The organism is Streptomyces sp. SID13726, assembly GCF_010548375.1.
Taxonomy (GTDB): domain Bacteria; phylum Actinomycetota; class Actinomycetes; order Streptomycetales; family Streptomycetaceae; genus Streptomyces.
On the sequence record NZ_JAAGLY010000017.1, the window covers coordinates 55,794 to 113,464 of the forward strand.

The window sequence follows — 57,671 nt, forward strand, 5'->3', positions numbered from 1 at the left end:
GACGGTGGCCATCCTCAGCCGGAGTGCCTCGGCGTACGGCGTGAGCGCCTCGGTGACCTGCTGCGCCAACTCCCTTGTGGGGACCAGGACCAGGGCGAGGGGCTGCTTGGCCTCGGCGCGCTGCCCGGCGGTCCGGGTCAGCAGCGGCAGGCCGAAGGCGAGCGTCTTGCCGGAACCGGTGCGCCCGCGCCCCAGCACGTCACGCCCCGCGAGAGCGCTGGGCAGCGTGGCCGCCTGGATCGGGAACGGCTCGCGCACACCGAGTTCGGTGAGGGTCCGCAGCACCGCGCCCGGCAGGTCCAGATCGGTGAAGGCGACGGACGTCGGCCGGTCGAGGTCGGGGTTCATGAAGAGCCTTCCGCAGAGGACGCACCGAAGAAGGCCCGCCAGGAATCACGCAAAGCTAAGACAGTAACACAAAGTGAGGGGCCCGATTTTACCGAAGGCAGGGCGCGGCTTTATCGAACACCCGTTTTAATCCTGGGGGCGGTGGAAGGAACTCCCGCATGGCCCCCACCACGCTCCCCGAGCAGCTCGTCCGCACCCGCCGCTTCACCCGGGGCGTTCCCGAACGGTTCGTCGTCGCCCCCGACGGCGCGACCGTCCTGTTCCTGCGCGGCCGCACGGGCGACGACCCGGCCGACTGCCTCTGGGCGCTGGACCTCGCCACCGGCCGCGAACGCATCCTGGCCGACCCGGTCCGGCTGCTCACCAACGGGCGCGGAGCGACCCCGCGCACGGCCGCCGTCGAGGCGTACGCCACCGACCGCGCGGCCGGTGTCATCGCCTTCGCCCTGGCCGGTGGGCTCTGGAAGGTGGACGCGCACCAGGGGGAGCCGCGCCGACTGCCCGTGCCGGGGCCGGTCTGCGACCCCCGTCCCGATCCGACCGGCCGGCACCTCGCCTACGTCTCGCACGGCGCCCTGCGCGTGGTGCGGGCCGACGGCTCGGGCGACCGGGCGGTGGCCGAACCCGACGGCCCGGGCGTCGAGTTCGGGGTCGCCGTGCACACGTCCGCCACGTCCCTCGAGGGCCCGCGCGGCCACTGGTGGTCACCGGACGGCGGCCGACTCCTGTGCGCCCGGACGGACTTCACCCCGGTCAGGCCCTGGCCGACCGCCGAGGGCACCGGCGCACCGGGCACCCCCGCACGCACCGCCCTGGCCGGAACCCCCAACCCGGACGTCACCCTGTGGCTCACCGGCCTCGACAGCCCACCGGTACCGGTGAGTTGGGACCGGGCCGCCTTCGAGTACGTCGTCGGCGCGGGCTGGGACACCCACGGACCCTGGGCCGTAGTGCAGTCGCGCGACCAGCGCACCGTGCGCCACCTCGGCATCGACCCCGCCGACGGCCGGACGACCGTCCTGGCCGAACAGCACGACCCGTGCTGGGTGCAGCTCGTACCGGGACTGCCCGCGCGCACGGGCTGCGGCGCCCTCCTCGCCCACCGCGACGCGAACGGCACCAGGCACCTCACGCTGGACGGAACTCCCCTGACACCGGCGGGACTTCAGCTCCGGGTCGTCCTCGCCGTCGACGGTGACGACATCCTGTTCACGGCCTCCGAGGACCCCACCGAGACCCACCTGTGGAGCCACCACCCCAAGTCCGGCCTGCGACAGCTCAGTTCAGGCGCGGGCGTCCACTCGGGAACAAGGGGCGGCGACACCCTGGTCAGGGTCACCCGCGACACCGAGCGGGCCGGCGGCCGGGCGGAAGTGCTGCGCGCGGGCCGACCGGCCGTCAGCGTGCTGTCGTACGCCGAACGCCCGGTGCTCGACATCCACGCCGAGCGCCTGGTCCTCGGACCCCGGGAACTGCGCGCCCGGCTCCACTTCCCCTCCTGGCACCGCCCGGGAAGCGGTCCGCTGCCCGTGCTCGTCGACCCGTACGGAGGGGCGGGCCTCCAGCGTGTCACAGCGGAGCTGGACTCGCGGACCCTGCTGTCGCAGTGGTTCGCCGAGCGGGGGTTCGCGGTGCTCACCACCGACGGCCGCGGCACACCGGGCCGCGGACCCGACTGGGAGCGCGAGGTGTACGGCGACCTGTTCGGACCGGTCCTGGACGACCAGGTCACCGCCCTGCACGAGGCCGCCCGCCGCCACCCCGACCTCGATCTCGGCCGGGTCGGCATCCGGGGCTGGTCCTTCGGCGGGGCCCTCGCCGCGCTGGCCGTCCTGCGCCGACCCGAGGTCTTCCACGCGGCCGTGGCCGGTGCCGGCGTCACCGACCAGCGGCTCTACGGCGCCCACTGGCGCGAACGGTTCCTCGGCCACCCCGACCGGTATCCGGACCGGTACCAGGCGGCCGACCTGCTCCTCGACGCGCCCCGGCTCACCCGGCCCCTGCTGTTGATCCACGGCCTGGCCGACGACAACGTCCCACCCGCCAACACCCTGCGCCTGTCCGAGGCGCTCAGCGCCGCCGGACGCCCGCACGAACTCCTCCTCCTGCCGGGCATCGGCCACCAGCCGATCGGCACGACGATCACCCAAGAGCTGCTGAACCGTCAGGCGGCTTTTCTGCGGCGGCACTTGGGCGTCGAGCCGGGAGGGGAGTCCACGCACGAATCCCACGGACCGCGCGCCTCCTAGGACGTGCGCTTGAGCGGGCTAGAACGTGCGCTTGAGCAGGTCGAGCAGCGCCGCCCAGTGCCGCTCGTCGCCCTCGGGGCTGTACGAGGCGGTGTCGGCTTGCGTGAAACCGTGCTGGGCGCCTTCGTAGACCTCGTAGCGGTGCCGGACCCCGGCCTCGGTCAGGGTGGTGGCCAGGAGTTCGATCTGCTCGGCGGGCAGCGACGGGTCCTGGTCGGCGTGGCCGAAGTACAGCTCTGCGGTGATGTGCTCGGCCACCAGGTGCGGGCTGTCCGGGGTGTCGGTCGCCAGGCGCCCGCCGTGGAAGCCGGCCGCCGCGGCCACTCGGTCCGGATAGGTGCCGGCGGTGAGCAGCGCCAGCCGCGCGCCCATGCAGTAACCGGTCAGCGCGACCGGGCCGTCGGCGACCTCGGGGCGGTCCGCGAGCCAGCGCAGGTAGGCCCCCGCGTCACGCATCGCCAGTTCAGGAGTCAGCGACTGCATGACCGGCATGATCTTCTCGAAGATCTCCGGCCGGGCGGCGGGGTCGATGAACTCCGGCAGGTCGAAGAGGGGCGCTCGCCCGTGCCGGTAGAACACATTGGGCACGAGGACCGTGTAGCCCGCCTCGGCGAGACGGTCGGCCATCGACCGGAGGTGCGGGCGCAGTCCGAAGGCGTCCTGGTAGAGCAGGACGGCCGGCCGGGGCGTCCCGTCGCCCGGGTGGACCAGATAGGCGTCGGCGACGCCGTCCTCGGTGGGGATGTCGACGGGAGTTCCCTGTACGGAGGTCATGGGGGTGCCTCTCTGCGCATGCGACGGCGAGCAGATCTCCGGCCCGGCGGAACCGGGCCGGGCACATGGTTGCACGCACCATTCACTGGGCCGCCGCAGCCCCCTCCCACTTGAAGGCCGCTTTACTCGAACCGGCTGGTGTCACCGGCCCCGTGCCGGACGATCTCCGCCTCGCCTCCCGAGAAGTCGATCACCGTCGTCGGTTCGGTGCCGCAGTCGCCCGAGTCGACCACCGCGTCCAGCACATGGTCCAGCCGGTCCTTGATCTCCCAGCCCTGGGTCATCGGCTCCTCCTCGTCGGGCAGCAGCAGGGTGCTCGACAGCAGCGGCTCACCCAGCTCCGCGAGCAGCGCCTGGGTGACGACGTGGTCGGGGATGCGCACGCCGACCGTCTTCTTCTTCGGGTGCTGGAGCATGCGCGGCACCTCCTTCGTCGCCGGGAGAATGAAGGTGTAACTGCCGGGGGTCGAGGCCTTGATCGCGCGGAACACGTCCTTGTCGACCCGTACGAACTGGCCGAGCTGCGCGAAGTCCTGGCAGACCAGGGTGAAATGGTGCCGGTCGTCCAGGTGCCGGATGGTCCGGATCCGGTCGATGCCGTCACGGCTGCCCAGTCGGCACCCCAGCGCGTAGCAGGAGTCCGTCGGATACGCGACCAGCGCGTCCGACCGGATGCTCTCGGCGATCTGGGAGATGGTGCGGGGCTGCGGGTTGTCCGGGTGTACGTCGAAGTACTTCGCCATCCGCCGAGCTTATGCCGTCGCGGTACGGCCGCGGCGCAGGCGGGGTGAGGGGGTGTTGAGCGGGAACGGCACGGACGGCACCGTTGTGCGGGACGCCTCCCGGCCGGCTCTCGTACGGATCACCTACGCTCCGCCCGTGGACCTGAACGCCGTACGCCTGCGAGCACCCGCCACCGGGTCGGCTCCCGCCCTGGTCCTGCGACCCTGGCGTCCCGCGGACGCGCCGCACCTGGCCGTCCTGCACCGGGACGGCGAACTGCGCCGCTGGATCCGGTCCGTGGTGGACGACGAGGCGGGTGCCGAGCGGTGGGTGCGGGCGCAGGAGCGGGGGCGGCTCGACGGCGACCGGATCTCCTTCGCGATCGTCGAGACCGCCTTCGCCGAGGACGGCCTCGTACGCCTGGAAGTGGCCGACGGCCCGCCCGTCGGGCACGCCGTCCTCAAGCGCCCGGTGCCCGGCGGCCCGGCCGGCGAGGTCGGCTACTGGACCGCGGGGCACGCGCGAGGCAGGGGAGTGGCATCACGCGCCCTCGACGCCCTGACCGACTGGGCCTTCACCGCCTTCGCCGAGGACGGCCTCGTACGCCTGGAACTCCTGCACGGCACGGACAACACCGCGTCCTGCCGGGTGGCCGGCAGCTGCGGGTACGCCCTCACCGCGTCGCTGCCCGCGGCCCCGCCCGAGCGGCCGCGCGACGCTCACCTCCACACCCGGCACCGGCCCGGCTGACCGCCTGTGCCCGAGCGCCCGACCGGGCCGTGTGAGGTAACGTCCCAAGCGGTATGTCAAGCAGGACCAGGAGCTTGGAGAAGGGTGACGTGGCAGGTCAGGGCGGGGTCGGCGACAGCCCGGCGGAGGACGCCGGATCCCCGGCGTGGGCACGGGAACTCCTCGACCATCTGCGGCCGACAGGACGTGACGTACGCCGGGTCGTCGCCTGGCTCGCGGAGGCGGTACGGGGCACGGCCGCGCTCCAGGACGACACCGGGACCCTCGTCGCCGGAACGCGCATGCCGCTCGACGAGTCGCTGGTCGCGGACATCCTCGCAGGGCGCATCGCCGCCGCGGCCTCGGCGGACGAGGTCAGCCATCTGCGCCTGGTCCGGGTGGAGTTCCCCAAACCGGCGGCGGCCGGAGTGCTCGCGGTGGCCCGCCCCGAGCCCTTCGACCGGCGCAGCTCCGACATCCTCACGCACACCGCGCAGGTTGTCGAAGTCCTGCTGCGCGCCCGGGAGTCGAGCGCGGCCGGCCGGCGACTGAAGCGGGCCACGTCCGATCTGCGGCTGGCCATCCTCCAGTTGCTCATGGTGGAGGACACCGTCTCGGCCCGCCGGGTCGCCGCCGGACTGTGGCCGGGACTGCTCGACACGGACACGGCCTGCGTCTACGTCCTCGAAGGGAACGCGGCGGAACGCGACCGGCTGCTGGAGGAGTGCCTCGGCGTGACCGGCGACCGGGCGCTCGTGGTGCGCTGCCCGGCCATGGACGGTCACGTCATCATCGTGACCACCGGGGACGCGGCGAACGCGGCCCTGCGCTCGATCGTCGACCGCAACCCGGGCACCCTCCTCGGCGGCAGCGCCCGCCAGAGCCTGGCCCGCACCGCCACCGCCTACGGTCAGGCGGTCAGCGCCCTCGCCGTGGCCCGGGTACGGCCCGACAAGGCCGCCGTGTACGCCGAACGCAACCGCCCCCACCGCCTGATGGACCCGGCCGCGCTGCGCGAGTGGACCGCGCGCGTGCTCAAGCCGCTGGACACCCTGCCCCACCACACCCGCGCCGAACTCCTCGCCACCACCCGCCTGGGCCTGGAGTTCACCGCCGTCAGCGCCGCGAAGGTCCTCGGAGTCAGCCGCAACACCGTCCGCGCCCGCATGGAACGCGTCGAGTCCCTGCTGCGCACCGACTTCTCCGACCTCACCGTCCGCGCCACCGTCCACCTCGCGCTCAGCACCCAGATCAGTCTCGCGGACGGACAGGTCGACCACGACGGTGCCCACCAGGTCCGCGCCCGGCTCGGCGACCTGCTGGCCGGACCCGCCCTGGGCTCCTGGGCGCGGGAGTTGCTGGGCCGCCTGGACAGCGACGCCCGCGACCTGCGCCGCACCCTGCGCGGCTGGATCGCCGCCGGCGGCAACGCGGAGCGGGCGGCGCAGGCGATGGCCGTCCACGCGCAGACCGTGCGCGAACACGTCCGCAGCGCCGAGCCCGTGCTGGAACGCCAGTTGATCGCCTCCGGCAGCGACCTCTACGAGGTCGTCCTCGCCCATCTGGCGACCGGCGAGCTCGAACATCCCGTGCTGCTCCGGGACGATCCGGGCCATCCGGACGCACCTGTGCACGGGTGAGTCCTGTGCCCCGCACAGCGGGCATCGGGACGATTCACAAGGGTCCGCAGGTCACGTAAGTTCGACGCACCGCAGGGGGAACGACCGGAACGGGGGACCGGTCGCGCCCCCTGCGAGGCGTACCCCCGGCCGGCGAGCCCGGTTCCCTCCCTCCGGCACGGACTGACCCGCTCCCGACGGGTACCCGCCCGGCTACGGAACGACTACCGCTGGAGGAGGCCGGAATGACCAGCAGCACGGAGACCGGCGGCGCGACCGGTACTCAGGACAAGGACTACAACCTCATCTGGTACGTGGAGGCCTGTCTGAGCAACGCGCTGCGGCTGGAGAGCTACATCCAGGACGCGGAGCGCGGCAAGGACACCGAGGTCGCCGACCTGTTCCGCAAGGCCCAGGCGGACAGCCGCAAGGGCGCCGAGATCGGCAAGGGGCTGCTGCGCGCGCGACTGAACGGCGGCTGACCAGGAAGCTGTGCCGAGGGGCCGGGCAGCACGTGTCGGGCCCCTCGACCGCGCCCGGAGCCGGGGCGGGCCCACGGGGGAGACCGGCCCACGGCGGCTGAACGGCCGTAACCGATCTTCCGTACCCCTGGGCGAAGTGGTTCGCCGACGGAGAGGGAGAGGCCCGTGCCTCGACGAGGACGGAACAGCCGTACCCGCACGACCGTGTTGCGGCTGGGCGCGCTCATCGGGAGCCTCGCCGCCGTCACGGCCTGCGGCGGCGGCGAGGACGACGGCGCGGAGAAGTCCCGGCCGTCGAAGTCCGCCACCGCGCCCGCCGCCGGCATCGTGGCCCCCGCGAGGATCGAGGTGATCGCCGGACTGGCCGGCTGCAAGGCCGAGATCCGCATCGACGCGGACGAACTGCGCGAGGGCCTGTGCCACTCCGACAAGGCCGACTACCGCATCACCACCTTCCCCGAGGAGAAGCTGAAGGAGGCCTGGCTCGAAGAGGCCAGCGTCTACGGCGGCAAGTACCTCGTGGGCCCCCGCTGGGTCGTCGCCACCAAGCCGGAACACCTGGAAGGGGCCCGGAGCAAGCTCGGCGGGACCATACGGCAGCTGAGCGGGACGTCGTAGCGCCCGGCGGGGTCACGCGCCCCGCAGTATGAGTTCGCGCAGCGCCTTCGTCACCTCCGCCGGGGCCTCCTCCGCCATGAAGTGGCCGCAGGAGACGGTCGTATGGCGGAGATCGTCGGCCCAGGCGGCCCACAGGGCGGTCGCGTCGTAGCCGAGCGCGGCTCCCCAGTCCTGCTGGAGCACGGTCACGGGCATGCCCAGCCGGTTCCCGGCCGCCCGGTCCGCCTCGTCGTGCTCCACGTCGACGCCCGCGGAGGCCCGGTAGTCGGCGACGATCGACGGCACGGCCTCGCGGCAGGCCCGCAGGTACTCGGCGCGCACCCGGGGCGGGATCGCGTCGGGCCGGTTCGTCCACACGTCGAGGAAGTGGCCGAAGAACGCGTCGGCGCTTGCGGCGATCATCTGCTCGGCGAGTCCCGGCGGCTGGGCCATCAGGTAGAGGTGGAAGCCGACCGCGGCCGACGTGCCGTGCAGGGCGTTCCACATGTCGAGCGTCGGCAGGACGTCCAGACAGGCCAGGTGCGTCACCGCGCCGGGGTGGTCGAGTCCCGCCCGGAAGGCGACCAGCGCTCCGCGGTCGTGCCCGGCCACAGCGAACCGGGGGTGCCCCAGCCGCCGGGCGAGGGTGACGACGTCGGCGGCCATGGTCCGCTTGGAGTAGGTGCCGGGCCCGGCCTCGCGCGGCTTGTCGCTGTCGCCGTAGCCGCGCAGGTCGGGGCAGAGGACGGTGTGGTCGGCCGCCAGGTCCTCGGCGACCCGGCGCCACATCAGATGGGTCTGCGGGAAGCCGTGCAGCAGGACGACGGGCGGGCCGGAACCGCCCACGGCCACGTTCAGGGACACGCCCTCGGCGACGGGCACGCGCTGCCGGTCGAATCCGGCGATGGTGGGTTTCACGAGCTGGCTCTCTTCGGTCGTGCGGCGAGTGGGAGGCATCGGTGTCCGGGCCCGGTGGTGCCGATGGACCCAGGGTCCGGCCGGCGGATGAGCAGCGAATGAACGCGTGTACGTTGAGGTGGTGCGCGTGGTCGAGTTCGGGGTCCTGGGGTCCGTGACCGCATGGGACGGGACCGGGGAGCCGATCGCCCTCAAGGGGCCCAGACACCGCGCGGTGCTGGCCCGCCTCCTCGTCGCCCGCCGCCGGGTCGTGCCCGTGGCCCGGCTGGTGACGGACCTGTGGCCGGGGGAGCCGCCGGCGGACGCCGTGGGCACCGTGCGGACCTTCGTCGCCGGACTGCGGCGGGCGCTGGAACCGGAGCGGGCCCGACGGACCCCGTCCCGCCTCCTCGTCACCGAAGGCCCCGGCTACGCACTGCGCGCCGAGCACGTCGACGCCCGGCGGTTCGAGGACACCGTCGCCGCCGCGGCCGACCTGCCGCCCGCACAGGCGGTGCCCCGGCTGACCGGGGCCCTGGAACTGTGGCGCGGCCCCGCCTACGCCGACTTCGCCGAGGAACCCTGGGCGCGCGCCGAACGCTCCCGGCTCACCGAGCTCAGGCTGACCGCCGTGGAACGCCGGGCCGAGGCGCAGCTGGCCCTCGGAGCCGTCGCCGACGCGGCCGCCGGTCTCGACGCCCACGTGAGCGAGCACCCCTGGCGCGAGGAGGCCTGGCAGCTGCTCGCCCTCGCCCTGTACCGCGGCGGACGCCAGGCCGACGCCCTGTCCGTCCTGCGCCGCGCCCGGCACCTGCTGCGCGAGCACCTCGGCGTGGAGCCGGGCCCCCGGCTGCGCCGCACCGAGCAGGACATCCTGCGCCACGCCGACCACCTGGACCCGGGCGCCCCGGACACGGCGGCCGAGGTCTGGGCCCGGGCCTCCGCCTCGTACGCGCGCATGGTCCCGCTGCGGGCCGGCACCCGGCTGGAGTCCACCGCGGGTCTGATGCGCGACCTCGCCGTCACCGGGGGCGGCGGCCTGGAGGCGGCACGGCGGCACCGGGCGGCGGCCGTGGCGGCAGCCGAGCCACTGGGCGATCCGGAGCTGACCGCACGCGTCATCGGCGGCTACGACGTCCCCGCCGTCTGGACCCGCTCCGACGACCCGGCCCAGGCCGAGACCCTCGTGGCCACCGCCGAACGCACCCTGCTCCTCCTACCGCCGACCGCCCACGAGGCGTCCAGGGCCCGCCTCCTGGCCACCGTCGCCCTGGAGTCCCGCGGCACCCTCCCCACCGGGACCCGCCCCCTCCGGGCGGCGTACCGGGCCGTCGAGAGCGCACGGCGGCTCGGGGACGCCGACCTGCTCGTCTTCGCCCTCAACGGCCTGTTCATGCAGACCTTCGAACGGGCCGGACTCGCCGCCCGACGGGACGGGATCGGCGCGGAGATCACCGAAGTGGCCGCACGGCACGGCCTGTTCACCTACGAGGTCCTCGGCCGGCTGATCCGTCTGCAAGCCCACTGCGCCACCGGCGACTTCACCGCCGCCGAACGGTTCGCGACCGCCGCCGACACCCTCTCCGAACGGCACGAACTGCCCCTCGTCCCCGTCTTCACCACCTGGTCCCGCGCCCTGCGCACCGCGACGACCGAGCCCCCGCACCTCGGCGAGTCGGCGTACCGGGAGGCCGCCAAGTCCCTCGATGGCGCCGGGATGCCGGGCCTGGAGCGTGGACTGCTGCCCCTGGCCCTGCTCTGCCTCCAGGTGCACCACGACCTCCCCGTCAGCGCCGACCCGCACACCGACTGGGGCCCCTACGAGCCTTTCGTGCGACCCCTGTTGCTGCTGGCGGACGGGCAGGACCACGAAGCCGTAGGCCTGTTGGCGTCCGTCCCCTCACCGCCCGGTGACCTGCTGCAAGAAGCGCTGTGGAGCCTCCTCGCGCGCGCCGCGATCCAGGCGGGCGACCGCGCCCTGATTCGGCGCGCCCAGCGGGCACTCGAACCCGCCCGGCACGAACTCGCGGGCGCCGCCAGCGGGTTGCTCACCGCCGGGCCCGTCTCGGGCCACCTGGACGCCCTGGCCGCCGCACTCGCGTCGCACACCTCTTGACCTCGGTCGGAGCACGGGCTTAGCGTTCCGGCGTTTGCAAGTGACTGAAACGATTCAAATCCGACTTGGGGCGCTCGCATGCATGAAGCCATCCGCATATCCCGACGTACGGTCCTGGCCGCCGGAGTGACCGCGGGTGCCGTCGCGGCCCTCGGCGTGCCGGTACCGGCGGTGGCGGCGGGGGCGAGCGCCGACTGGTTCGCGGACCCGGCGAGGGCGGTGCGGCCCAGGTTCCGCTGGTGGTGGCCGGACGGACTCGTGGACCCGGACGAGATCGCCCGCGAGATCGACCAGATCGCCGACGCCGGATTCGGCGGGGTGGAGATCGCCGCCGTCCACCACAGCGTCAAGGACAAGTCCGTTCTCGACACCGCGCACCACGGCTGGGGGAGCAGACCCTGGCGGGACGGGGTCGAGGCCGCGTTGCGCCGGGCCGCGAGACGGGGCCTCACCGTCGACATCACCCTCGGCCCCAGCTGGCCGGTGGCCGTGCCCGGCCTCACGCCCGACGACGAGGCCGCCGCCCAGGAACTCGCCCACGGCCGCGCCGCGTTGACCGGCGGAAGCACCTACCGGGGACCGGTCCCGCCGCCCGTCCACGCCCCGGCCGCGGGCGTGACCCGACAGCGACTCCTCGCCGTACAGGCCGCCCGCGTCGAGCCCGCCCACTCCACCCGCAAGGAGACCGGCCTGGACCCGGCAAGCGTCCAGGACCTCACCGCGACCGTCACCGACGGCACCCTCACATGGACGGCGCCCGAGGGCGGGGACTGGGTCCTCGTCTCCTCCTGGGTGCGCGGCTCCGGCCAGCAGCCCGAGTCCGGCCCGCACTCCGCCCCGGCCGCCTACGCCGTCGACCACTTCGGCACCGCCGGCACCGACGCGGTCACCTCCTACTGGGAGGACCACCTGCTGACCCCCTCGCTGCGGCGGCTGCTGAAGGCGGCGGGCGGCTCCTTCTTCGAGGACTCGGTGGAACTGGAGACCGACGGCCTGACCTGGACACCCCGTCTGCCCGAGGCCTTCGAGAAGCACACCGGCCGGCCGCTGCTGCCGTACCTGCCCGCCCTCGTCCTGGACAACGGCAACCAAGTCTTCGCCTACGAAGCCCAGTTGACCCGGCAGATCCGGCACGACTTCTGGGCGACCGTCTCCGGCCTCTTCAACCGCCACCACCTCACCGCCCTGCGGGACTGGGCGCACACCCTGGACATGACCCTGCGCTCACAGCCGTACGGGCTCCAGACCGACGCCATCGCCTCCGCCGCGATCCTCGACATCCCCGAGGGGAGTCCCTCGGCTTCAAGAACCTGGACGACTACCGCTGCCTGGCAGGTGGCCGGGACATGGCCGGGCGGACCGTCCTGTCCTGCGAGGCGGGCGCCTACAACGGCTCCGCGTACAGCACGACCTGGGACCGCTTCCTGTGCACCATGGGCGGCGCCTACGCGGCCGGCGTCAACCAGACCGTCCTGCACGGCTTCTCCTACGCCACCGCGCCCGGCGTGAGCTGGCCGGGATTCGCGGCCTTCAGCCCCTACAACGGCAGCGCCGGATACAGCGAGTCGTGGGGCCCGCGCCAGCCCACCTGGCGGCACGCAGAGGACGTCTCCGGATACCTCGGCCGCGTCCACCAGGTGCTCCAGAGCGGCACCGCCCGCGCGGACGTGGCCGTGTTCCGGCAGACCGGCTACACCGCCACCGGTATCGGCGCCTCCTGGCTCACCGCGACCGGCGTCCCGCTCGGCTGGACCCACCAGTTCCTCAGCGGGCCCCTGCTCGACCTGCCCTCCGCCACCGTCTCGGACGGACGGCTCGCCCCTCACGGACCCGCCTACAAGGCGCTGTTCGTCGAGGGCGACTTCTTCTACGGCTCCACGCCCACCCTCGCCGTCGAGGACGCCCGCAAGATCCTCGCGCTGGCGGAGGCGGGACTTCCCGTGGTCCTGCTCGGCGCCTTCGACCAGGCCCTGACCCCCGGGGTCCCGGACCCGGGCGAAACGGACCGGCTGCGCGATCTGCTCGCCCGGCTGCTCGCCCTGCCCCACGTCCGCGGGGTCACCGACAAGGCGTCGGTCGGCGACGCCCTGTCCGGCCTCGGCGTGACCGCCGACGTACGGCACGCCACCGCGTCCACGCTCCTCAACGCCCACCGGGTCACCGCCGACGCGGACTTCTACTACCTGTGCAACGGCAAGCACGCCGAGACGGTCAAGCCGCCGGCGGCCGCCATCGACCACGACGTCACGCTGCGCCGCACCCGCCGCGGCCGGACCGTGCCGTATCTGCTCGATCCCTGGACGGGCGAGGCGGTCCGGCTCGCCCGGTACACGCAGGACGGGGACGAGACCACCCTGCGCGTCACCCTTCAGCCCGGGCAGACGACGATCGTCGCCCTGGGCCGTCCTGGGCTGTTCGGCGACCGGCACGGCGACAGCGCCCACGCCGAGGCCACCGACGCCGACGCGGTGCTGTTCACCGAACGCGGGCTCACCGTGCGCGCCTCGTCCGCCGGTACCTGGACCACCCGTCTCTCGCAGGGCCGCACCGTCACCACCAGGACCCCCGAGGTGCCCGCGCCGATCACCCCGGCCCGCTGGGAGCTGGACGTCGACGACTGGTACCCGGGCCCGTCCGCCACCCGGACCGAACACGTCCGGCGCAGCCTCGCGCTGGACACGCTGAAGCCCTGGTCGCAGATCCCGGAACTGGCCGACTCCGCGGGCGTCGGCCGGTACCGCACCACGGTCACCCTGCCGGCCGGCTGGACGTCGGCGCACGGCGCCGAGCTGGAACTGGGGCAGGTCAGCGACACGTTCCGGGTGAGCGTCAACGGCAGACGGCTGCCCGCCGCCGACCGGCTCCACCCCGTAGTCGACCTCGGGCCCTGGCTGCGGCGCGGCGACAACACCATCGAGGTCGAGGTGGCGACCCCGCTCGTCAACCGGCTCCGGGTCGCACAGCCCACGGTGTTCGGCGGGGTCGCCCGTCAGGACCACGGACTGGTCGGGCCGGTCAGGGTGGTGCCGTACGTGCGGGCGGCCGTGCGCTGACGTTGACGCTGACGCCGACCGGACCGGGGCGCACCCGTCGTATCACCGCGGGTGCGCCCTGACGTCACGGCGCGATCCCCACTCCGTCGACTCGGCTCCACGCCCGCTCCTGAGCGGCGGTCATGGCGGGCCAGGAGCGGCCGCCCGGCCGGGGCTCGACCCGGGAGGCGTAGGGGGCGGGACGGAAGCGCGGGTCGTAGAAGCAGCCGGTGCCGTGCACGCGGTCGTACGCCGGGCAGGACGCGGCGATCTCCCGCGGGGTCGGCCTGTCGCCGGTGCGGACCCAGGTGTCGAGGGCGGCAAGGGAGTTGGCGTACTCGGAGTCGCTCAGCCCGCTGTGCTCGCTCTCCCGCGTGAAGGTCTGCACGAGATGCCCGTCGCGGCCGGCGCCGCGCAGGGTGTCCCGGTAGGCCGACTCGTGCTCCACGAACGCCGTCGGGTCGTCGATCGCGTGCAGGGTGAGGACGGGCAGGTCGACCTTGCCGGTCAGATCGCTGTCGTACGACAGGTCGCGCCTGGCGGTGGGGTCGGGGGAGAACCGCTCGACACCGGCGTTCAGGGCCTTGTCGTCGTGCGAACCCCGGTAGCGGACACCCTCGTTGCCGAACGGATTGCGGCCGCCGAGGCGTTCGGCGACGATGTCGCGAAACGTGAAGGTCGCGAACCGCAGATGCGACTCCAGGGTGCGCTCCGGGATGCCGGTGACGGCGAGGATGTCGTCGAGGTTGCGCTGCTGGAGCGGCGTACGGTCCGCGGGCGCGGACGAGAAGCCCGTGCACTCCTGGAGACGGGACCGCAGACCGGCGCTCGTCATCGTGGAGCCCGGGCGCAGCCCCTGCCACAGCGGATACTGCGGTTCGGTGGGGCGCGGATGGTTGTGGCAGTAGTACTGGTACACCACGCGCAGATCCACGCGGTAGTCGTAGCCGCGCGAACCGCCGCCGAGGACACCGTTGGTCAGCAGCACCCCGTCGTACGCGCCGCGCCTGTCGCCGTACACCTCCGCGACCTTGGCGGCGACGTTCCCGCCCCACGACTGGCCGTGCACGTAGGTGCGCCTCGGCTCACCGAACGCGGCGACGAACAAGCGGCGCACGCTCTCGGTGTCGGCGGCCGCCATCCGGGTGCCGTAGCCGCCCCTGCGGTACGACGAACCGGCCCACGCGTACCCCTCCTCGACCATCACCGCCCACCGCGCGAGGTCGTCGGCGCTGCGCGCGGGGTCGGAGGCGGCGCCGAGGTCGGGACCGCCGTGGGCGTGCACCACGAGGGAGCGGTTCCAGCGGGTGGGCACGGCGATCGTGTAGTGGGCGCCGTCGGCGTCCTGGCCCGCGTAGCAGGTGGCCTTCTCGGCGAGGACCGGCGGACAGGCGACGGGGGCGGGGGCGGCGAGGGGGGCGGGGCTCGCGGACCGGGCAGGGCCGGCGGTGGCTGCCTGGGCGGGGGAGACTTCGGTGGCCGCGTGCGCCGCGGAGACGACGGTGGCCAGGCTCGCGGCCAGCACCGCGGGGAGTAGGTGACGGACGACCTGTCTGTTCAAGGCGCGGCTCCTCGGCCTCGGTGGGCGCACCGTTGCGCCGCGGGCCGAGATGCTAGGGAGCGGGACGGCGCGGAGCCACAGCCTTGATCGTTGCGTTCATAGTGTTCACACAGGGAGCCGGCAGTACAGGAACAGATGCGGCTCGGGGGCGCCCTGGGGGTGGTCCGGGGTGAACTCCACGACCTGGTCGGACTCCACCGCGAGACCCGCCGCACGCACCGCGGCCACCACGCCCTCGGCGGCGAAGCTGGTCGCCCGCACCGGCTGGCCCATGAACTCGATCGCCAGGTCCTCCACGTCGGCGGGCACGGTGGCGAGCACCAGGCTGCCGCCGGGACGCAGGGCTCCCGCCAGCCGCGCCAGCACCGCCGACTGCTCGGCCCGACTCATCTGGAGCAGCGAGAAGTACACGCACACCGCGTCGAACGACCCCTCCGCCAGCGGCACTTCACGGATGTCGGCGTGCCGGAACACGGCCTGCGGAACCTGCCGGGTCGCGAGGTCGACCATCACCGGGGAGGCGTCCACCCCCAGCACCTCGTGGCCCGCGGCGCTCAGGGCCGACGCGGTGGGACGGCCGGTCCCGCTGCCCACGTCCAGGACCCGGCTCCCGGGCGCGAGCCGCCCGAGCAGCCACTCCAGGGACGTCAGATGCGCCTCGGAACGGGCGAACGCCTTCTCGTACGTGAGCCCCAGCGCGTCGAAGACCTTCGCCGCCCGCTGTGCCTGACCCTCGTCGGCCACGGCCTGCTCCCCCCTCGTGGTGTCCGGGCATCCTAGCGGGGCGCTGCGCCGACTTGGCCTGGCTCAGCACGCCTTGGCTCGGCTTGGCTTGCGGTCGGAAGGCGCGGCGGGCAGGGTTCGGGCGTGGCCACCTTGCTGATCGTCCATCACACGCCCTCGCCGAACTGCCAGGCGATGTTCGAAGCCGTCGTCTCCGGAGCGACGGCCCCGGAGATCGAGGACGTCCGGGTCGTACGGCGCGCCGCCCTGTCCGCCACCGCGTCGGACGTCCTGGAGGCGGACGGCTACCTGCTCGGCACCCCGGCCAACCTCGGCTACATGTCCGGCGCCCTCAAGCACTTCTTCGACCAGGTCTACTACCCGTGCCTCGACGAGACGCGAGGCCGTCCCTTCGGGTTCTACCTCCACGGCGGCAACGACGTCACCGGCGCCCGGCGCGGCATCGAGGCCATCACCACGGGGCTCGCCTGGCGGCAGGCGGCCTCACCGGTGACCGTCACGGGAGAGCCCGGCAAGGCCGACATCGAGGCGTGCTGGGAGCTGGGGGCGACCGTGGCGGCAGGGCTGATGGAGGAGGCGCCCTAGGCTGATGGAGTAGATGCCCCTAGTAGGCGCCCTCCGCTGTGCCGCCCGGGGTGATCAGTCCGCTCTCGTAGGCGAGGACCACCGCCTGTACGCGGTCGCGCAGGTCCAGCTTCGACAGGATCCGGCCGACGTGCGTCTTCACCGTCGTCGGACTGAGGAACAGCCGCTCCGCGAGCTCCGCGTTGCTCAGGCCCGTCGCCAGCAGCCGCAGCACCTCCAGCTCGCGCGGGGTCAGTCCGGACAGGTCGAGATGCGGGGACACCGCGTGCAGGACCTCCTCCCGGTGCGCGAAGCGCTCGATCAGCCGCCGGGTGATCGTGGGCGCCAGCAGCGCGTCACCGGAGCGCACCAGCCGTACCGCGGCCACCAGATGTTCGGGGGTGACGTCCTTGAGCAGAAAGCCGCTGGCCCCCGCGGTGAGCGCGGCGTAGACGTAGTGGTCGAGGTCGTACGTGGTCAGGATGATCACCCGGATCTCGCCCGCGATGTCCTCGGTGAGGATGCGCCGGGTGGCCTCGATGCCGTCCATGCCCGGCATCCGGATGTCCATCAGCACCACGTCGGGCCGGGTCCGCCGGACCGCGGCGACCGCCTCCGTCCCGTCGGCCGCCTCCGCGGTCACCTCGATGCCGTCAGCCGCGAGGATCATCCCGAAACCGGTCCGTACGAGGGCCTGGTCGTCGGCGATGACGGCCCGCAGTCTGTCGCCGCTCACGCCGTCAGCCAAGACGGCCTCCGTTCCTGTCGTCAACCTGATGGGGTCCGCTGACCGGGCCGATTGCCGAGGCGCCCGCACCCTTCACCCCGTCCGCCACGGCACCTCCGCCCTGATCCGGAACCCCCCGGCCAGTGTCGGACCCGCCGTCAGCTCGCCGCCGTACACCGCGAGGCGTTCGCGCAGTCCGATCAGCCCGCGGCCGTTGCCGTCCGCCGGGGTGCCGTCCCGGGCCCCGCCGGTGTCCATGACCTCGATCTCCAGGCGGTCGCCGGTCCAGCCGACGGTGACGACGGCCTCGGCGCCCGGGGCGTGCTTGATGGTGTTGGTCAGGGCCTCCTGGACCACGCGGTAGGCCGTGAGGTCCACGCCGGGCGGCAGGGGCTCCGGGGGCAGGGAGACCGAGACGCCGACCGGTGTCCCCGCGGCCCGGACCCGGTCGACGAGGGACCCCAACTGCCCGAGCCCCGGCTGCGGTTCGAGTCCGTCGGCAGGGGAGTCGGGGCGGCCGGTGTCGGTGGCCGCCAACAGGCCCATCACATGCCGGAGTTCGGACATCGCGGCCCGGCCCCCGGCCTCCACCGCGAGCAGCGCCTCCTTGGACCGCTCCGGGGCCGCGTCCATGACCTTGCGGGCGGCGCCCGCCTGGATGACCATCACGCTCACATTGTGGGTCACGACATCGTGCAACTCGGCGGCGATCCGGGCCCGTTCCTCCTCCACGGCCCTGCGGGTCTCCTCCTCGTGCGCCCGCTCGAGCGCCGCGAACAGGTCCCGGCTCGCCGCCAGCCGCCGCTGCCCGAACCGGACCACGCTGGCCAGCACCCCGGCCACCAGCAGCACCACCCCGGGACTCGACCAGCCGGGCAGCACCGGCTCCGTGGACCGGAAGGCGACCCCGGCCAGCACGGCGGCGACGACCAGCCCGGCCATCGCGCCCGCCCGGTGCCGGCTGTGCATGACCGCGGTGTACGTGCCGATCACACAGGTCAACACGTTGATCCAGGAGGCGTCGTCGCCGATGGCCAGCGCCGCGCCGAGCACCACCGCGAACACCGTCAGCGGATACCGCCGCCGGGCCGCCAGCGGCAGCGCCGACAGCACGACCAGGATCCAGGCCGCCGAGGACACCGGCTCCTCGATTCGCGCACCCGGCCCGGGTGGCCGGGGCGGCACCGGCGCCCCGTACTCGACCTGCGAGAGCCGCACCGGACCGTCGCCGGGGTAGCGGGCCGCCACCACGAGCGCGACCACCGTCAGCAGCACGGCGAGCAGCACGTCGAAGCGGACCGAACGCCGTGACAGCGCCGCGCCCTTGGCCTCCGGCCGCAGCGCGAGCCGCACCTGCCGACGCCATCCCCGCAGGTGTTCCGTCTCCATGCGCACATTGTCGCGGCCGACCGGCCCGCCGCGCGTCCCTCCGTGCGACCTGTGCCCCCTCCGCCGGACGTACTCCGCTGGGATGACCCCGGCGACGGGTCCTCCGTCCGGAGGGCCGCATCTCGGTGCCCCGGCCGACGCGCCCGCACCCCGCGCGTCCGTACCTTCGCCACGCCGGCTCGGACACCACCGAAGAGACCGTCCAGAAGGGCAGTTCCCATGACTCAAGTGATCGAACTGAAGGGCGTGGCCAAGCGCTACGACAACGCCGGCGCCCCCGCGCTCGGACCGCTCGACCTCTCCGTCGCCCAGGGCGAGGCCCTCGCCGTGACCGGACCCTCCGGCAGCGGCAAGTCCACACTGCTCAACCTCGTCGCCGGACTCGACAAGCCGACCGAGGGGACCGTGACCGTCGCCGGGCAGCGGGTCGAACGGCTCGGCGAGCACGCCCTGGCCAAGTTCCGCCGCGAACGCGTCGGCATGGTCTTCCAGTTCTTCAATCTCCTCGACGACCTCACCGTCGTGGACAACATCCAGCTGCCCGCCCAGCTCACCGGCACCTCGCGGCGCACCGCCGAGACCCGCGCCCGTGAACTGATGGAGGTGCTCGGCATCCAGAAGCACGCCCGCGCCTATCCGGGCCGCCTGTCCGGCGGCGAGCGCCAACGCGTCGCCGTCGCAAGGGCGTTGGTGAACCGGCCCGCGCTGCTGCTGGCCGACGAACCGACCGGCGCCCTCGACCGGGCCTCGGGCCAGGACGTCCGGGAACTCCTCGTCGACCTGCACCGCGGCGGACAGACCATCGTGCTCGTCACCCACGACCCGGCCCTCGCCGAGGCCTGCGCGAGCCGTACCATCCACCTCGTCGACGGCCATGTCTCCCTCGACTCCCGCGCGGAGGCCGTGCGATGACCGGACCGCTCGTCCGCGTGGTGCGCTCCGGGGTGGGCCGGCGCCGGGTGCAGACCGTCGTCATCGCGAACGCCACGATGATGGCCGTGGCGGCGGCCGTCGTCGCCGGCTCGCTCATGGTCGTCTCGAACGCCCCGTTCGACCACGCCTTCGCCCAGCAGAACGGCGCCCACATCACCGCCCAGTACGACCCGGCCGAGGTCACCGCCGCGCACCTCGCGGCGACGGGGCGGTCGGACGGTGTCACGGCGAGCGCGGGGCCGTATCCGAGCGCGATCGTCGAGGCGACCGACGCGCAGGGCGGCCGGCCCCCGGCCATGACCCTGGTCGGACGCACGGGCCCGCACGCGGCCGTGGACGACCTGGACCTGACCTCGGGACGCTGGGTGAAGGGGCCGGGCGAGATCGTGCTCAGCTCCTCCTTCGCGGGCCCGGCGTTCGCACTGGGCGACACCCTGACCGTCTCCGGCACGACGCTCACCGTCGTCGGCTTCGCCACCTCGGCCAGCGAGACCGCCGAGGCCTGGGCGACTCCCGCCCAGGTCAGGGCGCTCGCCTCGAAGGAGGCCCCGCTCACCAGCCAGATGCTCTACCGCTTCGACTCGGCGGACACGAAGGGCCAGATCGCCGCGGACCGCGCGAAACTCGCCGCCGCCGTGCCCTCCGGAGCGCTCCTCGGCATCCAGTCCTACCTCGACACCAAGCGCGCCGCCGACCAGGGGGCCGCCCCGACCATCCCGTTCCTGATCGCCTTCGGCGTCCTCGGGATCGTCATGTCGGTGATCATCGTCGGCAGTGTCATCAGCGGCGCGGTCGGCACCAGCCTGCGCAGGATCGGCATCCTCAAGGCCATCGGCTTCACCCCGCGCGAGGTCGTCGGCGCCTACGTCGCCCAGGCGCTCGTCCCCGCGGGTGTCGGCATCGCGCTCGGGGTCGTCCTCGGCAACCTGCTGGCCGTACCGCTCCTCGACGACACCGAACAGGCCTACGGCACCGCCAGTTTGTCGGTCGCCTGGTGGGTGGACGTCGTGGTCCCCGCCGGCGCCCTGCTGGTCGTCGGGACCGCCGCCCTGGTCCCCGCGCTGCGCGCCGGACGGCTGCGGACCGTCGAGGCCATCGCCGTCGGCCGGGCCCCGCGCACCGGACGCGGCCAGTGGGCGCACCGCGCGGCCGGCCGCCTGCCGTTGCCGCGGGCCGTGACCTACGGCCTCGCCAGCCCCTTCGCACATCCGGTCCGTACGCTCGCGATGCTGCTCGCCGTGGCCTTCGGCACCATCGCGGCGACCTTCGCCGTCGGCCTCACCTCCTCGCTGAACGAGGTCAGTGCGGCCCAGGACCCCGAGAACCACTCCGCCGTCACCGTTTTCGGCGGCGGCCCCTCGGTCACACGCGGCGAACACGTCCCCGCACCGGGCACGACCGAGCCCGAACCGGCCGACCCCGCACAGGTGAAGGCCGCCATCGACGCCCAGTCCGGCACCGCCTCGTACTACGGCAAGACCCGGGAGGACGCCACGGTGGCGGGGGTCTCGGGAGGCGTCCAGGCCACCCTCTACGAGGGCGACTCGAGCCCCGGCGCCTACGCCATGATCTCCGGGCACTGGCTCACCGGCGCGGGCCAGGTCGTGGTGCCCGGCCGGTTCCTGGAGACCACCGGCACCGAGGTCGGTGACACCGTCCGCGTGACGGTGGGCAAGGAGACGGCGGCACTGCGGATCGTCGGCGAGGCCTTCGACACCTCGGACGACGAACTGGAGATCCAGGCGAGCCTCGCCGACTTCCCCGCGACCGGGCCCCACGTGTTCATGATCGACGTGAAGCCGGGCGTCTCCGCGCCCGAGTACGCCGCCGCGCTCGCCGCGAAGCTCCAGCCCCTCGGCGCCGACGCCCAGGCCAACTCCGCCTCCCAGCAGGACAACTTCGTGCTCATCCTCAACACCATGGCCGCGCTCCTGACCCTCATGCTCGTCTCCGTCGCCGGACTCGGCGTGCTCAACTCCGTCGTCCTGGACACCCGCGAGCGCGTCCACGACCTGGGCGTCTGCAAGGCCCTCGGCATGTCCCCGCGGCAGACCGTGAGCCTCGTCCTCGCCTCCGTCGCCGCCATCGGCGTCTTCGGCGGCCTGGTCGGAGTGCCCGCCGGATACGCGCTGCACGGGTTCGTGCTCCCGGTGATGGGACACGCGGCGGGCACCGAACTGCCGAAGTCCTTCATCGACGTGTACGACACCCCGCAACTGCTCCTGCTGGGCCTCGCCGGTGTCGTCATCGCCCTGCTGGGCGCGCTGCTCCCGGCCGGCTGGGCGGCGCGGACGCGCACGGCCACGGCCCTGCGCACCGAGTAGAGACGCGGCTCACCCCTCGCCGCGCAGACCGACGACCAGGTCGCGGGGGAGACCATGGGTGTCGTGGAGGTAGCCGTAGTCCTCCTCGCTCAGCGGCCCCCGGAACCGCGGCCCGGACAGCAGCCGTACGCCACGCTCCAGCAGCCGGTCGAACCGGTGCTCCTCCTCCAGCAGCACGTCACGGACCTGCTCGGTCCCGCAGGTGAGCTCGAAGTGGTCCAGGGTGTGCCGGAGGAGTTCCACCGGCAGGTCGCCGAGGGTGCGGGTCGGGTCGTCGCGCCGCAGGACGGTGAGCAGCCGGCGGACGATCCGGCGCAGGACGTATCCGCGCCCGGTGTTGGACGGCCGGACCCCGTCGCCGATGACGACGACGGCGGAGCGCAGATGGTCGCTGACCAGTCGCAGCGACGGCTCGTCCAGCTCCCACAGGGGTGGCAGCAGCCGCCTCCAGGGCTCGAACAGGTCGGTGTCGTAGACCGATTCGCGGCCCTGGAGGACGGTGAGCAGACGCTCAAGCCCCATGCCGGTGTCGATGGAGGGCTGCTCCAGGGGCCGGAGGGAGCCGTCCCGGTGGCGCCGGTAGCGCATGGATACGTGGTTCCAGACCTCCACCCAGCGCGGGTCGGAACCGGGGGTGCCCTGCGGCGGGGTCCGGCCGGTCCACACGAAGATCTCCGAGTCGGGGCCGCACGGGCCCACGGGGCCGTTGGACCACCAGTTGTCCTCCCGCGTGATCTCCACGGGCACCCCCAACTCCTCCCAGGTGCGCAGGGATTCGAGGTCGGGGCCGAGCTGTCCGTCGCCGCCGAAGACGGTGACGTGGAGCCGGTCGTGCGGGATGCCGAAGCCGTCGCGGAGGAGTTCGTACCCCCAACTGAGACTCCGTGAGTGCCCGTAGTCGCCGAGCGACCAGGAGCCGAGCATCTCGAACACCGTCAGATGCGTGGAGTCCCCGACCTCGTCGAGATCGGTCGTGCGCAGACAGCGCTGAACGTCGACCAGACGCCGGCCGTCGGGATGGGGGCGGCCCTCCAGGTACGGCGTGAGCGGGTGCATGCCCGAGGTGGTGAACAGCACCGGGTCCCCGGGCGGCGACAGCAGGGTGCCGCCCGTGATCAGGTGGTGGCCGCGCTCGCGGTAGAAGTCGGTGAAGAGGCGGACGGTCCGGTCCGTGTCCATGGCGGTGGTCCTTCGGTCTGGTGGGACCGGAAACGACCGCGCGGACGGAGGAGGATCGGAAGCCCCGCACCGGCGGTCCGTTTCCGGCCGCCGGGGGGAGTGGGTGAGGTCAGGCGTCGGCAGCCGGCGAGCTGGTCGCTCGCGCGGCTGCGGTGTGGGTACGACTGAAGACCTTCATGCGCTCAACGGTACGCGCGGGGCTCCCGGCCCGTCACTCCGATTTCCGGGGCAGGACACCCTCGTACCCCGTGCACCACTGCTCCTGCCGCACCACACCCCGGCCCCCGTGCAGCGCGTGCGCCTCGACCAGCGCCATCCGCAGGGCCGGGCGGATCTCCGCGGGCAGGCTGCCGAGGCCCGGCCAGTGCACCACGTGCAGGGCGACGTCCCGCAGCTTGGTGTTGGTGCGCTGGGACACCGTCTTCAGCACCTCCCACCCCTGCTCGGGACGGAGACCGCTGACCGCGACGACGACACCGATGGCCTGGTCCACCACGGCGTGCGAGACGAGGGCCTGACGGAGCTGGGTGATCTCCCCCTGAAGCTCTTCGATCTTCTCAACCAGCTCTTCGCGTCGCGTCATGCACAGCCCATCGCCCTCTCCCCCTGCCGCACGCCGACTCCAGCGGTCGCCGCCCCTCCACCCTGGACGCCGCGGTCCACCGGCCACGAGCCACTGGACGCACACCTCGCCACCTGCAAGGACAGAAAACGAAGCGTGAGCACACAGAATCGTCACATTCGCGGGTACGTTGCCGAAGAAGCCGAGAAAGAAAGGAAGGAACTGGCCGCCATGGAGAGGCTCACCTTCGACAGCGAGGACCTGGACCGCACCGAGGAGTTCCTCAGCCACGCCTACGCGAGGATGCGGATCGGCAACGGCACCCCGGCGAGCAGCCGGGCGCGGATCCACCGCAGCGCCATCGACTCCGTGAGTGTGGACGAACTGGACCTCGACTTCGACATGAGTTACGCCGTCACACCGCTGGGCCGGATCTGTCTGTGCGTGGTCCACGAGGGCACCATCGAGGACCACGTCTACCAGGGCGTCTCGGACGCCTTCGGCCCCGGCGACGTGGTGTCGTTCGCCCCGCCCGAGCTGTCCTACGCCGGCCGCATCCACGCGGCCCGCTACAACATCACGATGCTGGACCCCGAACTGCTCACCCAGGTCGCGGGAGCCACCGGCACCCGGCACACCGAACCGGTCCGGCTGACCGGGCACCGGCCGCTCAGCCCCGCCGCGGGCGACCGGCTGCGGACCACCATCCGCTATGTGCAGAACCACGTCCTGGCGGACCCGGCCGTCGCCGACGAGCCGCTCGTCGCCTCCACGGCCGCCCAGCACCTGGCCGCGAGCGTCCTGGCCGCCTTCCCCAACACCGCGTCCGTCGACCCGGCGGGCCCCGACCGCCTGGACGCCCATCCGGCCGCGCTGCGCCGTGCCCTCGCCCACATCGACGACCACGCCGACCAGCCGCTGACCGTCGCCCAGATCGCGGAGGCCGCCCACATCAGCGTCCGGGCCCTCCAGTACGCCTTCCGCAGGCACCTGGACAGGACCCCGCTGGCCCACCTCCGCGAGGTGCGGCTGTCCCACGCTCACGACGAACTGACGGCCACCGACCCCGAGAGCGGAGTCACGGTCACCGACATCGCCGCACGCTGGGGCTTCTACCACCCGGGCCGCTTCGCCACCCTCTACCGGCGCACCTACGGCCGCTCACCGCGCCGTACGCTGCACGACGGCTGAGGCCCGCACCGGGGCTGCTGAAAGGCGGCGGGTGACGCGGCTGCTGACACGGCCGGTGGCACGGGTCGGTGACGCGGCTGCTGAAACGGCCGGTGACCGGGCCGGTGACGCAGCTGGTGACAAAGCGTCCACCGGGCCCTGCGTTCTTGTGAGCAACCCCCGAGAGCGCGGGGCCCGCCGCCCTACCGTCCCAGCATGAACACGAGTCGCAGCAGAGGAAGAACCCTCAAGACGGTGCGCACCACCGCGCTGGCGGTGCTGCTGACCACCGGGGCGTTCAGCGCGGCGGCCCCGGACGCCCAGGGAGACAGCGCGAGAACCGAAACCCCGGTGGCGACGAGCGCCGGTGTCACCGAGAGCGTGGTGCGGGTGAAGGCACCGCTGCCGGCGTCCTTCGGCGCCCGCCCGGCCGCGTGCGACTGGCTGTCGTACCTGCGCTACCGGTCCGCCGCGGGGCCCGCCTCGTCGGCCGACGCCGACCGGGTCCTCGTCGCCCAACCGGGCATCCTCGAAGGGGCCGGAGCCTTCGACAGCGTCGCCCGCAACACCGTGACCCGCGCCGCCGAACAGGGCCGGCACATCGAGTTCTGGGCTTTGGACCGGCGCTCCAACTGCCTGGAGGACCACACCGGGATCGACTCCGGCGACCAGCACACCGCCGTCGACTACTACTACCGGGGCAAGCAGGTGCAGGGCCGCACCTTCGCCGGGTTCGTCGGCGACGACCAGCTCGGCTGGATGGCGAAGCTCGGTGTCGAGCAGACCGTACGGGACGAATACGACCTGCTCACCGCCGAGTTGCCCGACCAGCGGGTCCGCAAGGAGAAGGTGCTGTGCGGCGGGCACTCGCTCGGCGGAGTCATCACCGGCTACTTCGCCGCCGCCGACTTCGACGGCGACCCCGCCACCACCGCCGACGCCGGACAGAACCAGTGCGCCGGGTACTTCGCCCTCGACACCACCGTCTCCACCTCCCTCGCCGACCTCAGCGGCAGCATCCCGGACGACACCAACCTGCCCGACGTGGGCCTCGGTTACGGCGTCGTCCAGGCCGGACTCGACAGCGGCCTGTTCCCGCGCTCACTGTCCGCGCCCGTGCTGCTGAACCCGGAGACCATGACCCTGCTCGCCATCGCGGGCGTCGGCGCCCTCCAGGCCCCGGGCGGCGAGGCCGACCTGCCGAGCTATCTGCCCGTCAACACCAACATCGAGGCCACCAACCGCTTCCTGTTCTCCAAGGACACCGCCACCTTCCTCGCCGGCTCACCCGCGGTGAAGGACTTCCGGCTCACCAACCAGGCGGTGCTCGGCGCCCTGATGGACGACCAGTCCGTACCGCTCGCCTTCCTCCAGAGCAGCGTGGGCTTCTTCGACGGCGGACCGATCACCGACAAGAACTTCCCGGCCGCCAACGGGAGTTCGGCCCAGCCGGGGCTCTTTGGCACCGAGTACAAGGCCATCCCCGCCCAGCCGCACGGCCCGCTCTACACCTGGCGCAACTACGACCGGGTCGGGGACGCCGACGACCCCGGGTACAAGTCGGCGGACGGGACGCCGTTCACCGCCGCGGGCAAGGAGGTCACCGACATCCAGGAGCTGGCGCGCAGCATGGCCGGGCAGCCCCTGGACTTCACCGAGCAGTACTTCCCGACCAAGCTCGTCACCGACATCCAGCTGTCCACCTCCCCCCAGGTGAAGCGGCTCGTCGTGCACCCGGACGGGCTCACCGCCAACCCGACGCTCACCGTCCTCGCGGGCGACGGGCTGCTCGCCGGCCGGGTCCCCGCCGACCTGCACCCCGTGGTCGCCGACGGATACCAGCACCTCGACGTGCTGACCGCGGCACCGGTGCAGAACAACGGGCGTCCCGAGCCGGTGTCCACCGCGCTCACGGAGTTCGCCCGGGATCCGCGATAGTCCCCCGCCCGCAACAAGGAAGGGCCCCGGAGATCTCCTCCGGGGCCCTTCCTTCCTGTGTGTGGAGGGCTCAGACCTTGCCCGCGGCGAAGGCCGCCGCCGCGTCCGCGTTCGCCGTGTAGCTCAGGTGCGCCAGCGTGTCGTCGCCGCCCGCCTCGCACACGGGGTCGCCCTCGGCACAGAAGTCGATGGTGCGGCTCTGGTACGTGCCGGTGACGCTCTTGCCGATCGCCCGGATCGGGTTGCCGAACAGCAGGACGGCCGCGACCTTCGGCTCCACCGCGGCGGGGAGGGTGGCCACGATGGGACTGCCGACCACCGCACCGGCGCTGCTGATGCCGATGGAGTTGTCGACGACGTTCGCGCCCTGCGAATAGCCGACGAGGACGAAACGCTGGTTCGGGCACGCGGACGCCTGGCTGTTCACATGGTTCACCAGATCCGCATTGCCCTGCGCGGCGGAGGTGAGGGAGAGGTCCGCGGGATAGTTCACCTTGTAGCTCGACAGGCTGCGGCCCGTCAGTTTCCTCTGGAGGGCGGAGAACACCGGGTCGCCGACGATCAGACCGAGCGTGCCCGGCTCGAACGTGCCGCGAGCGGCGACGACGTCGATGTCCGAGCAGGCCGCGGCGGTCGCCGACGGCGCCGTGACGGTGGCGACCGTGGCCCCGCCGACCAGCGAGAGCGCGGCCAGGCATAAGCGAATACGCATGGGAATCCTTTGAGGGTGGGGCGTGTGAAACGCCTGTGGAAAGGATGTCCCGAACGTATTCGCTGGACCAAGCAAGGTGTTATGGACGGGAATTCAGGAATTCCTCGTTCTTTTGTGCAGTGGTGAGTGCCAGAATGAGATCCAGACGCGCACCAGGATCGTGCAGAACCTCGCCGAATATCTTGTCCAGTTGCCGCAGCCGATAGCGCACGGTCTGCGGATGGACATGGAGTCGAGCGGCGACGTCGGGCACATTGCTGCCGCTGAGCAGCCACGCGAGCAGTGTCTCGGCGAGCCGTTCGCGCTGCCCCTCCGACACCGTGTCGAGCGGCGCGAGGGCGCGCGCCCGCAACTGGTCCAGCATCGGCTCGTCGCTGTGCAGCAGCAGCGTCGACAGATGGTCCGCGCAGCGCACCACACCCTGCCGGGGCAGCAGCCCGCGCCCCATCAGCCCGAGCGCTCGGACGGCCCAGCGCAGCGACTGCGCGGCCTCCGTGACCGGAACCGTCGGCCCGATCGCGGCCGGCCGCCCGCGCAGCGCGAGCCCGAACGCCCGCCCGCCGAAACGGCCGGAACCCTCCGGGTCCGGGATCAGCATCCGCGGCGGCCGCGAGTCCATGTCCACCAGCGCTCCCGCGGCGGCCAGCGGCCAGTCCACCTCCCGCTGGTCCGAGCTCGCCGCCAGCGCGACCACCGCGACCTGCCTCGGCACCGGCCACCGGGCACCGTGCGCCAGGTCCTGCACCGCGGCCGGGACCGGCGGCCCCTCGCCGAGCAGCAGGTCCAGCAGCCGTCTGCGCCGCCGCTCCAGCTCGTCGGTGTTGTGCGCCCGGGCCTCGGAGTACCCGGCCGCGGCCGCCTGTGCGACCTCGTGCACGGTACGGAAGGCGAGCTCGCCGAGTGCCGCGACCACCGTGGAGTCGAGGCCGAGCTCCATCGCCGTACGGCCCATCAGCCGCCAGGCGTGCAGCCCCCCGACCCGCAGCGCGGACTGGAGGGCGTCCAGGCTGCGCCCCTCCAGGGCCTCGCCGCGCCCGAGTTCGTAGTACGTCGCCGCGATCGCGTCCCCCCGCCCGCGCGGGTCGGCGATGTGGTCGACGAACAGGGTGAGCGCCTGTACGACACCGGCTCTCAGGTGCTCGCGGTAGGTCCCGTCGGCCGGGCGCGCGTACTCCGGCACCTCACGGCGGACCTCCTCCTCCACCTCGTCGGCGACCTCCTCCAGCTGGGCCCGCAGCAGCTCGGCCAGGTCGGGCGGCACCGGGGCTCCGAAACCCTCGGGGGTGCCGCCCTGCGGGACGGGGGTGACCAAGGGAGGCCCTCCTTTCGCCCGGAAGCGGCTCACCCGCGGGCCGTTGCCCGTGGGACGCGGGGGCAGTCCTGTGTTGGACGGGCGTCCCCTGCGTTGCGTTCCGTGCCCCGACGGGACCGACATCACACCGGCACCCCCAGCCCACCGGCGAGCATCGGCCACGACGCCGCGAACTCCTGCTTCCAGTAGGTCCAGCTGTGCCCTCCTCCTGAGTAGAAGTGCGTGGTCACCGGGATGCGCAGCAGCGCGAGGGTGTCGGTGAAGCTGTGGGCGGACGGCCACAGGGCGCTCTCCAGGGCCTCGGGCAGCCAGTCGCCCGTGCCGCCCGCCAGTCCGCTGCCGCTGGACACGTACAGGGAGGTGCCGCGCAGCCCCGTGGCCCGGGCCTGCGGGTTGAAGTCGCGCCAGGTGAGGAGGTTCAGGAAGGGATTGCCCCACAGCGACGACGGGAGCAGGTTCTCGCGGGCCACGATCGCGTCCACCAGGGTGGGGACCCCGGGCGCCATGGTGTCGAGGATGCCGCTGTAGGAGGCCGCCGCGGTGAACAGGCCCGGATGGCGTGCCGCGTGCGCCATCGCCCCGTACCCGCCGGTGGAGACCCCCGCGACGACCCGCACCCCGGAGGCCCGGTAGTCCCGGGCCAGCAGCGCCGGGACCTCCGTCAGCTGGAAGGTCTCGTAGTCGGGCCCGCCGCGCCAGGCGGTCGGGATCCCGGTGGGCCCCGCGTCGGGCATCGCCACGATCAGGTCCCGGCCCGCGGTGAAGGACTCGATGTCCGTCTCCCGGGTCCAGGACGTGTAGTCGTCGTGGGCGCCGTGCAACAGGTACAGCACGGGATAGGTGCGCGTGGCCTGCGCGTCGAACCCCGTCGGCAGGATCAGCCGCACCGGAGCGCTGCGGCCGAGCGCGGCGGAGGACACGGACACGTCGACGGTGCGCGGACCGAGCGCGGCGGCGGTCCGGGCGCCGAACAGGACGGCGAGACCGGCACCGGCCGCCGCCTTGGCGACGGTACGGCGGGACACCCCGATGGTGGGACGGTGCATGGCGGCTCTCCTCGGATCACGTTGAACGGGTCCCTTCGGCGATCTCCCGCCCCAGCCGGGCGGCAAGCTCGTCGACGTGCGGCGGGTCGAGCAGCGACAGGTGGTGCCCGGCGACCGGTACGACGGTCAGCCGCGGACACACCTCGTCCCAGCCCAGGGCCTGGTCGTCCCGTTCGTAGGCGGGATCGCGCACGGTGTGCGGAGCGGGCTCGGCGGCCCGGAACAGGACCACCCGCCCGTCGTACCGGCCCGGCCGGTGGGCCTCGCCGATCCTCAGGTCCAGATAGGACGAGCGCTGGTGCTCCAGCGCGGCGGACGGCACGTCGACGCCGGCGCGGAGCAGCCGCAGCACGGTGTCGATGCGCTCACCGTCGTCCTCCATCGCGACCAGTTCGTCGTACGGCAGCTCCAGCCGGACCCCGTACACGTCGGCGACATGGCCCGCGAACCCCTCGAAGTGGGCGCGGAGCCGGTCGGCCGGGCTGGACTCCGGCTGGGGCAGCGGCCGTACGGAGTCGATGAGCACCACCAGCTCCACGTCCCGCCCCGCCGCGGTGAGTTGTCGCGCGGTTTCCTGGGCGACGAAGCCGCCGAAGGACCAACCGCCCAGCAGACAGGGCCCGTCGGGGTGGGCGGCGGCGACGGCCTCGGCGTAGCGGCGCGCCTTCTCCGTCACCGTGCGCGCGTCCTCCAGGCGTTCCAGGCCGTACACCGGACGGTCGCCGCCGAGGCGTTCGACGAGCGCCCGGTAGACGTCGGTGGTGCCGCCGGCCGCGTGGATCAGGAACAGCGGGGGTCCGGAGCCCGTGACGCTCAGGGTGCGCAACAGGGCTGCGCGGCCGACGCGTTCGGCCACCTCCGCGACGGTGGTCGCGCCCAGAAGGTCGCGCAGGGGCAGGTCGACCGCGAACTCGCGCTCCAGGGCGGTGCGGATGCGGACGGCCATCAGGGAGTCCAGGCCGAGGTCGGCCAGGGCGGTGGCGGGGGTGACACGGCCGGTGGGGTGGCCGGTGACGGCGGCGATGTGGTGACAGAGGCGGGCGGCCACGGAGGTGTCCGGGACGGTGTGCGTGGTGTCGGCGGGTGCACCGTCGACGGGCTTCTCGTCGCCCTCCGGCTGCGCGGCTGGAGCCTTCGCGGGAGCCGCCCCCCGTCCGTCCGTCCACCAGTGCCGCACATGCCTCCAGCGCGGCGCGGGCAGGTCGACGACCTTCCCGGGCGGCAGTGGCAGCCGCCCGCCCGCGCAGTACAGGGCGCCCAGCTGCGTGAGGAAGTCGGCGCAGCCGTCCCGGTCCCGGCGCAGGGTGCCGATCGCGAGGGCGCCGGGTGCGGTGTCGGCGACCGCGCGGGCCAGCACCGGGTGAGGGGAGATCTCGACGAAGGCGGTGTGGCCGTCGGCGGCGGCCGCGGCGACGGCCCGGTCCAGCCGTACGGGCCGCCGCAGGTTCGCGGCCCAGTGCGCGGCGTCGAAGACGCAGTCGCCGCGCGGATCGTCCAGGACGGTGGAGTAGAAGGGCACTGGGGACGGTCTCCCGCCCACGTCGGCCAGCGAGGCGGTCAACTCCGCCAGCAGCGGCTCCACTTGCGGGGAGTGCCCGGCACCGACGACCCGCATGACCCGGGCGGTGCGCCCCTGCGCCTCCAGCCACCGCACGAACGGCGCCACCGCCGCCTCCTCACCGGTGACGACCTTCTGCCCGGGAGAGGAGTGCACGGCGACATGGACACCGGGGAAGTCCCGTGCGAGCACGTCGAGTTCACCGTCGTCGAGGTCGACCACCGCCATGGCCCCGCCCCGCAGCCGGCTCAGCAGCCGGGCCCGTACGGCGACGATCCGGGCGCCGTCCGACACGTCCAGGGCGCCCGCGCACACCGCGGCGGCCACCTCACCGAGGGAGTGGCCGATGACCGCGGCGGGCTCGACGCCGTAGGAACGCCACAACTCGCCCAGCGCCACCTGGAGTCCGAACAGGACCGGCTGCGCCACCTCCAGCCGGTCGAGCCCGTTCCCGGACGTGAGACGGGCGTGGAGCGACAGCCCGCACCGCGCGTCCAGCTTCTCCACGGCGGCGGCGAAGGCGGGCTCCTCGGCCAGGAGGCGGCGGCCCATTCCGGGCCACTGGCTGCCGTAGCCCGAGAAGACCCACACCGGGCCACCGCTCAGGCGGTCACGCTCGCCGGTCACGACCCGCGGATGCGGACGGCCCTGCGCCAACGACCGGAACCCGTCGGCGAGTTCCGCGCGATCCCGCGCGATCACCGCGGCCCGCACGGTCCCGTGCCCGGCCCGTCCGGCGAGCGTGCGCGCCACGTCGGCCGGATGCGCGGCGGCCGTCCGCACCCAGTCGGCGAGGCGGGCCGCGGTGTCCCGCAGCCGCTCCTCGTCCACGTCGGACAGGAGATGGAGCCGGGCACCGGGCTCCTCGGCCGGACGCGGGGGCGGGACACCGGGACGCCATTCCTCCAGCACCGCATGGGCGTTGGTGCCGCCGAACCCGAACCCGGACACCCCGGCGGTGGCCGTACCGCCGTAACGCGGCCACGGCTCGCCCTCGGACACCACCCGCAGCCGTACGTCGTCCAGGGCGCTGCCCCCGGCACAGTGCAGGGACGGCGGGACGACGTCGTGGTGCAGGGCGAGCACCGTCTTCACGAGACCGGCGACGCCCGCGGCGGACTCCAGATGCCCGAGGTTCCCCTTCACCGAACCGAGGAGGAGCGGCTGGTCGGGATCGCGGCCCGCCCCGAGCACGGCACCGAGCGCGCCCGCCTCGATCGGGTCGCCGAGCGGGGTGCCCGTGCCGTGCGCCTCGACGTAGTCGATGTGCGCCGGGGCCAGCCCCGCCCGCGCGTACGCCGTCGTCAACAGGGCCTGCTGGGCCGCCGGGTTGGGGGCGAGGAGGCCGTTGGAACGGCCGTCGGAGTTGACGGCCGTGGCCCGGATGACCGCGAGGACCCGGTCGCCGTCCCGCTCCGCGTCGGAGAGCCGCTTCAGCAGCACGGCCGCACAGCCCTCGCCCCGCCCGATCCCGTCCGCGTCCGGCGAGAAGGGCTTGCACCGCCCGTCCGGCGCGAGGGCGCCCGCCCGCCGGAACGCCACGGTGACGGTGGGGGAGAGCAGCAGGTTGACGCCCGCGGCGATGGCCGTGTCGCTCTCGCCCGTGCGCAGGCTGACACAGGCATGGTGCACGGCGACCAGCGAGGAGGAACAGGCCGTGTCGACGGCCATGCTCGGCCCCCGCGTGTCCAGCACGTACGCCAGCCGGCCCGCGGTCACGCTCAGCGCACCGCCCGCAGGCGCCCAGGGATCGACGGCCGCCGGGTCGGCGCCGGTCAGCGAGCCGTACTCCGGCGCGGAGACCCCGACGAAGACACCGGTCGCGGTGCCCGCGAGGGAGGCGGCCGGGACGGCGGCGTGGGTCAGGGCCTCGTGGACGACCTCCAGGAGAATCCGCTGCTGCGGGTCCATCACGGCGGCCTCGCGCGGGGTGATGAGGAAGAACTCCGCGTCGAACCCGGCGATGTCGTCCAGATAGCCGCCGTACGGGAGCGCGTCCTGCGGCGGGAACGCCGTGAAGTCCCGCCAGCGGTCCTCGGGTACCCGCCGGACCGCGTCCACGCCGTCGGTGAGCAGCCGCCAGTAGTCGGCCGGACCGTGGACCGAGCCGGGGAGCCGGCAGCCGATCCCGATGACGGCGACGGGTTCGGCGGGGGCGAGCGAGCCGCCGCTCGTCGAGCCGCGTGTCGAAGAGGCGGCCGAGGCCGCACCGACCGGCGCCGAGCCGAGACCTACGGCCCCCGCCCCGGTCACAGCTCCCGTCCCGGCGTCCTCCGCCATCCGGCACAGGCGCGCCACCAGCGCCTCCCCGGTCGGTGCCTCCCACAGCAGCGTCGCCGGCAGCTCACGCCCCGTCAGCCGGGACAGCTCCCCGGCCAGCACCACCGCGTCCCGCGAGGCCATGCCGATATCCGCCAGCGGCCGGTCCATCGGCACCTCCCCCACGGGCGTACCGGTCCAGGCGGACACCCGCTCCACGACCAGCCGGCGCAGCGCGCCCGCGTCGACGGCCCTCACGCGGCGCCGCCCGCCGTGTAGACGCCCGCCAGGTAGCGCTCGCGGGTGAGCGACCGGGACACCTTGCCGCTCGACGTCCGGGGCACGGTGCCCGGCGGCACCAGGACGACCTCGGCGAGCCGCAGCCCGTGGCGTGCGGACACGGCCGCGCGGACCGCCCGGACCAGCGCCGGTACGTCGATCTCGGCGAGGCTGGTGGTCCGCGCGTGCTCGGCGACCACGACCACCCGCTCACCGGAGCCGCCCGAGACGCCGAGCGCGGCCAGCCGGTCGCGCCGCACCGCGGGGTGCGCGTCCTGGACGGTGGCCTCCAGGTCCTGCGGATAGTGGTTGCGGCCGTCGACCACGATCAGGTCCTTCAGCCGCCCGGTGACGATCAACTGCCCCTCCAGGACCGTGCCGAGATCACCGGTGCGCAGCCGGCCGTCCGTGCCGAAGACGCGCCGGCTCTGCCGCTCCTGGTTCCAGTAGCCGCGGCCCACGTTGGGACCCCGCACCTGGATCTCCCCGATCTCCCCTTCGGACAGTTCGGCGCCGGTGACCGGATCGGCGACGAGGACCTGCTGTCCGGCGGGGGTGCCGCAGCCCGCGAGGAGCACGGCCCGCGGATCGTCCGGCCGCGCGGGCAGCGCCTTGCCGGCGGCGAGCGCGTCCCGGTCGAGCGCGAACCGGCGCAGCGGCTCACCGGGCCGGGCCGCGCTGACGAAGACGGTGGCCTCGGCGAGGCCGTACGACGGACAGTGCGTGGCGGGTTCGAGCCCCTGCCCGGCGAAGGCCGCGTGGAAGCGGTCGGCCGTGCCCGGGCGCACCGGCTCGCTGCCGTTGATCAGCGCGGCGACGCCGTCCAGCCGCAGCTCCTCCTTCTGCACGTCGGTCACCACGGAGGCGCAGTAGTCGTAGGCGAAGTTGGGCGCCGCGCTCAGCGCCCGCGGATGCGCGGCCAACAGCCGCAGCCAGCGCACGGGTTCGTGCAGGAAGGCGACCGGATCCATGAGCACCGACAGCAGCCCCCGCACCACCGGTGCCGCGATGCTCAGCACGAGCCCCATGTCGTGGTACAGCGGCAGCCAGCCCACACAGGTCGCCGGATGCGCGTCGGCACCGTAAGCGCCCAGCGCCTGACGGGCGTTGGCGACGACGTTGGCGTGGCTGATCTCCACGCCCGCCGGGGTCCGGGTCGAGCCGGAGGTGTACTGGAGATAGGCGACCGGCCCGTCGACGGGCTCCGGATCGCCGGCGGCGCCGTCCGGGATCTCGTCCACGACGACGACCCGGTCGCACAACTCCCGTACCTGCGCGGCGAATCGGCTCGTCGTCACGGCGACCGCCGGACGCGCGTCGGCCAGGACCGCCGTGAGCCGGTCCTCCTGTCCGGGCAGCCCGGGCGGGAACAGCGGTACGGCGACGAGGCCCGCGGCGAGGGACCCCAGGAACCCGGTGACGTACTCCTGACCCTGCGGGCACAGCAGCGCGACCCGCTCCCCGGGCCCGGCCTCCGCGGCGAGGCGGGCGGCCACCGCCCGCATCCGCACGTCCAGCCGACGCCAGGTCAGCGTGCGGTGGACACCGCGAGAGTCGGGGCCGGGATGGTCGACGAAGGTGAACGCCCGGCGCTCCGGGGTGGTTTCGGCCCAGTGCCTTACGTACTCCGGCAGGCTTCGGAACGCGGGGGCGAGCGGGGGACGGCGGCTGTCCATCGGGCGGGTCTCCTCGCGAGGCGGGTCAGAGGGGGATGTTGCCGTGCCGGCGCTCCGGCATCGGGGCACGCTTTCCGCGCAGCGCGCGCAGCGCACGGCAGATCTGCGGCCGGGTGTCGCGGGGCGCGATGACGGCGTCGACGTATCCGCGCTCGGCGGCGAGATAGGGCGTGCCGTGGGTGTTCTCGTACGCGGCGACGAGCCGGGCTCGCAGCGCCTCGGGGTCGTCGGCGGCGGCGAGTTCACGCCGGTGCAAGAGGCCCACCGCGCCCTCGGCGCCCATCACCGCGATCCGCGCGGTGGGCCAGGCGAGGTTGATGTCGGCGCCCAGGTGCTTGGAGCCCATCACCGCGTACCCGCCGCCGTACGCCTTGCGCACCACCACCGTCACCTTCGGCACGGTCGCCTCGGCGTACGCGTACAGCAGCTTCGCCCCGCGCCGGATGATCCCCGCCTGCTCCTGCCGGACCCCCGAGAGATACCCGGGCACATCGGCGAAGGTCAGCAGCGCAATGCCGAACGCGTCGCAGAACCGTACGAAACGCGCCGCCTTCTCGGAGGCGTCGATGTCCAGGACTCCGGCCGCGTGCAGCGGCTGGTTGGCCACCACCCCGACGGCCGAGCCCTCGACATGGGCCAGCGCGCAGATGATGTTCGGCGCGAACAGCTCCTGGATCTCCAGCAGTTCACCGTCGTCGACGACCGCCCGCAGGACGTCCCGCATGTCGTACGCCTGCCCCAGCCGGTCCGGCACGATCTCGTCCAGCCGGATGTCGTCCGGCGGCGGCAGGGGAGCGTACTGCGGCGGCCGCTCCAGGTTGTTGGCGGGCAGGTACGACAGCAGGTCCCGTACGGTGTCCAGGGCCTCCGTCTCGTCGGTGGCGAGGAAGTGGGCGTTGCCGTTGAGGGAGTTGCTGGTGCGGGCGCCGCCCAGCTCCTCGGCGCTCGTGCGCTCCCCGGTGACCGTCTCGATGACGTCGGGGCCGGTGACGAACATGTGCGAGGAGCCGTCCACCATGACCGTGAAGTCGGTGATGGCGGGGGAGTAGGCGGCCCCGCCGGCGCACGGTCCGAGCACGACCGAGATCTGCGGGATCACGCCGGACGCCTGGACGTTGCGGCGCACCAGCTCGGCGTAGAGGGCGAGGGAGGCGACGCCCTCCTGGATGCGGGCGCCACCGCCGTCGTTGAGCCCGACGACCGGGCACCCGGTCTTCAGGGCCAGGTCCATGAGGGCCACGGTCTTCTCGCCGAAGGCCTCGCCCATGCTGCCGCCGAAGACCGTGGAGTCCTGCGCGAACACACAGACGGGACGGCCGTCGACCGTGCCGTACCCGGTGACCACCCCGTCCCCGTACGGGCGCCGGGCGCCGTCCCCGGTGGGCCGGGCCCGCACGAACAGGCCGGTCTCGGTGAACGAGCCGGTGTCCAGCAGCAGTTCGATCCGTTCCCGGGCCCCGAACCGGCCCCGTCTCCTGGGCGCGTTCGGGGTCTCGGCCCGCGATCTGCGGGCCTCAAGCGCGAGCACACGGTCGGCGGTGCCGTCGGGCACACACGCCGTCGTCACCTCAAGTGTCACAGCCACCTCCGGAGTGGCCTCCGAATATGGCAGCGCGGCGCAGAAGTGCCGAGCCTCCCGCCGCACTGTTTGCGCGAGGTGAGTCCCGGGCGGCCGGTTTTCGTGCCTGGGTGACAACAGGGCCTGCGGGACGCCGGCGGCCTGCTGTGCGCTGCATTTGAGACAACCTGACGGCGGAAAAGGTGCAGACCTAATCAGGGAGCCGGGATCCTCGCAGGCCGTGCGACGGCGAGAACAGGTGTCGAACCACGTGAATGAGTCAGTTCAGGGATTCGGTTCGAACTCCCGGTTGATAGTTCAACGGAGGCGCTGCAACAATCCCGGTCCTGGCCTCGTCATCACCCCGACGATCCGGCCGGTCGCGTACCAGGCTCGTAGTCCGGCTCGAAATTCGAAGCACGCGAATTCCAGTTTCACGATTCCCCCACAAGGCCGCACAGCCATGATTCCGGCGTGCCTTCGAAACGGCGACCGGCGCGGCAGTAAAGAAGGTGCATGGTGTCTCGGCACTCCATGGGGCTCGGCGGGCCGCCGTTCCCCTATGAATCGGGCGGCCCCGCCGACCCGGACCGGCGATCGGTGTCCCACGAACCCGTCTATCGGTCCCTCCGCCGCACCCACCGCCGGTTCGGCGTCCGGGCGACGGCCGGCGCCGTCGGCGGCTTCCTGCTCTACGTGCTGCTCTCCAGCTTCCTGCCCGGACTGATGAACACCCCGCTGAGCGGCCACCTCACCGTCGGACTGGCCCTGGGGCTCGGGCAGTTCGTCCTGATGGGTGTCATCGTGTGGCGCTACCTCGTGCACATGCGCACCCAGGTCACCCCGGTCGTGCGCGGCCTGCGCGGACTGGTCCGGCACCAGGAGGCCACGGACCGCGAGCGGGCGGCCTTCGAGGCCCGGGTCGCCCCGCGCGAGGAGGAGTTCCGCCCATGGTGACGTTCGGCGCCTCCGTCGTGGACCGCCTCAGCCTCCAGCTGACCCTGGTGCTCTTCCTGTCCGTGGTCGTGGTGACCCTGTTCACCGCGCTGCTCACCGCGCCCCAGCGCGACGAGATCGGCGAGTTCTACCTCGGCAACCGCATGATGTCGCCGCTGCGCAACGGCCTGGCGATGTGCGGCGACTACCTGTCGGCCGCCACCCTCCTCGGCAGCACCGGCCTGGTCGCCCTGACCGGCTACGACGGACTGCTCTACCTGTGCGGCACCGCGGTCGCCTGGATGATGGTCCTGCTGCTGATCGCCGAACCCCTGCGCAACACCGGCAAGTTCACCCTCGGCGACACCCTCGCCCTGCGCCTGTCCCGTATGCAGCGGCCGGTGCGGCTCGCCCTGGCGCTGTGCACGCTCGCCATCACCGTCCTCTACCTGGTCGCCCAACTCGTCGGCAGCGTCGCCCTGTTGACCCAGTTCACCGGCGAGCCCAGCGCCGCCACCCGCACCCTGTGCGTCGTCGTCATCGGCACCATCGTCATCGTCTACGCGGCCATCGGCGGCATGCCCGGGGCCACCTTCATCCAGGTCGTCAAGGCGGTCATGCTCATCTGCGGTGTCACCGTGGCCGCCGTGATGGTGCTGCACCGCTTCGACTGGAACTTCGAGAACCTCCTCGCCGCGGCCGCGGACAACAGCGGCCGGGGTGAGCGCTTCCTGGAACCCGGGCTGCGCTACGGCGCCGGCGTCACCAGCAAACTCGACTTCCTCAGCCTCCAGTTGGCGATCGTCCTCGGCCTCGCCGCCCTCCCGCACGTGATGATGCGGCTGCTCGCCCCGAAGTCCGTCGACGTGCTGCGCACCTCCGTGGTGTGGGCGATGGGCCTGGTCAGCCTCGTCTGCCTGGCCGCCGGCATCCTCGGTCTCGGCGCCACCGCCGCCCTGGGCCGCAACACCATCGAGCAGACTGACCGCACCGGCAACGCGGCCGTGCTGCTGCTCGCGCACGAACTCGGCGGCGCCGTCCTGACCGCCCTGCTGTCCTGTCTGGCGTTCGTCACCCTGCTGGCCGTCGCCGCGGGCCTCACCCTGGCCGCCGCCTCCTCCCTCGCCCACGACCTGTACGGCGAGGTGATCCGCAGGGGCCGGGCCACCGAGACGGAGGAACTGGCCGTGGCCCGGCTCGCGGCCGCCGTCATCGGCATCCTCGGCATGCTGCTCGCCCTGGTCTCCTGGGGCGCCAACTCGGCGACCCTCGCCTTCCTCGCCTTCGCCATCGCCGCCTCCGCCATCCTGCCCACCCTCGTCTACAGCCTCTTCTGGCGGCGCTTCACCGCCCAGGGAGCCCTGCTGAGCCTGTGCGGCGGTCTGGTCTGTTCCATCCTCCTCGTGGTGTTCTCCCCGGTCGTCTCGTCCACCTCGACCTCGCTCTACCCGTCCGCCGATTTCGCCTGGTTCCCGCTGCAGAATCCCGGAATCGTCTCCATCCCGGCCGGCTTCCTCCTCGGCTGGATCGGTTCGATGCTCAGCCGTCCCGAAACAAAGGAGACATACGAGGACTTCGAAGTGCGCACCCTCGTCGGAGTCGACTAGCCGATTTCCGCCCACCTTTCGGGAATCGTGTGGTGAACGCGTGGATATTTCGTCGACCGCACACCATGGCTTGCGGCGACAACTCCCGTGCAGTAATTAGGTGATGCATGAACTTGTTCAACCGTGGCACCCCGTTCCGTCGTGCGGACCGCACGGAGCCCGCCGTCGTTCCCCCGCCCCCCACCGGGTCGTCGGCCACTGCCACAGCCGTCCTTCCGGATCCCCGACTGGCGGCCCTGACCGGGGAATGGAGCATCGATCCCGCGCACAGCAGGATCGGATTCTCCGTACGGCACGCCATGGTGACCACCGTGCGCGGCGCGTTCGCCGACTACCAGAGCCGGCTGTACTTCGACGGCCGCGACCCGTCCCGCTCGATGGCGGAGATCATCGTGTCCACCGGCAGCGTGGACACCGGAGTGGAACAGCGCGACGCCCACCTGGTGGGCCGCGACTTCCTCGACGCGAAGGCGTATCCGCGGATGCGGTTCGTCAGCACCGCCGTCGAGATCGCGGGCCCCGACGTGTACCGCATGACGGGCGACCTCACCATCAAGGCGACCACACGCCCGGTCGTTCTGGAACTCACCTACATAGGCCAGGTCACCGACCCGTTCGGCTACCAGCGCGCCGGCTTCGACGGCACCACCACCATCAACCGCTCCGAGTGGGGCCTGACCTACAGCACCCGGCTCGCCGAGGGCGGCGCCATGGTCAGCGAGAAGGTACGCCTCCAGTTCGACATCGCCGCCATCCGCACACCGCCGGTCGGCTGACCGGACCGACAGAGCGCGGAGCGGGCCCCGGACTCACTCGAGTCCGGGGCCCGCTCCGGTGCCGGAGAGCCCCGTCACCGCCCGCGCACCAGCCCGGCCAGATAACGCCACAGCGACGACCGCGGCCGTACGGTGGCCTCGTCGGCCGGAGCCGAGTCGGCCCCGGCGGGCACGGCCAGGCCCGCGGGCACCGGCAGGGCCGCCGCGTCCGAGAGGGTGTAGCGCACCGGCAGCGACCGCAGACCGCGCATGAACGGCGAGGACCGCCACGGCAGTTGGTCGACCGGCAGCGACAACTCCAGCCCGGAGAGCCGCTCGAAGAGCCTGCTCACCCCGATCGAGGCCGCACCGCCGGCCAGTTCCCGGGCCGGACACTGCCGGGGACCGGCACCCCAGGACAGGTGCGCCCGGGTGCTGATCGTGGACTCGGGGCAGACCTTCGCCGCGAACTCCGGGTCAGCGTGCGCCGCGCCGACCGACACCCACACCGGATCGCCCGCCGCGATGGTGTAGTCACCGAGCTTCATGTCGGTCACCGGGAACCGCGGCACGAAGTTGATCAGCGGCGGCTTCTGCATCACCACCCGGTTCATGGTCTCCCGGATCAGGCCCGCCGACAGACTGGCGCTCGGCGGGAGGCTCCCGGTGATCACCTCGACGACCGTGTTGGAGATCAGGATGCCGACATGGTCCGAGGTCATCCCGAGCAGCATCATCAGCTCACGCGACAACTCCTCGACGCTCAGGCCGGGATGGGCGGCGAGCAGATAGGAGGGGAAGTCGTCGCCGGGCTCCTTCATCTTCGACGCGCCGAGCTCCGACAGCGTCGCCAGCAGCCGCTCCAGCGCGGGCCCCGCGTCCGGCCCGGCGTCCAGCACCCGCCACATGTCCATCAGCGCGTCGTCGTGCTGCGAGCCCGGGAAGCCGAGCAGATGGCTCGCCACCATCAGCGGCAGGGGCCGCGAGAACTGCGCCGACAGATCCGCCCACCCCGTGCGCCCGCCCTGCGAGAACAGCGTGATCAGTTCGTCGGCGTCCCGCGTGATCTTCGCCTTGAGCTGCTTGGCCACCGGATGCCGGGGGTCCTGGAACGGCCGCAGCGCGGTGTCCCAGGCCACCTTCAGCCCGCGGTAGCCCTCACCGCCCTGGATCAGCACGTGGTTGACGTCCAGTGAGGGCGCCAGCGGCCAGTCCGCCGGCAGCCGCCCCTCCCTGCGCGCCCGCCAGTTCTCCAGCCCCTTCGGCCACACGTGATCGTCGCGCAGCACCCGCAGCGACTCCTCGTAGCCCAGGACCAGCCAGACGGGCACCCCCAGCAGGTCGACCGGCGCGACCGGACCGTGGGCCTGGCGCAGCCGTTCGTACACGATCGCCGGATCCCGTTCGTAGTCGCGGGTCATGAGCGGTTCGAGGCTCATCGACTCCAGCGACTCGTGACCGGCTGCCGATCCGCTGTTCAGTTGGACCCCCATGGCTTCCTTCCCTCGGTCAGGCGCTACCACAGAGTAATGTGACCCGCTGCGGTGGCCTAATGGCGGGTGGTGATTGCCGCCTGGGCACTCAGGGGCCTCACGGGAACGCCGAACGGCACCGCCCGGGGGCGGTGCCGTTCTAGGTGCAAGTGATTTGCTATGGCGTCCACTTGACGTTCGGGTTCACATTGCCGGTCCAGTTGAAGATCGCCATGTTGTCCCAGCCGTTGCCGCTGCCCGAGATGTCGGTCGGGTCCCAGCCGTTGCCGGTGACCGCGTACCAGGTGGGCTCCCAGTAGAAGACCCCGATCGCGCCGTTGCTGCGCGCCGCGTTCTGCACGGCGGTGAAGTTGTCCGCCTGGCCCTGCCAGGTGAGCGGATAGCCCGAGCAGCCGGTGGTGATGGAGTTCGCGGTGCCGTCCGCGTTGGCCGATGTGAACGGGTAGGCCGTCTCGGCGATGATCACGTCCTTGCCGTAGCGGGACTTCACGTCGGCCACCACGCTGCCCATGTTGGCGATCGTGCCGTGCCACGGGCAGTAGTACGACAGCCCGGTGATGTCCCAGTCGACGCCCTTGGCCTTGATGCCGTCGTAGAACCAGCGGGCGTTGGCGTCACTGTCGGCGTCGGCGGTGTGGATGATCACCTGGGTACCGCTGTTGCACGCCTTGGTCGCGTTGTAGCCCGACTTGAGCAGCAGACTGAGGTTGGTGAAGTCGTTGTTGACGACCTTGCCCTCGTTCCACAGCATGCCGACGTTGATCTCGTTGCCGATCTGCACGCTGTCCGGGGTGGTGCCCTGCGACTTGAGGCTGTTGCAGACGTCGTACGTGTAGTTGTAGACGTCGGTCTGCAACTGGCTGATGTTGTGGCCGGCCCATGCCGCGGGCTTGTTCTGGTTGCCCGGGTCCGCCCAGGTGTCCGAGTAGTGGAAGTCGACCAGCAGCTTCAGCCCCTTGGCCTTCACCTGCTTCGCGTACGACAGCACCTTGGCCTTGTTGTTGTAGCCGCTGACGGGGTTGTTCCAGATCCGCAGGCGGACGTAGTTGACGCCGAGGCCCTTGAGGATGTCCAGCGGGTCCTTGGCGGTGCCGCTCGCGTCGTAGTACTTGGCGCCGAGGTCGAGGGCGCGCTGCGCGGTCGACACATCGGCACCGCGCATGGTGAGCGTGCCGGCGGCCGAGGCGGTGGTGGGCGTGGTGAGCAGGGATGCGGGCAGGGCGAGGGCCGCCAGGAGCATGGCGGCCCTCACAATGCGGCGCGGACCGTTCACGGTCATCCCGACCTCCTTTGATCGAGACGGCGCTAAGTCGGGGGTGTGCCTGACATGCGCATGTTGGGCTTCCGTGAACGTTCACAGTAGGAGAGGTTGCAGGCGCTGTAAATACATGTGTCGAGGATATTTCCCCGAGGTTGGAGACTTGAGAGAGGGTGAGGGTGAGTGTGTACGTGCACAGAAGTGACTCAGGCGTACGGATATTGCGGTGCGGGTGAGCAGGCGGATGAGCAGGATGATCACCATGACGGACACCCCGGAGTTCCACCGACGCCTCGTCGCGCAACCGCGCTTGACCGGTCTGACCCTCGCGCCGGACGGCACGCGCATGGTCGCGTCCGTGCAGACCCTCGACGCCGAGGGCGTCGGGTACGTCTCGCAGCTGTGGGAGCTCGACCCGTCCGGAGCACGCGAGCCGCATCCGGTGCGAGGGGCCGAACCGGGGGACTCCGCACCGGCGTTCACCGCGGACGGCACCCTGCTGCTCCTCTCCGGGCGCGAGCACGACGGCCCGCCCGGAGCCGCGCTGTGGGCGCTGCCGGAACACGGCGAGGCGGAGCAGAAGGCCCAACACCCGGGCGGAATCGCCACGTTCGCCGCCGCCTCCCGGACCGACGCCCTCGCCTTCACCGCCGCCCTGCTCCCCGGCGCCACGGACGCCCACACCCACGGCCAACTCCTGCGGCAGCGCAGCCGGTCGGGCGTCACCGCGGTCCTGCACGAGTCGACCCCCACCCGCGCCGACGGCGGCGACCTGGGCCCCGCCGAACCCCACACCTTCGTCCTGCGTCCCGGTGCCGCACCGGCCGACGCGGGCGCCCAAGGCCTCGCGGCCGCGGGCGACTTGGCCCTGTCCCCGGACGGCTCGACGGTCGCCTACACCCGGGCCCCGACCGGCAGCGCCCCGGACACCAACACCGTGGTGATCGCCGGCACCGAGGAGCGCACCTTCTCCCGCCCCGGCCACCAGTACTACAGCCCGGTCTTCACCGCCGACGGCACCCGCCTGATCTGCCAGCGCCAGCGGGAGGAGACGTACGACTCCCCGTGGCAGGTCACCCTCGTCGCCTTCGACGTCGTCACCGGCGAAGAGACCGATCTGCTGCCGGAGTTCGCCAACTGGCCCTGGCCCGGCAGGGCGATCGTCTCACCGGTCCCGGGGGACACCACGCTGTGGTTCACCGGCGACGAACTCGGCCACTGCCCGGTCTTCCGCCGCGACCCGGACGGCACGGTCACCCGCCTCACCGCGAACGGGGCGTACGACTCCCTCTGCGCGTCACCCGACGGCTCGACCCTCTACGCGGTGCGCAGCGCGATCGACAGCCCGCCCCGAGCGGTCCGCCTGGACGCGGCCGAGGCCGACCAGGACCCCGACTTCCTCAGGACCCCGGGCGACCTCGGACCGCTCCCCGGCACCCTGACCGAGGTCCGTACGACCGCGGACGACGGCTTCCCGGTCCGCGCCTGGCTCGCCCTCCCCGAGGGAGCCGCGGCCGACCGCCCGGCGCCGCTCGTCGTCGTCCCGCACGGCGGACCGCAGGCGTCCTGGAGCGCCTGGGACTGGCAGTGGAACCCCTGGGCGTTCACCGCGCGCGGCTACGCCGTCCTGCTGCCCGACCCGGCCCTGTCCTCCGGGTACGGGCAACGCATGCAGGAGCGCGGCCTGGGCCGGTTCGGCGGCCGGCCCTACAGCGACGTCATCGCCCTGACCGACGCGGCACTGGACCGCGACGACCTCGACGGGAGCCGCACCGCCCTGGCCGGCTGGTCCTTCGGCGGCTACCTCGCCAACCTGGCCGCGACCCGCACCGACCGGTTCCGGGCACTCGTCTCGCACGCCGGGCTGTGGAACCTGGAGAGCTTCCAGGGCGACTCCGACATGCACCCGTACTTCCGGAAGATCTTCGGCGACCCGCGCACCGAGCGCGAACGCTACGAGGCCGACTCACCCCACCTCGACGCGGGGAAGCTGACGACCCCGATGCTCCTCGTGCACGGCGGCCAGGACTACCGCGTGACGGCGGGCCAGTCCCTGGCGCTGCACCACGACCTCCAGCGCCAGGGCGTCCCCGCCCGGTTCCTGTACTTCCCGGACGAGGGACACGGCGTCGGAGCCCCGAACCATCTGCGCCTCCTGTACGAGACGGTCCTCAACTTCCTGGACCACCACGTCCTCGGCGCGGACTGGAGGCGTCCGGAGCTCCTGTGACGTCAGTGCCCCGGGCGCACGGGGAGGCCCAGGTCGGCGGCGACCGAGTCGGCGCGGACGAACACGGAGACCGGGAACTGCTCGTCGCAGTACTTGTTCCCGGACGACACGATGCCCACGACCTTGCCACCGCTGACCAGCGGCCCACCGGAGTCCCCGGGGCAGATGCTGTCCGTGGTGCCGGGACGCGGCATCCCGCACAGCATCTCCGCCGGGTCGGTGTCCGTGTCGGTGTACGGCCGGCAGTCGGCGACGGGGGAGAGTACGAGCTCGGTCTGCTTGAGCCGGGTGGCGCTCTCCCCGGGGCCGGTGCGTCCCCAGCCGAGCACGGTGGCCTTCCGGCCGTCGGCGACCAGCCTGCCGTCCCCGGGACCGGCCACCGGGATCGCCCGGTACGGCATCGGCCGGTCCAGGGTGAGGACGGCGGCGTCGTAGGCGTAACCGGGCGAGGTGTAACGCGAGTCCAGCCGGTAGGACGCGACCTCCCGCTCGGTGCCGCCGGTGCCGTCCACGTGAGTGCGGCCGCCGACGACCCGCAGCCCGGACACGTCACTCGCGTTCGTCACACAGTGCGCGGCCGTGAGCACCTTGGTGGGCGCGATGAGGGTGCCGCCGCAGAACGGGCTGCCGTCGAGCTCGATCAGCATGGCGTACGGCCGGGCCTTCGTGGTGGCCGGGCCACCGCCCTTGATCGCGGAGGCGGGGGCGGCGGTGGCCGAGAGCGCGCTCGCGGCGAGCACGGCGGTGGTGACGGCGGCGGCCGTGCGCCGGCCGGTGCGGGCGGATCTGACGGTGCGAACGGACATGACGGTTTCCCCCTGAACTGCTCGGCGCGCGGCCCGGATCGGCCCCGTGCGATGTGGTCGGTGGGGAGGACGAGCCGCGGGGGCGAATTGGTTTCAGGGAACACCTTGTTCCGTGCGGGAAGCGGTCAGGGCGTGCGGAAGCCACGGAAGGTCACGTGCTTCCGGCTCTCGAAGCCGAGACGTTCGTAGAGCGCGACCGCCGCGGTGTTCGCCTCCGCCACGTGCAGGAAGGGACGCTCGCCCCGGGCCAGGACGCGGGCGGCGAGCGCGTTCACCAGCCGGACGGCGTGGCCTCGCCCGCGTGCCTCGGGTGCCGTGCAGACGGCGCTGATCTCGGTCCACCCGGGAGGCCTCAGCCGCTCGCCCGCCATCGCCACCAGCCTGCCCTGGTCGCGGACGCCGAGATAGGTGCCCAGTTCACGGGTGCGCGGCCAGAACGGTCCGGGGCGGGTCCGCTCGGCGAGGTCGAGCATCTCGGGCACGTCGGCCGCGCCCAGCTCGACGACGCCGGTGTCGACCTTGTCGGCGGCCAGGCCCGGCGGATCGTCGCCCGGCCAGATCATCTGCCGGCCTTCGAGGACGAAGACCGGCTCCCAGTCCGAGGGCGGGAGCGCCGGGCAGCTGAACATGTCGGCGAACTCGTCCCGGCCCAGCAGCCGGGCGAGATAGGCCCAGTCCGCCGCGTCGGGGTCGGGGGAGACCGCCGAGAAGGTCGCGACCTCCGGGTCATAGGTGGCGGCCCGGCCGTGCCGACGGGCCAGGGCCGCGTGCCGGCCGCGCAGTGACTCGCCGACGGGATTGTCGAGGGCGTTTTCGGGAGCTGTCATATCGCTTACGTGCATTTCCTGGGAGTGAGGAGGGAGTCAGTTCGGTGGGACGATGCGGAGAGCGGGAGCCATAACCTCCGTCAACCACCCGTGCCTTCATCGGCGTACCGGGTGAGCGCCGCGACGAAGTCCTCCAGATCGGCCGCGAGCGCGGTGTCGTTGTCCCATACGGCCTCGTAGGCGATCTCGACGGGGGCACCGGCCCGCACCAGGGGACGGGAACCGCCGTGCTCCTGGGTGATCTTGGACTGCGGCAGCAGGGCTGCGCCCACGCCCATCCGCGCCCACTCGTCCAGCACCCGGTAGTTGGAGGCCTCGCCGGGATAGGTGCGCAGTGTCAGGTCGTTGCTGCGGAAGAGCTCCGTGGTGAAGGTGGTCAGCCCGCAGCTGTCCGGTACGAGGATGTAGGCGGCGTCGGCCGCGGCCCGCAGCTCGACCGGGCTCCGCGTCGGCTCCGCGGCCGGGTCGATCACGACCACCGGCTCCCGGGCGATGACACGGCGCCGGAACGCCGGCATGGCCTGTACGGCGGGCACGAGGAGGATGTCCAGGTTCCCCGCCCGCAGGTCCTCGCGCAGATGCGTGAGATCCGCCTCGCGCAGCACCAGATCGAGCGGGCGGTCCAGACCGCGGGCGGCGTCGAAGGCACGGGCGACGAGGTCGGCGCCGATCAGGGGCGAGACGCCCAACCGGATCGTGTCGGGCGTCGGCTGGGCCGGCCGCCTGGCCTCCGCGACCATCGAGTCGAGGGCGTCGAGGGCCCGGTCGATCATGGGCAGGATCCGGGTGCCGTCCGGAGTCGGCCTGACCCCGCGCGGTGAGCGCTCGAACAGCGTCACACCGAGCTCCTGCTCCAGCCGCGCGATGCCGTTGGACAGGGCGGGCTGGGTGACCCCGTAGGCCCGGGCCGCCGCGCTGAACGACTTGGTGCCGGCGACGGCGCGCGCGTAGCGCAGCCCCTCGATGTTCATGCCGCTCTTCTCTTCCTGGCCATAGCCATTCGTTATACCCCCATTCCTCATGATCCTCTACCGGGGGTCGTCGGGGCGGCTTACGGTGAAACGGAGTCCTCCACGCGGTATTCGGTAAATATCCGTATTCCCCTTCGGTGGAACTCGTCAAGTGCGTGCAGCACGTCAGGCACGTCCAGCACGTCCAGTTCGGCAAGGAGATTCTCGTGTCCGATGACGGTCAGCCTGTTCACCGGGCCGCTCAGGTCGCGGAGCCCGGAGCCGCCGTGCGGGTCGTCCCCGTACGGGAGCGGCCCGCCGGAGTCGGTGAGGTGCGGGTCGACGTGACGGCGACCGGGATCTGCGGCGCCGACATCGGTGCGGTCCGCGATCCCGACCCGGCGACCGGCTTCCCGGTCACACCCGGCCACGAGGTCGCCGGGGTGATCGCGGAGCTGGGCCCCGGGGTACGGGGATGGCAGGTGGGGGAGCGGGTGGCCGTCGGATGGTTCGGCGGCAGCTGTGGGCACTGCCCCGCCTGCCGTACCGGGGACGTCGTGCACTGTCCGGAGCGGAAGGTCCCGGGCCTGGCCTATCCCGGTGGCTGGTCGAGCACCCTCACCGTCCCCGCCGCCACGCTCGCCCGCATCCCCGACGGGTTGTCCCCGGAGGAGGCCGCGCCCTTCGGCTGCGCCGGCGTCACCACCTTCAACGCCCTGCGGCACTCCGGCGCCGGGCCCGGCGACCTGGTCGCCGTTTTCGGGATCGGCGGTCTGGGGCATCTGGCGGTGCAGTTCGCCTCCGCCATGGGGTTCGAGACCGTGGCGATCGGCCGGGGCGAGGAGAAGCGCGCGCTCGCCGGGGAACTGGGCGCGCGGCACTACGTCGACACCGACCGGCGGCAACCCGGAGCGGAGCTGGCCCGGTTGGGCGGGGCGAAGCTGATCCTGTCCACGGCCTCCAGCAGCGGACCCCTCGCGGAACTGGTGGACGGGCTCGCCCCGCACGGCCGGCTCACCGTCGTCGGCTTCGACGGCAAGCCCCTCCAACTGCCCCTGGGCAAGCTCGTCTCGGCGGCCCGCAGCGTCACCGGCCATCTGACCGGCAGCCCCGTCGACACCGAACAGGCCATGCGCTTCGCGGTCGCCCACGGTGTCCGGCCCCGGGTGCAGGCCGTGCCGTTGGAGGAGGCCCGGCAGGCGCTCGACACCCAGCAGGACGGCAAGGCCCGCTTCCGGATGGTCCTCCTTCCCGGCGCCTGAGCACGCCTCGTCGCAGCAGCACCAGGCGGAGTGGAAGTGGTAGAAGGAAAAAGGGAGTTGTACATGCCGCACCACAACGGCCACGTCGTCGTGGTCGGCGCGGGCATCGCCGGACTGGCCGCCACCACGGCCCTGGTCGCCGCCGGACACGACACCGTGTGCCTGGAGGCCCGGGACCGCAGCGGCGGCCGACTGCTCAGCACCGCGGGACTCGACCTCGGGGCCACCTGGTTCTGGGACGGGGAGACGAGGGTCGCGGAACTCGCCGACCGGCTCGGCGTCGACACCTTCGCGCAGCACCTCGCCGGGGACACCCTCGTACAGGAGGCCGCAGGCGTACGACGGCTGCCCGGAAACCTGCTCGACGCCCCGCCCGGCGTTTCGCCCGGGGCGCCGACAGCCTCGCCCGCGCCCTCGCCGCCGGACTGCCGGCAGAGGTGCTGCGGTTCGACACGCCGGTCACCGCGATCCACCTGGCTGCCACCGGAGGGCTCGACGTCCGCACATCCGGCGCGACCGTGCACGTCATTCTGGCCGTACCGCCCGCGCTCGCCCTCGAACGCATCGACTTCGGCGCGGAACTGGACCGCCTGGCCAGGGCGACCCCCGGGTGGATGGGCGCGGTCGCCAAGGTCGTCGCCCGCTGTCCCGACGTCTTCTGGCGTGCCGAAGGGCTCGCCGGGGCAGCCGTCAGCAGAACCGGCCCGCTCCAGGAGCCGCACGACATGTCCGGGCCCGGCGGCAGCACGGCCGCGCTGTTCGGCTTCGCCGCGGCCCGGTCGGTCGGCCCCGGGTTCGAGCAGGCCGTGACCGCCCAGCCGGCCCAGCTCTTCGGCCCGGCCGCGGCCGAACCCCGGTCGCTCCACGTCCAGGACTGGAGCGGCGAGCGGTGGACCGCCCCGGCCACCGTGCACCACCTGGCCGACCACTCCCTGTTCGGGCACCCCTCTACCGCCGACCGGCGCTGGGCGGCAGGCTGCACTAGGCGTCCACCGGGACGGCCACCGACCACGCCGGACACATCGAAGGCGCCCTCGCCACCGCCGAACGCGCGGTGACAGCGGCGTCCCTGACCACGGACGAGGCGAACTCATGCGCCAGATGGACGCGTTGCTGCGCGAGTACGACCGGGCCCGCGCCTACACCGACGACCTGTGGAAGGACCTCACCCCGGACGAGGTCACCTGGCGCCCGCACGAGAACTCCAGCGCCATCGGCTGGCACCTCGGACACCAGGCCCACGTCGCCCACTTCATGATCCGCAACCTCACCGCGGCCGAACCCAGCCCCGACCCGGAACTGGACGGCCTGATGGATTCCGCGAACCCGGAGAAGTTCCGCGGCACCCTGCCCACCGTCCGCAGGCTCACCGACTTCCGCGCCACGGTCGCCGAACGCGTCCACGCCCGCATCGGGGACATCGCCGCCGGCCGCGTCGGCGCCCCCGCACAACTCACCGTGGTCGCCACTCACTTGCTCACCACGCTCATCAACCACGAGTACCAGCACGACCAGTGGATCGGCGAGGTCCGGGCCGGCGACCTCGGCCACGCGCTCCCGCCCGACCCGGACGGTGAGTACATCCACCGCATCGACGGGTATCTCGTCGTGGACGTCCTCCAGACCCAGGGAGAGAGCCGCCCGTGACCAGCACCGCGTCGGGCACCACCGCGGACATACCCGACCGCTCCGAGGCACAGCGCCGTGTCCTCGCGGTCCTGGTCTGCGGCCAGATCCTGAGCGGCGCCGGGCTCGCGGCCGGCATCACCGTGGGCGCCCTGCTCGCCCAGGACATGCTCGACTCCACCGGCCTCGCCGGTCTGCCCAGCGCCCTGTTCACCGCCGGATCGGCCCTCGCCGCCGTCACCATCGGCCGGGTCTCCCAGTCCCGCGGCCGCAGACCGGGCCTGGCCGCGGGATACCTGACCGGCGCCGTCGGCAGCGCGGGAGTCATCGTCGCCGCCGTCACCGACAACCCCGTGCTGCTGTTCTTCGCCCTGTTCGTCTACGGCGCCGGTTCCGCGACCAACCTCCAGGCCCGGTACGCCGGGGCCGACCTCGCCGCACCCGCGCACCGGGCCCGCGCGGTCTCCACCGTGCTGGTCGCCACCACGTTCGGCGGTGTCGTCGGCCCCAACCTCGCGGCCCCCACCGGCTACCTCGCCGACACCCTCGGCATCCCCACCCTCGCCGGACCGTTCCTGCTCTCCGGCACCGCCTACCTGCTGGCCGCCCTCGTCCTCGCCGTCTGGCTGCGCCCCGACCCCCTGCTGCTCGCCCGCAGCCTCGACCTCCGGCAGCGGACCGGGACCGACACCCCGGCGAAACCGCGCGGTCCGGGCCTGATCCCGGGCGCCCTGACGATGATCCTCACGCAGCTCGTCATGGTCTCGATCATGACGATGACCCCCGTGCACATGCACGACCACGGACACGGCACCGCCGCCTCCGGCCTCGTCATCGCTCTCCACGTCGGCGCCATGTACCTCCCCTCACCCCTGACCGGCTGGCTCGTCGACCGCCACGGCCCCACCGCCGTGGCCGCTGCCTCGGGTCTCACCCTGCTGGCCGCCGGAGTCACCGCCGCCGCGGCACCCGACGACTCCGTCGCCGTACTCGCCCTGGCGCTCGCCCTGCTGGGTCTGGGCTGGAACCTCGGACTCGTCTCCGGCACCGCGATGATCACCGACGCGGTACCGCTCGCCACCCGGGCCAGGACCCAGGGCATGGTCGACGTCTCGATCGCCGTCTCCGGCACCGCGGGCGGCCTCGCCTCCGGGCTCGTCGTCTCCGCCGCCGGCTACCCCGTCCTCGCCCTCACCGGCGGCATCCTCGCCCTGGCGGTCCTCCCCGCGATCGCGGCCACGGCGAGCAGCCGTGAGACGGGGGCCGGTTGACCCGCTTCCGCGCGGGGGCGACGTACGGAACCCGGTGGTGAGTGTGCCGTCGCCGGGTGCCACGGGACTCGTAGAGGCGTACGACGACGTCCCCGCCGCGGTCGTCGGCGAGCTCGACCGCCTCCACGGAGGAGGCCGAGGCCGCAGTCAGCTGCACCTCCGTCGCCTGTACGGTTCGGTCGGTCGCCGTGATGGACACGACCGGGTGACCCACCCCCCAACACCCGGTCCATCAGGTCAGGTTGAGGCCACCGTCGAGCACGATCACCTCACCGGTGAGATAGCCGTTGGCGATCACCGAGGCCACCAGGTCGGCCACGTCGGCGGGCCGGGCCGGGCGGTGCATCGGGGCGCGGTCCCGCCACAGTTCGTGCGCCTCGGCCCAGTCCTTCGTCATCGGGGTGTCCACCAGCCCCGGCGCCACCGCGTTCACCCGCACCTCGGGCCCGAGCGCGGCCGCCAGCAGCCGGGTCACATGGTTCAGCGCGGCCTTGCTCGCCGCGTACGGCACCGAGGACCCCTTGGGCCGTACCCCGGCATGGCTGGTGACGTTCACGATGCTGCCACCGCCGGGGGAGTGCCGTAGCGCGGGAAGGGCCGCCGTGCACAGCACCCAGGGCGCGATCAGGTTCACCTCCAGCAACTCCCGCCACTCCGCCGGAGTCGCCGCCGCCAGGTCCGCGTGCGGGATGGGCCGGCTGATGCCCGCGTTGTTCACCAGGACGTCCAGTCGGCCGCAGTGACCGAGCGCCGCCTCGACCAGGCCCCGGGCCTCCTCCTCCACGCCCAGGTCCGCCCGCACGTACACCCCGCCGAGCTCCGCCGCCAGCGCCTCCCCGGCCGCCGTGCTGCTCCGCGAGTGGACGACGACCCGGGCCCCGTCCGCCGCGAGCCGCCGTGCGACGGCCTCGCCGATGCCCGACGTGGACCCGGTGACCAGGGCGACCGGCCGCCCGGCCTGTTCGATATTCATGCGTGGTGATCCTGCCACGGCTGGTAGCGTCGCCCCTGTTCGTGTCCCCGCACGTCGAGGCAGGTGAGGTCGATGACCGCGCGCAAGGCCGCCCGGACCGCCCTCACGTCCCGGGCGACGGCCTGAGCCCACCGGACGCACCCTCGCCGCGGCATGAGCCCGCGAGGCGACCTGTACACGAACACGACCAGGAAACGGACGGACAACCCGTCATGAGCAATCGCTGGATCACGCGTGGCGAGACCCACGCCGACATCCCCGCGGTCCGCGAGATCGACCTCGCGGCCTTCGACACCCCGCTCGAAGCCGACCTCGTCGACGCCCTGCGCGCCGACGAAGGCTGGATCGACGGCCTCAACATCGTCACCACCGACCAGGCCGGCGAGGTCGTCGGCCACGCGCTGCTGACCCGCTGCCACATCGGCGACACCCCGGCCCTGTGCCTGGGCCCGGTCGCCGTCCTGCCCGGGCACCAGCGGACCGGCGCCGGAGCCGCGGCCGTCCGTACCGCGCTGGAGGCCGCCAAGGATCGGGGCGAACGCTTCGTCACCGTCCTCGGACACCCGGACTACTACCCGCGGTTCGGCTTCACCCGCGCCTCCGCGCACGGCATCCGCATCACGCTCGACGTCCCGGACGAGGCCATGATGGCCCTCGCCCTCGACCCCGGCCACCCACTGCCCGCAGGGACCGTCCGCTACGCGGCACCCTTCGGCATCTAGCCGGACCGTCGTGCGGGAGCACCCGGCTCCCGCACGACGACCGGCCGCGGGCCCACGGCCCGCTACGGCTTGATGCCCACCCCGGTCCACAGGCTGACCTCGGCGTCCGAGGCGACCGGCTCGCCGTCCGGACGCCAGCGGTGGCCGACGGTGACACCCGGGTCGAGCAGTTCGAGGCCCTCGAAGAAACGGGCCACGTCGCCCTGGGAGCGGAACTGCACCGGCGTACCCGCGTTGTTGTAGATGTCCGTCACCTTCTGCCAGGTGCCCGGGTCGAAGTCGGGCGTGCAGTGGCTCAGGGCGAGCGCGCTGCCCGAGGGGAGCGCGGCCAGCAGCCGGTTCACCAGACCGTACGGGTCCTGCGCGTCCGTCACGAAGTGCATCAGGGCGTTCAGGGACAGCGCCACCGGCCGGTCCAGGTCCAGCACCTCGGCCAGCTCCGGCGCGTTCAGCAGGGTGTCCGGGTCGTTGGCGTCCGCCTCGATGTACGTGGTGCGGCCCTGCGGAGTGCTCCGCATCAGCCGCGCCGCGTACTTGAGGACGAGCGGGTCGTTGTCGGCGTACACCACCCGCGCCTCGGGCACCACCGACTGCGCGACCTGGTGCAGGTTCGGCTCGGTGGGGATGCCGGTGCCGACGTCCAGCCACTGGCGGATGCCGTGCTCCTGGGCGAGCACCCGGGTGGCCCGGTGCATGAACGCCCGGTTCTCCCGGGCGCACACGAAGATGCCGGGGTAGGCCGCCGCCACGGTCTCGGCGGCCTTCTTGTCGACCTCGAAGTGGTCCTTGCCACCGAGGTAGTAGTCGTACATCCGCGCGGAGTGGGGCCTGCTGGTGTCGATGTCCCGCGCGGCGTGCGAGTTGGTCATCCTGTGCCTTTCGGTGCTGGGCGTGGGGGTGTCGGGCGGTTCGTGGCCGGGGGGACGGCACGGTCCCGCCCGCTCGGGGCCGGACTCAGCCGGCCGCGAGATGGTCGGCGAGGCCCCGTTTGACCCCCGCGACGAACGCGGCGATCTCCTGCGGGGTGTAGATCAGCGCGGGACCGGCGGGGTCGGTCGACTGCCGCAGCGCCACCCGGCCGTCGGCGAGTCGCTTCGTCTGTACGCACTGGCCCCCGTTGGGGCCGCTCCACGGAGACTCCCAGCCCAGTTCGCCGAGGTCCGAGGCGGGCATCCCGTTGTAGACGTGAGCGTCGATCGCGGTCATGAGTACTCCTTGCGCATGCGATGAAGCAGCGCCCTGCTGTCCGCGTCCGAGGTCAGCAGGGACATGCGGTTGTGCGCCTCGAGATGGGCCGACACATCCGAACGCTGATCCAGGTACATCGCGCCGGAGAGGATCTCGGTGTAGACGATGTCCGGCAGCTCCGGCTCCTCGAAGCGGAAGTAGGTGAACGGCGCGCACACACCGACATGGGCGCCAGCGGTGAACGGCACGACGTCGACGCTGACGTGCTCCAGCTCCGAGACCTCCAGGAGCCGCTCGATCTGCTCCCGCATCACCTCGGGGCCGCCGACCACCCGGTGCAGTACGGCCTCCTCCATCACCACCCACAGCGTGGGCGCCTCGGGTCTGGCCAGCAGTCCCTGGCGGCGCAGCCGCAGGTCCACGCGCCGGTCCAGCTCCTCGTCGGTGTCGTTGGGAAAACCGCCGCGCAGCACTCCGCGCGCGTACGCGTGGGTCTGGAGCAGCCCCGTCACGTAGTGGGGCTCGTAGGTGCGCAGGGTCCTGGCCCCGGTCTCCAGGCTCACATAGGCGCTGAACCAGTTGGGCAGCACATCCCGGTACGCGTGCCACCAGCCGGGCTGGTTGGCCCGCTCGGCCAGCGCGACGAACTCGTCGATCTCCTGCCGGTCCGCCCCGTAGGTCTCCAGCAGCTTCTCCACGTAGAGCGGCTTGAGGGCGACCTCCGCCTTCTCCAGACGGCGGATCGTCAGGGTCTTGACCCGCAGCGCCCGCGCCGCGTCCTCCAGCGAGGCGCCCGCGTCCTGCCGGCGCTCCTGGAGCCGCCGGCCGAGGATCATGCGGAGCACGGTGGGCGCGCTGTTGTTGCTGCCCGCGCCCGAACGGCCTTCGCTCACGCCCGTACCTCCTGAGGGACTGTCACCCGCACGAGTCTGACAGCGACTTGCTGACGCCGCCAGGCCGATACCGGCTTTCTGAAATTATCAGGAAGCTGGTTGCACGTTGAACTTGGGTGCGAGCATAGTTACTTGTGTGAACCGTGCCGCCGACCGTGAGCACGGTGCCGTCAACCGCCCCTACCCCCCTGCGCGTTGGCAGGCCCTGACCTTCGAGGCGTCCCTCTCGCCTGGCTGCGCCCGCCCCCACGGAAGGCCGACATCGTGTCCCCCCACACGACCTCATCCCCTCAGCTGTTAGACGCCGCCGACCCTGAGCGGACGCACTGGATCGAGCTTCCGGCGCACCGGTCCAGCGTCGGAGTCGCCCGCCGCTCGGTGGGGGCCCGGCTCGCCGCCTGGCGCCTGCCCCGCGACCTGTGCGCCGACGCGGTCCTGCTCCTGTCGGAGCTGGCCACCAACGCCGTGTGCCACACGCTCAGCGCGCGCATCCTGTGCGGTATCGGCCTGGTCACCGACGGGTGCCTCCGGCTGGAGGTGCACGACCACGACTACACCGGCCGCAGGCTCCCGCGCTGCGAGGCGGGCCCCGACGACGAGGGCGGGCGCGGGCTCTTCCTCGTGGAGCAGCTCGCGGACACCTGGGGGGTGGACCGCTCCAGACTCACCGGCGGCAATGCCGTATGGGCGAACCTGACAGCCTGAATCAGCCCTCCAGCGGCGTGAGTTCGGCCAACAGCAGGGTGCGGTCGTCCGCGCCCGCGGGATCGGAGGGGGCGTGCAGCAGCCGCCGGCACAGGGCGGGCAGGGCGTCATGGCCGTCGTCCGCGTCGGCGGCGGCCGTGTCCAGGGTGCGGGCGAAGCGGGTGATCTCCTGGTCGATGTCGGCGTCACGGGACTCGACCAGGCCGTCGCTGTAGAGCACGAGGAGGGCGGGTTCCGGCACCGACAGCACGGTCGGCTCGTAGGAACCCGCGCCGAGACCCAGCGGCAGGCCCGCGCCGACCAGCGTGACCGGGGCGGTCCGGCCGTCGGGGCCGCGCAGCAGCGGGGGCGGATGACCCGCGCCCACCAGGGTGCAGGTGCGCCGCCGGGCGTCCCACTCGGCGTATATGCAGGTGGCGAAGGAGGCGCCGGGGGTGTCGCTGGCGAGCGCGTCGAGCCGTCGTACGAGATCCGCGGCCGGGATGTCCAGACTCGCCAGGGTGCGTACCGCGGTGCGGAGTTGGATCATCGCCACGGCGGACTCCGGGCCGTGCCCCATGGCGTCCCCGACGATCATGCTGATCCGGTCGCCGGGCCGTCTCAGCACGTCGAACCAGTCACCGCCGATGATGGAGCCCTGCCCGGCGGGCAGCGATCCGTGGGCTATGCGGCAGCCCTCGACCTCCTGGATGGTGCCCGGCAGCAGGCTGCCCCGGATCGCCAGCGCGGTGCGGCGCTCGTGCTCGTAGCGGCGGGCGTTGTCCAGGGCGACCGCGGCCCGCGCGGCCAGCGACTCCACCGCCGCCACCTCGGCGGTCAGGAACGGCCCCCGGCCCGGCCCGCGCGAGCAGGCCACGAAGCCGATGGCCCCGCCGCGCAGCCGCAACGGGACCACGAGGAAGGACTGCGACTTGAGCAGCTCGTCGAGGCGCGCGTCCGCCGCCGCCGACGAGGCGAGCCGCTCCACCGTGTGGTCGTCGACCGAGTCGAGCAGCTGGGCGTGTCCGTCGACGAGGGCCCGGGCGTACGGAGTCGCGCGTGGGAAGACCAGGACCTCGCCGACCGGCAGCGTGCCCTCCCAGGACTCGGGCGCGTCCGTGCCCACCCGCACC

Annotated in this window: 47 protein-coding genes and 2 pseudogenes (2 of these 49 cut by a window edge); 23 read left to right on the forward strand and 26 right to left on the reverse strand. The window is 72.8% G+C overall.

Annotated elements, in window-relative coordinates; genetic code table 11:
* Positions 1 to 348, reverse strand: the beginning of a protein-coding gene (locus tag G3I78_RS33930; RefSeq protein ID WP_164431794.1) for a DEAD/DEAH box helicase. 1,008 nt of this gene lie to the left of the window's left edge; 348 of the gene's 1,356 nt are visible here — the first part of the coding sequence; the start codon lies at positions 346 to 348; its stop codon lies beyond the left edge, outside the window.
* 158 nt (positions 349 to 506) lie between these two features.
* Here G3I78_RS33930 and G3I78_RS33935 point away from each other — a divergent pair, with 158 nt between their 5' ends.
* A complete protein-coding gene (locus G3I78_RS33935) occupies positions 507 to 2,597 on the forward strand; it encodes a prolyl oligopeptidase family serine peptidase (RefSeq protein ID WP_164431795.1) in 2,091 nt (696 codons plus the stop codon).
* Positions 2,598 to 2,615: 18 nt separating this feature from the next.
* Here G3I78_RS33935 and G3I78_RS33940 read toward each other — a convergent pair whose 3' ends face one another.
* Together G3I78_RS33940 and G3I78_RS33945 are read right to left on the reverse strand one after the other, a co-directional pair.
* Complete coding sequence (locus G3I78_RS33940) at positions 2,616 to 3,371, reverse strand: dienelactone hydrolase family protein (RefSeq protein WP_164431796.1); 756 nt, start codon at positions 3,369 to 3,371, stop codon at positions 2,616 to 2,618.
* A gap of 122 nt (positions 3,372 to 3,493) precedes the next feature.
* Positions 3,494 to 4,114, reverse strand: a complete 621-nt coding sequence (locus G3I78_RS33945) for an L-threonylcarbamoyladenylate synthase (protein ID WP_164431797.1) — start codon at positions 4,112 to 4,114, stop codon at positions 3,494 to 3,496.
* Positions 4,115 to 4,250: 136 nt separating this feature from the next.
* Between G3I78_RS33945 and G3I78_RS33950 the strand changes: the two genes are divergently transcribed.
* The 4 genes from G3I78_RS33950 (at position 4,251) to G3I78_RS33965 (ending at position 7,542) form a co-directional block, all read left to right on the forward strand.
* Complete coding sequence (locus G3I78_RS33950; RefSeq protein ID WP_343243921.1) at positions 4,251 to 4,844, forward strand: GNAT family N-acetyltransferase; 594 nt, start codon at positions 4,251 to 4,253, stop codon at positions 4,842 to 4,844.
* Positions 4,845 to 4,933: 89 nt separating this feature from the next.
* Positions 4,934 to 6,463: a helix-turn-helix domain-containing protein gene (locus G3I78_RS33955; RefSeq protein WP_343243922.1), complete on the forward strand. Its 1,530-nt coding sequence runs from the start codon at positions 4,934 to 4,936 to the stop codon at positions 6,461 to 6,463.
* Positions 6,464 to 6,687: 224 nt separating this feature from the next.
* Positions 6,688 to 6,924, forward strand: a complete 237-nt coding sequence (locus G3I78_RS33960; protein ID WP_164431801.1) for a hypothetical protein — start codon at positions 6,688 to 6,690, stop codon at positions 6,922 to 6,924.
* A gap of 207 nt (positions 6,925 to 7,131) precedes the next feature.
* Positions 7,132 to 7,542, forward strand: a complete 411-nt coding sequence (locus tag G3I78_RS33965; RefSeq protein WP_164431966.1) for a hypothetical protein — start codon at positions 7,132 to 7,134, stop codon at positions 7,540 to 7,542.
* A gap of 12 nt (positions 7,543 to 7,554) precedes the next feature.
* Here the strand turns inward: G3I78_RS33965 and G3I78_RS33970 are convergent, their stop codons facing one another.
* The gene (locus G3I78_RS33970; protein WP_164431803.1) at positions 7,555 to 8,439 is read right to left on the reverse strand and encodes an alpha/beta hydrolase; all 885 of its coding nucleotides are present in this window, start codon (positions 8,437 to 8,439) and stop codon (positions 7,555 to 7,557) included.
* A 121-nt stretch (positions 8,440 to 8,560) separates the two neighbouring features.
* Here G3I78_RS33970 and G3I78_RS33975 point away from each other — a divergent pair, with 121 nt between their 5' ends.
* Positions 8,561 to 10,534 carry a BTAD domain-containing putative transcriptional regulator gene (locus G3I78_RS33975; RefSeq protein WP_164431805.1) on the forward strand — a complete coding sequence of 658 codons (1,974 nt, stop codon included), beginning with the start codon at positions 8,561 to 8,563 and terminating at the stop codon, positions 10,532 to 10,534.
* A 78-nt stretch (positions 10,535 to 10,612) separates the two neighbouring features.
* Positions 10,613 to 13,587, forward strand: a pseudogene (locus G3I78_RS33980) (glycosyl hydrolase).
* Between the two features lie 64 nt (positions 13,588 to 13,651).
* On the opposite strand, the gene G3I78_RS33985 reads toward G3I78_RS33980, so the two are convergent.
* Together G3I78_RS33985 and G3I78_RS33990 are read right to left on the reverse strand one after the other, a co-directional pair.
* Positions 13,652 to 15,076, reverse strand: coding sequence for a hypothetical protein (locus tag G3I78_RS33985; RefSeq protein ID WP_239158222.1), 1,425 nt, complete (start codon positions 15,074 to 15,076; stop codon positions 13,652 to 13,654).
* A gap of 156 nt (positions 15,077 to 15,232) precedes the next feature.
* Complete coding sequence (locus G3I78_RS33990; RefSeq protein WP_164431807.1) at positions 15,233 to 15,871, reverse strand: class I SAM-dependent methyltransferase; 639 nt, start codon at positions 15,869 to 15,871, stop codon at positions 15,233 to 15,235.
* A gap of 123 nt (positions 15,872 to 15,994) precedes the next feature.
* Here G3I78_RS33990 and G3I78_RS33995 point away from each other — a divergent pair, with 123 nt between their 5' ends.
* Positions 15,995 to 16,456, forward strand: a complete 462-nt coding sequence (locus G3I78_RS33995; protein WP_164431809.1) for an NAD(P)H-dependent oxidoreductase — start codon at positions 15,995 to 15,997, stop codon at positions 16,454 to 16,456.
* 19 nt (positions 16,457 to 16,475) lie between these two features.
* Here G3I78_RS33995 and G3I78_RS34000 read toward each other — a convergent pair whose 3' ends face one another.
* Together G3I78_RS34000 and G3I78_RS34005 are read right to left on the reverse strand one after the other, a co-directional pair.
* On the reverse strand, positions 16,476 to 17,183 hold the full coding sequence (locus tag G3I78_RS34000; protein ID WP_164431811.1) for a response regulator transcription factor: 708 nt from the start codon (positions 17,181 to 17,183) through the stop codon (positions 16,476 to 16,478).
* Positions 17,184 to 17,255: 72 nt separating this feature from the next.
* The gene (locus tag G3I78_RS34005) at positions 17,256 to 18,551 is read right to left on the reverse strand and encodes a histidine kinase (protein WP_164431813.1); all 1,296 of its coding nucleotides are present in this window, start codon (positions 18,549 to 18,551) and stop codon (positions 17,256 to 17,258) included.
* 219 nt (positions 18,552 to 18,770) lie between these two features.
* On the opposite strand from G3I78_RS34005, the gene G3I78_RS34010 reads away from it, so the two are divergent.
* Complete coding sequence (locus G3I78_RS34010; protein ID WP_164431815.1) at positions 18,771 to 19,463, forward strand: ABC transporter ATP-binding protein; 693 nt, start codon at positions 18,771 to 18,773, stop codon at positions 19,461 to 19,463.
* Positions 19,460 to 21,808, forward strand: coding sequence for an FtsX-like permease family protein (locus tag G3I78_RS34015; protein WP_164431817.1), 2,349 nt, complete (start codon positions 19,460 to 19,462; stop codon positions 21,806 to 21,808). The genes G3I78_RS34010 and G3I78_RS34015 overlap by 4 nt, the downstream gene beginning before the upstream one ends.
* Before the next feature lie 9 nt (positions 21,809 to 21,817).
* Here G3I78_RS34015 and G3I78_RS34020 read toward each other — a convergent pair whose 3' ends face one another.
* Together G3I78_RS34020 and G3I78_RS34025 are read right to left on the reverse strand one after the other, a co-directional pair.
* Positions 21,818 to 22,987, reverse strand: a complete 1,170-nt coding sequence (locus tag G3I78_RS34020; protein ID WP_164431819.1) for an alanine--tRNA ligase-related protein — start codon at positions 22,985 to 22,987, stop codon at positions 21,818 to 21,820.
* A gap of 211 nt (positions 22,988 to 23,198) precedes the next feature.
* The gene (locus tag G3I78_RS34025) at positions 23,199 to 23,570 is read right to left on the reverse strand and encodes an ANTAR domain-containing protein (RefSeq protein WP_164431821.1); all 372 of its coding nucleotides are present in this window, start codon (positions 23,568 to 23,570) and stop codon (positions 23,199 to 23,201) included.
* Positions 23,571 to 23,780: 210 nt separating this feature from the next.
* On the opposite strand from G3I78_RS34025, the gene G3I78_RS34030 reads away from it, so the two are divergent.
* On the forward strand, positions 23,781 to 24,740 hold the full coding sequence (locus tag G3I78_RS34030; RefSeq protein WP_164431823.1) for a helix-turn-helix transcriptional regulator: 960 nt from the start codon (positions 23,781 to 23,783) through the stop codon (positions 24,738 to 24,740).
* Between the two features lie 195 nt (positions 24,741 to 24,935).
* Positions 24,936 to 26,657 carry a hypothetical protein gene (locus G3I78_RS34035; protein ID WP_164431824.1) on the forward strand — a complete coding sequence of 574 codons (1,722 nt, stop codon included), beginning with the start codon at positions 24,936 to 24,938 and terminating at the stop codon, positions 26,655 to 26,657.
* A 70-nt stretch (positions 26,658 to 26,727) separates the two neighbouring features.
* Here G3I78_RS34035 and G3I78_RS34040 read toward each other — a convergent pair whose 3' ends face one another.
* The 6 genes from G3I78_RS34040 to G3I78_RS34065 form a co-directional block, all read right to left on the reverse strand.
* Positions 26,728 to 27,369, reverse strand: coding sequence for a cutinase family protein (locus tag G3I78_RS34040; protein WP_164431826.1), 642 nt, complete (start codon positions 27,367 to 27,369; stop codon positions 26,728 to 26,730).
* 79 nt (positions 27,370 to 27,448) lie between these two features.
* Entirely contained in the window at positions 27,449 to 28,681 is a 1,233-nt protein-coding gene (locus G3I78_RS34045) for a PucR family transcriptional regulator (RefSeq protein ID WP_164431828.1), read from the reverse strand.
* Positions 28,682 to 28,803: 122 nt separating this feature from the next.
* Complete coding sequence (locus G3I78_RS34050) at positions 28,804 to 29,727, reverse strand: alpha/beta hydrolase family protein (RefSeq protein ID WP_164431830.1); 924 nt, start codon at positions 29,725 to 29,727, stop codon at positions 28,804 to 28,806.
* A gap of 16 nt (positions 29,728 to 29,743) precedes the next feature.
* Positions 29,744 to 33,802 (reverse strand): type I polyketide synthase, encoded by a 4,059-nt coding sequence (locus G3I78_RS34055; protein WP_164431832.1) that lies wholly within the window; start codon positions 33,800 to 33,802, stop codon positions 29,744 to 29,746.
* Entirely contained in the window at positions 33,799 to 35,499 is a 1,701-nt protein-coding gene (locus G3I78_RS34060) for a fatty acyl-AMP ligase (protein ID WP_164431834.1), read from the reverse strand. The genes G3I78_RS34055 and G3I78_RS34060 overlap by 4 nt, the downstream gene beginning before the upstream one ends.
* A gap of 25 nt (positions 35,500 to 35,524) precedes the next feature.
* Positions 35,525 to 37,066, reverse strand: coding sequence for an acyl-CoA carboxylase subunit beta (locus G3I78_RS34065; RefSeq protein WP_164431970.1), 1,542 nt, complete (start codon positions 37,064 to 37,066; stop codon positions 35,525 to 35,527).
* Between the two features lie 507 nt (positions 37,067 to 37,573).
* On the opposite strand from G3I78_RS34065, the gene G3I78_RS34070 reads away from it, so the two are divergent.
* From G3I78_RS34070 to G3I78_RS34080, 3 genes are all read left to right on the forward strand, one after another.
* The gene (locus G3I78_RS34070; protein ID WP_239158208.1) at positions 37,574 to 38,014 is read left to right on the forward strand and encodes a DUF485 domain-containing protein; all 441 of its coding nucleotides are present in this window, start codon (positions 37,574 to 37,576) and stop codon (positions 38,012 to 38,014) included.
* Positions 38,008 to 39,600, forward strand: coding sequence for a cation acetate symporter (locus G3I78_RS34075; protein WP_164431836.1), 1,593 nt, complete (start codon positions 38,008 to 38,010; stop codon positions 39,598 to 39,600). The genes G3I78_RS34070 and G3I78_RS34075 overlap by 7 nt, the downstream gene beginning before the upstream one ends.
* A 107-nt stretch (positions 39,601 to 39,707) precedes the next feature.
* The gene (locus tag G3I78_RS34080) at positions 39,708 to 40,376 is read left to right on the forward strand and encodes a YceI family protein (protein ID WP_164431838.1); all 669 of its coding nucleotides are present in this window, start codon (positions 39,708 to 39,710) and stop codon (positions 40,374 to 40,376) included.
* A gap of 74 nt (positions 40,377 to 40,450) precedes the next feature.
* On the opposite strand, the gene G3I78_RS34085 is transcribed toward G3I78_RS34080, so the two are convergent.
* Together G3I78_RS34085 and G3I78_RS34090 are read right to left on the reverse strand one after the other, a co-directional pair.
* Positions 40,451 to 41,848, reverse strand: a complete 1,398-nt coding sequence (locus tag G3I78_RS34085; RefSeq protein ID WP_164431840.1) for a cytochrome P450 — start codon at positions 41,846 to 41,848, stop codon at positions 40,451 to 40,453.
* 157 nt (positions 41,849 to 42,005) lie between these two features.
* Positions 42,006 to 43,127, reverse strand: a complete 1,122-nt coding sequence (locus G3I78_RS34090; protein ID WP_203615881.1) for a glycosyl hydrolase 53 family protein — start codon at positions 43,125 to 43,127, stop codon at positions 42,006 to 42,008.
* Positions 43,128 to 43,368: 241 nt separating this feature from the next.
* Here G3I78_RS34090 and G3I78_RS34095 point away from each other — a divergent pair, with 241 nt between their 5' ends.
* On the forward strand, positions 43,369 to 45,336 hold the full coding sequence (locus G3I78_RS34095) for an alpha/beta fold hydrolase (protein WP_343243923.1): 1,968 nt from the start codon (positions 43,369 to 43,371) through the stop codon (positions 45,334 to 45,336).
* Between the two features lie 2 nt (positions 45,337 to 45,338).
* On the opposite strand, the gene G3I78_RS34100 is transcribed toward G3I78_RS34095, so the two are convergent.
* The 3 genes from G3I78_RS34100 to G3I78_RS34110 form a co-directional block, all read right to left on the reverse strand.
* Positions 45,339 to 46,142, reverse strand: a complete 804-nt coding sequence (locus tag G3I78_RS34100; RefSeq protein ID WP_164431842.1) for a serine protease — start codon at positions 46,140 to 46,142, stop codon at positions 45,339 to 45,341.
* 125 nt (positions 46,143 to 46,267) lie between these two features.
* On the reverse strand, positions 46,268 to 46,969 hold the full coding sequence (locus tag G3I78_RS34105) for a GNAT family N-acetyltransferase (RefSeq protein WP_164431844.1): 702 nt from the start codon (positions 46,967 to 46,969) through the stop codon (positions 46,268 to 46,270).
* Positions 46,970 to 47,049: 80 nt separating this feature from the next.
* Complete coding sequence (locus G3I78_RS34110) at positions 47,050 to 47,940, reverse strand: LysR family transcriptional regulator (protein ID WP_164431846.1); 891 nt, start codon at positions 47,938 to 47,940, stop codon at positions 47,050 to 47,052.
* A 206-nt stretch (positions 47,941 to 48,146) separates the two neighbouring features.
* Between G3I78_RS34110 and G3I78_RS53290 the strand changes: the two genes are divergently transcribed.
* From G3I78_RS53290 to G3I78_RS34130, 5 genes and pseudogenes are all read left to right on the forward strand, one after another.
* Complete coding sequence (locus tag G3I78_RS53290; protein ID WP_343243924.1) at positions 48,147 to 49,181, forward strand: alcohol dehydrogenase catalytic domain-containing protein; 1,035 nt, start codon at positions 48,147 to 48,149, stop codon at positions 49,179 to 49,181.
* Positions 49,182 to 49,244: 63 nt separating this feature from the next.
* Positions 49,245 to 49,418: pseudogene (locus G3I78_RS52295) on the forward strand (NAD(P)-binding protein); the annotation flags it as partial.
* Positions 49,340 to 50,239 carry an FAD-dependent oxidoreductase gene (locus tag G3I78_RS52300; protein WP_343243925.1) on the forward strand — a complete coding sequence of 300 codons (900 nt, stop codon included), beginning with the start codon at positions 49,340 to 49,342 and terminating at the stop codon, positions 50,237 to 50,239. The pseudogene G3I78_RS52295 and the gene G3I78_RS52300, both read left to right, overlap by 79 nt.
* Before the next feature lie 34 nt (positions 50,240 to 50,273).
* Entirely contained in the window at positions 50,274 to 50,828 is a 555-nt protein-coding gene (locus tag G3I78_RS52305; protein ID WP_164431848.1) for a DinB family protein, read from the forward strand.
* Positions 50,825 to 52,078 (forward strand): MFS transporter, encoded by a 1,254-nt coding sequence (locus G3I78_RS34130; RefSeq protein ID WP_164431850.1) that lies wholly within the window; start codon positions 50,825 to 50,827, stop codon positions 52,076 to 52,078. The genes G3I78_RS52305 and G3I78_RS34130 overlap by 4 nt, the downstream gene beginning before the upstream one ends.
* A gap of 232 nt (positions 52,079 to 52,310) precedes the next feature.
* On the opposite strand, the gene G3I78_RS34135 is transcribed toward G3I78_RS34130, so the two are convergent.
* Positions 52,311 to 53,051, reverse strand: a complete 741-nt coding sequence (locus tag G3I78_RS34135; RefSeq protein WP_164431852.1) for an SDR family oxidoreductase — start codon at positions 53,049 to 53,051, stop codon at positions 52,311 to 52,313.
* A 212-nt stretch (positions 53,052 to 53,263) separates the two neighbouring features.
* Between G3I78_RS34135 and G3I78_RS34140 the strand changes: the two genes are divergently transcribed.
* A complete protein-coding gene (locus G3I78_RS34140; RefSeq protein WP_164431854.1) occupies positions 53,264 to 53,773 on the forward strand; it encodes an N-acetyltransferase in 510 nt (169 codons plus the stop codon).
* A 62-nt stretch (positions 53,774 to 53,835) separates the two neighbouring features.
* Here the strand turns inward: G3I78_RS34140 and G3I78_RS34145 are convergent, their stop codons facing one another.
* The 3 genes from G3I78_RS34145 to G3I78_RS34155 form a co-directional block, all read right to left on the reverse strand.
* On the reverse strand, positions 53,836 to 54,642 hold the full coding sequence (locus G3I78_RS34145) for an SAM-dependent methyltransferase (protein ID WP_164431856.1): 807 nt from the start codon (positions 54,640 to 54,642) through the stop codon (positions 53,836 to 53,838).
* Positions 54,643 to 54,727: 85 nt separating this feature from the next.
* On the reverse strand, positions 54,728 to 54,979 hold the full coding sequence (locus G3I78_RS34150; protein WP_164431858.1) for a DUF397 domain-containing protein: 252 nt from the start codon (positions 54,977 to 54,979) through the stop codon (positions 54,728 to 54,730).
* On the reverse strand, positions 54,976 to 55,854 hold the full coding sequence (locus tag G3I78_RS34155; protein WP_164431860.1) for a helix-turn-helix transcriptional regulator: 879 nt from the start codon (positions 55,852 to 55,854) through the stop codon (positions 54,976 to 54,978). The genes G3I78_RS34150 and G3I78_RS34155 overlap by 4 nt, the downstream gene beginning before the upstream one ends.
* Before the next feature lie 264 nt (positions 55,855 to 56,118).
* Here G3I78_RS34155 and G3I78_RS34160 point away from each other — a divergent pair, with 264 nt between their 5' ends.
* Positions 56,119 to 56,559: an ATP-binding protein gene (locus tag G3I78_RS34160; protein ID WP_164431862.1), complete on the forward strand. Its 441-nt coding sequence runs from the start codon at positions 56,119 to 56,121 to the stop codon at positions 56,557 to 56,559.
* Between the two features lies 1 nt (position 56,560).
* Here the strand turns inward: G3I78_RS34160 and G3I78_RS34165 are convergent, their stop codons facing one another.
* Positions 56,561 to 57,671: the 3' portion of a SpoIIE family protein phosphatase gene (locus G3I78_RS34165; RefSeq protein WP_239158209.1), read on the reverse strand. 344 nt of this gene lie beyond the right edge of the window; the window shows 1,111 of its 1,455 coding nt (coding positions 345-1,455); its start codon lies beyond the right edge, outside the window; the stop codon is at positions 56,561 to 56,563.

Excerpts from the sequence above, each read along its gene's own strand:
- G3I78_RS34100 (WP_164431842.1), bottom strand. The coding sequence starts at position 46,142 with ATGTCCGTTCGCACCGTCAGATCCGCCCGCACCGGCCGGCGCACGGCC.
- G3I78_RS34145 (WP_164431856.1), bottom strand. The coding sequence starts at position 54,642 with ATGACCAACTCGCACGCCGCGCGGGACATCGACACCAGCAGGCCCCAC.
- G3I78_RS34110 (WP_164431846.1), bottom strand. The coding sequence starts at position 47,940 with ATGAACATCGAGGGGCTGCGCTACGCGCGCGCCGTCGCCGGCACCAAG.
- G3I78_RS34010 (WP_164431815.1), top strand. The coding sequence starts at position 18,771 with ATGACTCAAGTGATCGAACTGAAGGGCGTGGCCAAGCGCTACGACAAC.
- G3I78_RS34085 (WP_164431840.1), bottom strand. The coding sequence starts at position 41,848 with ATGGGGGTCCAACTGAACAGCGGATCGGCAGCCGGTCACGAGTCGCTG.
- G3I78_RS34105 (WP_164431844.1), bottom strand. The coding sequence starts at position 46,969 with ATGACAGCTCCCGAAAACGCCCTCGACAATCCCGTCGGCGAGTCACTG.
- G3I78_RS33945 (WP_164431797.1), bottom strand. The coding sequence starts at position 4,114 with ATGGCGAAGTACTTCGACGTACACCCGGACAACCCGCAGCCCCGCACC.
- G3I78_RS34050 (WP_164431830.1), bottom strand. The coding sequence starts at position 29,727 with ATGCACCGTCCCACCATCGGGGTGTCCCGCCGTACCGTCGCCAAGGCG.
- G3I78_RS34060 (WP_164431834.1), bottom strand. The coding sequence starts at position 35,499 with ATGGACAGCCGCCGTCCCCCGCTCGCCCCCGCGTTCCGAAGCCTGCCG.
- G3I78_RS34015 (WP_164431817.1), top strand. The coding sequence starts at position 19,460 with ATGACCGGACCGCTCGTCCGCGTGGTGCGCTCCGGGGTGGGCCGGCGC.
- G3I78_RS33940 (WP_164431796.1), bottom strand. The coding sequence starts at position 3,371 with ATGACCTCCGTACAGGGAACTCCCGTCGACATCCCCACCGAGGACGGC.
- G3I78_RS33935 (WP_164431795.1), top strand. The coding sequence starts at position 507 with ATGGCCCCCACCACGCTCCCCGAGCAGCTCGTCCGCACCCGCCGCTTC.
- G3I78_RS34020 (WP_164431819.1), bottom strand. The coding sequence starts at position 22,987 with ATGGACACGGACCGGACCGTCCGCCTCTTCACCGACTTCTACCGCGAG.
- G3I78_RS34095 (WP_343243923.1), top strand. The coding sequence starts at position 43,369 with ATGACGGACACCCCGGAGTTCCACCGACGCCTCGTCGCGCAACCGCGC.
- G3I78_RS52305 (WP_164431848.1), top strand. The coding sequence starts at position 50,274 with ATGCGCCAGATGGACGCGTTGCTGCGCGAGTACGACCGGGCCCGCGCC.
- G3I78_RS34040 (WP_164431826.1), bottom strand. The coding sequence starts at position 27,369 with ATGCGTATTCGCTTATGCCTGGCCGCGCTCTCGCTGGTCGGCGGGGCC.
- G3I78_RS34005 (WP_164431813.1), bottom strand. The coding sequence starts at position 18,551 with ATGGAGACGGAACACCTGCGGGGATGGCGTCGGCAGGTGCGGCTCGCG.
- G3I78_RS34150 (WP_164431858.1), bottom strand. The coding sequence starts at position 54,979 with ATGACCGCGATCGACGCTCACGTCTACAACGGGATGCCCGCCTCGGAC.
- G3I78_RS33960 (WP_164431801.1), top strand. The coding sequence starts at position 6,688 with ATGACCAGCAGCACGGAGACCGGCGGCGCGACCGGTACTCAGGACAAG.
- G3I78_RS34035 (WP_164431824.1), top strand. The coding sequence starts at position 24,936 with ATGAACACGAGTCGCAGCAGAGGAAGAACCCTCAAGACGGTGCGCACC.
- G3I78_RS34070 (WP_239158208.1), top strand. The coding sequence starts at position 37,574 with ATGGTGTCTCGGCACTCCATGGGGCTCGGCGGGCCGCCGTTCCCCTAT.
- G3I78_RS34135 (WP_164431852.1), bottom strand. The coding sequence starts at position 53,051 with ATGAATATCGAACAGGCCGGGCGGCCGGTCGCCCTGGTCACCGGGTCC.
- G3I78_RS34025 (WP_164431821.1), bottom strand. The coding sequence starts at position 23,570 with ATGACGCGACGCGAAGAGCTGGTTGAGAAGATCGAAGAGCTTCAGGGG.
- G3I78_RS34140 (WP_164431854.1), top strand. The coding sequence starts at position 53,264 with ATGAGCAATCGCTGGATCACGCGTGGCGAGACCCACGCCGACATCCCC.
- G3I78_RS34090 (WP_203615881.1), bottom strand. The coding sequence starts at position 43,127 with ATGACCGTGAACGGTCCGCGCCGCATTGTGAGGGCCGCCATGCTCCTG.
- G3I78_RS34080 (WP_164431838.1), top strand. The coding sequence starts at position 39,708 with ATGAACTTGTTCAACCGTGGCACCCCGTTCCGTCGTGCGGACCGCACG.
- G3I78_RS34075 (WP_164431836.1), top strand. The coding sequence starts at position 38,008 with ATGGTGACGTTCGGCGCCTCCGTCGTGGACCGCCTCAGCCTCCAGCTG.
- G3I78_RS34030 (WP_164431823.1), top strand. The coding sequence starts at position 23,781 with ATGGAGAGGCTCACCTTCGACAGCGAGGACCTGGACCGCACCGAGGAG.